The sequence below is a fragment of the Lysinibacillus sp. NPDC096212 genome, from assembly GCF_044763105.1.
Lineage (GTDB): Bacteria > Bacillota > Bacilli > Bacillales_A > Planococcaceae > Lysinibacillus.
The window spans coordinates 57,672-115,342 of the sequence record NZ_JBIWFQ010000010.1 but is presented as its reverse complement, the minus strand read 5'-3'; the positions used below and the strand labels follow the sequence as shown (position 1 = coordinate 115,342).

The following is a 57,671-nucleotide window of genomic DNA, read 5'->3' as shown; positions in this document are numbered from 1 at the left end:
CTTCCATATTTGTATAGACGCCATCCCACATATAAGCAGCATCGAACGTATAATCATAAAAGCTATGCGCTCCCATGCGGATACACATATGCACAAATCGTCTTTCAGGATCATTGTGAATATCATTCTCTAAGAAGGCAATATCATGCTCAAATTGCTTTTTACGCTGGGCGCTGGCAGTTTCATTAAAAAATGAAAAACTTTGCTGCTGTCTCTCTTGACTGTTTGTCGGCGCTGAATTTAATAAAATAACCTTCTGAACATATTGAGGATATTTTTCGGCATATGCCAAAGCCATAAATGCGTGCCCAGAATGTCCTAAAATAATGAAATCCTCAAGCTTTAGCCATTGTCTTGCTGTTTCGATATCCTCAACAATTTTATCCAAAGTATAATCTTCTTTCATTAAAGAATGAGGAGGCTTTACAAAACCTCTATGATCTAAGAAGATAAATTGAAAATGTTTATATAAATTTTCCGAGAACAAGCGTGGATAATATACACTGCTACCCACTACCAATATCGGCTTACCTTGTCCCTTCACACAATATTTTAAATTAAATCCTTCACTTAAGATGCTTTGATAATTATTCATAATAATCGTCCTCTTTTCTTTTTATATAGAAGAGCTTCATATTATGCTCTTCTTTCAATCACTCCCTTTCTTTTTTACATTCCCGTGTTTTCTCCATAGAACGCTCAAGCATTCTAATTCACCCCATTATTATTTTATTAATTGAAAAACGAGCGCTGAGCCGCTTCGTTGTTGTCGATTTCGTACATAATCATAACTCAATATTTTTCTATTCAATATGCCTGATAATATAGAAAAGTAAAATTTTTAAAATTTAAATCAAGTATACAATATTAATTCAAAAGTTTAAAATTATTAAATATTAGAAAAAATAGAAAGATAGAGGATACAAGACAATGGATAAACGATTACAACACATCATTACATTAAGAGAGAATGGTCGATTGGAAGAAGCGAATCAATTAATGGTAGCTCTAGTTAATGAAGAGCCTGAAAATGGATACTACCAATTTCAATGTGCCTGGACATATGATTCATTAGGAAAAGAACAAAAGGCTGTCCCCCACTATGAAAAAGCGATTCAATTAGGGCTTAAGCCAGAATTTTTAGTAGAGCTTATTTAGGATTAGGTAGCACCTATCGTACATTAGGGCAATATGAACAGTCGAAACGTATTTTTGAACAAGCTCTAAGTGAGTTTCCAGAAGCCGAACATGTAAAGGTTTTTTATGCGATGACTCTCTATAATCTTAGTGAACATTCAAAGGCTATGGAAACTTTATTAAATACAGTAATTCACACTACTCATCATGAAGGAATAAAAGATTATAGCAAAGCCATTAAGTTCTACAGTAATAAGCTAGATCAAACTTGGGAATAACACAATAAAAGATCAGGCTCCTGTTTATGAACCTGATCTTTTTATATTACTAAATAGACCTAAAACCCTATTAAACTATATTACTTTGTGTTTCTCGATAAATTCAAGATAGTAAAAAAAGTTTTCATTGAAATGACCTTATATAGTGCAAGCTATTTATGCTGTGAAAATTTCATTTTGAAAGAATCTATGATAAAATAAGAACATGCATTCCCTCTCTCTTGATTTTCTTAACGGGTATATTTTGTTATGATAATAAATTGGGGTGCGAGAATTTGTCTTAAAATATAATATATAACGTCGGATAATCTGTTGTTTTTTTACAGAGATGAAAAACAAATTGGTCAGTCCTTAAATTGGAGTATAGACTGAGCTACTCCTTATGGATCAGCGTCGATCGACCGCTCCCAGAAAAGCGTCAGTCGAACGGAAAATCAACCTAGTTCTAGCTTTAAAATAAGTTTGGTTAAATTAATACGATTTATCTCAATATAAGAACAAATCTAAAGAGCATGTTTTGAAAAAAGATTGATCAAAACATGCTCTTATTTGGATTTTGTAGATTAACTTCTTAAAGCTTGATTATTTTTGAAATCCTTATTGCACGAAAGCCCCTGTTAGCACAATAAGATTTGTCAAAAAAGTATCCTATTAATGGATACCAAGATGCTTTTCAAACCAATTGCAAGCTTCAAGCTTCATATAATAATTAAATTGGTGATCTACAAAAGGCATGCTGAGTCGAAGATTTTCTGGCTGTTCAGCGTACAATGGTAACAACTTTTCATAGAGCTCTAATGAATAAGTAAATAGTGAATCAGTATCTTGATCGCCATTGATTATTAGTAATGGTTTTGGTGAAAAACTACTTAACTTTTCATATGGATCTATCATTCGGAAATACTCTGTTCTTTTTGCTATTTCTTTCGCTGCATTCTGAATCGGTTCTCTCCATTGTTCATAAGTACCTGTTGATAGGATACTATCTTTTCATGCTTTTGAAAAAGATGGCTTTCCAGCTATTGGAATCGCAACTTTTATATTAGGGTTATTAGCTGCGATATAAAATGTTGCATATCCTCCCATAGATAAACCTGATATTCCTATTTTATTCTTATCAATCTCATCTCTACTTTTAAAATATTCAATGAGACTTTGTATATCGAATGCGGACTGTTCTATTACTTCATGCATATGAACATAAGAATCAAGACCAGTATCTGGTGGAAATACTTTAGAAAATTTGTTAGTTTCGGTGTTCATTTTCCTCATACCATGGTCTTTGCAATCGATACTAACATAATAAAACCCTTTTTTAGCAAGCATATATCCAAAATCTAATGCTTGCTCACGGTCTCCTCCGTATCCATGAAGAAAAAAGATTAATGGGCATTTCTTTAATTCATTTTGATAAATACTTAAAATCGGTATGTTATTCACTATGCGATCTTCCATTAATATTTTTGTCAATGGTGATACCTCTCTATAATTATTCTATTTACTGCTATAATTAATATTGTCCATTTAAACTCACTCCTTTCTCGCATATTTATTCTTTGCTATATGTTCCTCTTCAAGAAAACTGCCCCGTTAGAAAATTTTGTTCCTTTATAAATAACTTATATTCCTCCATAAATCGCTCTGATTCTTCTAAGAATGGATAATGGTTACTTCTTTCAAAAATAACTAATTTTGAGTTCGGTATTTCATCATTCATTTCAATAGAATATATTACTGGACACTGTACATCATATTTACCACCTATTATTAAAGTTGGTGTTAATATAAATCCTAATTTTTTCGACACATCATATACTTGCAATTCTCGACTGAAAAAGTTCAAACGAATTGCAGATATTTCCTTACTAATACTTTGAGAAAAAAGTTCATCATACTTATCAGGCTCAAATAAAGATAGCTTTGTCCTTTCAGTTTTTAGTTTATTTCTTTTTTCTGTTAGTAAATCTGGGTGTTTTAAGATTTCAATCAGTTCTTGCATTCTGTTGAATTTAGGGTGTTCAGGATTATAAATACAATCTTTTGAAAATGTCATATATTCTCTTGCAGCTGCTCCAACAATTACATTGAAATCTACGCTATTTGAAAAATATATTCCGTAAATTATTCCTAACATACCTCCAGTTGAATGCCCTGCGAATCCCCATTTTACAAAACCTAATTTTTCACGTATAGCTTCTAAATCGAATATTGATTCCAACATACTCAGTTGATAAGGCTCTATTGCTTTTTCTGAATGTCCTGTCTCTCTTAAATTTACTAAAAATACTTTGTTTGTTTTTGTAAATGTCTCTGCAAAATAATCTCCTGTCTGATTAAATACAGAGTAATGATGGGTTATACAAAGTGGTTCCCCTTCTCCCTTGATAAATATTTCGAAGGTGCCTCGTGACGTATTAAGTAACTCCCTTTCCCAATATCCCACTGTTATCTCCCTTTCTTATTAAACTATCCTGCTCCGTTAGTGAAGTATTTATTTTTCTATGTATACTCTTTCTAGTAAATTGGAAATAATTCCTCTATAAACAATATTTTCGGAAGAATATATTTTATTAAATATCAAAAGCGTGGGAATCATATGAATCAGAAAAGAGAATTGAAGCATATCATCTTAAAACCTTTTTACACTATCTATCTTTCCTTTATAAAATTGCTCTTACCTTAGTTAATAAGGGGTATTTTTTAGATTGTTTCCAAAATCTCTTTTGCGATTTCATCAAGTTCTTCTGCGAGTTCATTATGTGTAGGTGTTTCAGCCACTCTAGTTAAATACTCTCTAAACTGAACTCTTGACTCTACTGGTAATTCTGTAACTAAAAAATGTAAAATAAACCACTTCCAGTTATCATCATCTGAAGATAAAACATTTTGCACATGTGGAACAATATCTTCTGGAAAAGTTAAAAGTAATTCTAATACGCTTGGTGCCACTGGCCAATTCATATCTTGAATCCATTCAAGGAGGTTAGGAAGTAAAGGCAATATTTTAACTCTATCCATTTTTTTAATCATTTCTACTCTATCATTATCAAATTTATGTCTTGGCAATAGATCTTCAAAGTTTTCCATATGAATCCCTCCCTTTGATTTTTATAGATGGAAATCTATTTATCATATCGGTCTTTATTAAATTAATCCGCGCCGTTAGTCAATAAGAAAAGCTACCTTTGACTTCGGTAGCTTGATCTTAAACTTTTGCCTCCGTTAGTACAACAAGCAAAATATTTAAACTCCCATAATTGTTTTTATACGGTCATTTTCTTCTTTCTTATCCAAATACTCAAATAGTCCAAGTCGATTCCCCCAAGGGTCAGTGAAAGTTCCCCATTTTGCAGAAACTTCTTCACGGGAGTATATCTCAAATTCGTCAATTTCCAACTCTTTAACTAGTCGATCTCTTTCAGCTACTATATCAGTTACCCCTAAACGTAAAGGCCCACTTTCCTCTGATGGTATTCCTTCAGCAACTTGCAACCAGCAACCAGGGATTATTTCCCATTCGGCAAATCCGTCGTGTGGTATGAAATCAGCTTTTTTGCTTAGTAATGCTTCATACCACTTATACCCTTCGTTAAAATCAGTTACACGAACTTGATTGGTTATTTCAAAAATCATCTATTTACCTCCTAAAAAAATACATATTACATGTATTCTATAAAGTAAGAAGCAATCCTTCTTATTAAACTAAATTGCACAGTTAGTCCAATAAAAAAAGAGCTGCCTAAGCAACTCAATATTCTTCAAGTAAAGCATTCCAAAAGTTTAAGAACAAGTTTCACAAGCCATTAGCTAGTTAGTTCAATTACCTAATGAATAAGATTTCACAACTCCTGAAAAAAGTTAAAAATTTCCTACAAGTAGAAGTTCCAGGTCAGTTAGCCAATTCCCATACTTCATGAGGGCCGACACGATGTCGGTCATTTCGGTAATGCCACAGGACGTGGCGTTCTAAGACCAAGTTCCTCTATTTCAGCAGTTGTCTTTTGTACCGAAAGTGTAGCGACAGGTACAGGTGTCTTTTGTACCGAAAGCGTAGCGACAGGTACAGGTAGGTGTTTGGACACCCGCTGAAAAGTAACTTAAATTCGCATTTATCTCACCACCTATAGAGGTGGGAGATTTCTGTAACTGCCGTTTCACTTACGTTAACATTAAACAAGTGCTGAAAGAAGTTAAACACCATCTTCATTCTAAATTTTATGTTCTTTAACTAATGTTATATAATTGCCCGATAATTATTGAGTAATCTGCATCTAGATTTTCTTTGTTTTCGATGATGATTTTACCTTCATATAATGATTCACCTGTACGTAAATCACCGATAAAGAGGAAATGACCGTCAAAAACACGATCGACTAAATATAGTTTACCATCTGTAACCTGTAAAAAAGGTTTTTCTTCATCATTTTCAATGCTTGGATATTTTAAGTTTAAAGGCTCTTCCCACTGTTTCTTTTCTATATTATAACGGTACAGCTCTAAACCATTGGCTGAGCGAACAGGAATGAATATATCTGTTCCATGAAGAATCATAGACTCCTTATATGGTTCTAATTCGGCTGGAATTGTCCATTCCTTCACTTCATTATTGAGATAGTTATAAAGATACATTTTACTAGAAATCGTTTCAGGCTTATCATCATCTAGGTATTTGTAATTTTCAACCATATATAAGAGATAATTTTCATTTTGTACTTTATTATTGTCATTAAATATATTGATGCTGGCCTGGAATCTCTCTTCTGACGCTAATTTTGCAAGTATTGAGTCCTGCTCTAATTCCTTTTTGTTTTCATCAATCGTATATATATGCAGCTCTTCATCACCATTGAGATAGCTAGTTCCTAAAATCTTTATTTTTCCATTTTCTACATAGACATCTCTCTCATTAATCCAGTCATATCTCACTTGGTCAGGCATATTGATTTCAAATGAAGAACTGTCATTTGTATGTTTATCAAGTGTGTCGATTTGAAGAGTGAACAAATTTCCTCGGCCCTCTTTTCGACCATTACTTTGAAAAGTGGTGTAAATCAAACGGTCTTCGTCTTCAAAATACTGACCAGGATTTAATTCTTTTCCACGCATAAAACTACGGTGTTCTTCAATATATTTTTGAAACATCAAAGGGTTATTTCGTCCTATCAACTCTCCAATGAAAGACCTGCTCTGATTAGTCGAACCATTCTTTGATATATGCAACCCTCGAATAATATCACCACTCTGATAACTCGCTTGAAGAATAAGATTGTCGATTTCTCCCTTATTTCCGCTAGTTGTTTCGATTTTAAAGGATACACCCTTTGCCATTGCCTGTTGAATATAGTAAGAACCGATTGTCGTCACGATGATTAAACTAATCAATATCGTTTTCCAATATTTTTTCATTGTCATTCCCCCCTAGACCCTGATTTTATATTTTAGCAAATGATTTGCGATCCAAATGGCACTGCTTAATACGATGACGCTCATTACCAGTTCCATTAGAAAGACTTCAAGTGCGTAAAAATAGCCACTATCAAATTCATTCACTAGTATTGGTACAAAAAGGACTCCGAACGAAAGCATTCCATAAATGATTGCGAAAAAAATGCCTTTTAAACCGTAACTTCGTTCAATTAAAATGGCAGTGAATAGAACTGTTACAAAGATAAGCCCGACTCCATAAATCAGGATAAATTCTGTCAAGGTTTTCGGATACAGCCAGCCCCACATTCTTAAACTATAAATATCATAAAATGAAAAATGCGATTGTAAATCTGTTGGTATAATACTATTAAAAATTTGTATTTCGATCGGGATTAACAATATTTGCAAAGTAACCAAACCAAGTACCAACAACATAACAGTCGTCAATTTTGCGAGATAAATACTAATTCTTTCAGTTGGCAACATTAATAATCTGTAAATAAACGTATTTTTTCCAAACCAATCTCGATACCAAATAAAGAAAACATAAATCATCAACATGGCGATGCTAAAAAAGATTGGCATCATAAACCAACCAGATTCAATGAAACGATGAAAAGGAGAAACCCCGTATTCCTTAATATATTGGCTCATTGATAGTTGATTTTTATACATCACCTGATCTGCGTCATTCATATATACTTTCGACACGACAATCGCCCCAATGAACTGACTGACAATTATCAATCCTATTAAAGTTAGGTACAATTTAAAAATTCGATTTACTTCGAAATTAAGAAGTTTGAAAAAGTTTTTCATCCACAATACACCTCTCTCATGACATCAACGACTGATTTCCCTTCCTTTTCACGTACTTCCTCTACGCTAAACTCCTTTAATACTTCACCGTTATCAATAAGCACTGCTCTATCAATCAAGTGTTCAATATCACTAATTTCATGGGTTGTGATAATCACACCACGATCTTCAATTAAGTGGCTTGTAAACACTTCGGCAATCTGTTCACGGGAGAAAATATCAATACCAGAAAATGGTTCATCCATCAGTAAGTAATCCACATTCAGTGCCAAACCTAATATCATATTGACTTTAGCCATATTCCCCTTTGATAAATTGGCAATCCGTTCAGTAGGGTCTAGTTTAAAAAATTGCAGCAACTCTTCTGCTCTTTGAGGATCCCAGTTTTTATAAAAATCGGCCATGAACGCAAAGGCATCACAAATTTTCATTTGCGGCAACATCGTAATCGTATCTGGAATAAAGGTAACTTTTTCAAAGCTTTCTTTCCGGATTTTTTCTCCATCAATCAAAATTTCACCGCTATTAATAGGAGTGAGCGCCATAATAGCTTTCATGATTGTCGTCTTTCCTACGCCGTTTATACCGATTAAACAAGTAATTTCTCCTTTTTCAGCAGTAAAAGAAAGTCCTTTTAATACCTGTTTCCTGCCGTATTTTTTCATGACATTTTTTACTTCGATCATTTCGATTCCTCCGCTTCTCCACTTTCGGCATCATGCTTTTTCTTAACTAGTTCCAGCACTTCGGATAACGGTACATTGATGGATTTAATAGAACCTAAAAATAAGTCAACCGCTTCAATAATCAATTCCTCACGGACGCTTTTAAGGACCGCTTCATCTTTAGTAATGCAGCTAGGCATATTTCCCTCAGTAAAAATCAATCCTTGTTCCTCCATTTCCTTATAAGCTCGTTGTGCAGTATTTGGGTTAATCTTCAGCTGGTTGGCTAGTTCTCTTCTTGATGGAATCTCCTGACCAGGTTCAAAATAACCCTGGGCGATTTGCTCTTTAAAATGTCGGATAACCTGGACATAAACTGGATCCCGATTATTAAACTTTACAGTCAATTAACTCAACTCCCAGAGAATTATATTTTTCGTGTATTAAGCACCTAATACAGATTGAACATATTTGTGCGCTAAGTACTTTTAAAGAACTACCCGATTTATTATTTAGCCATTACCCGCTAATCGGCCTCGGTGTATTAACAGATTAATACACCATTCTCAAAAAAATGTAAAAGTGTATTAAGCACACAATACACTCTTCGTAATGTATTATATGCTTAATACACTTTTTATGTCAATCAAATCCATGGAAATAAATATCCATGTTCAAAAAAACAACCAGTTGTAAAAGTACTTTCCACGTTCGAATGAGCTGCATGCTCCTAACCCATGCATGCACATTTTTTACAGAAAAAAAGTATTAATTTACCTTATATAAATTTGACACTTAATTTCATTGACAGAAAAGTATTTAATAACGTGAAATAACGGCTGCTTTACAAGCAACCGTCATTTATACCATAGTTTATAATGCCTTGGAAGCCTGATGAATTAGTGCAGCTACCATTTTGTCCATTTGTGCAAAACGATCGTCTTTTGTTTGACCATTCACATATCGATAATAGATTTGCTGACATATTACTGCTAATTTAAAGTAGGCAAATGTAATATAATAATCGATGGCTGAAACATCACGCCCGCTTTTCTCTGCATATCGGTTTATGAATTCCTGACGTGTATAAAACCCTGGTAAAGTCGTTATTGGTGGTTCACCAAATGCGTATAGTAACATTTTTGGGTCATCTGCATGCATCCAGTAGCTCATGGCCACGCCTAAATCTGCTAATGGGTCCCCCACAGTTGTCATCTCCAAATCAAAAAGACCAATCATCTCAGAGTAATCGCTTGTAAACATTGCGTTATTAAGCTTGTAGTCATAATGAATAATGGTTGCTTCATGATTAGAAGGTACATGATCCTTTAACCACTTTGTCAATACCGCTACTTCAGCATGCTCTGCCGTTTTCGCTTTATCATAGCGCTCAATCCAGCCATGTACTTGTCGTTCCATAAATCCGTCTGGCTTCACCATATCCTGTAGCTTCGTTTCCTTATAGGGTATTGCATGAAGAGCAACAAGTGAATCAACCATCTTTTCTGAAATGAGCCGTCCTAAATCCTCTGTATTTTCGGTTCCAGGTGGAAAATGAGTATCAAGTACGATACCCTTTTTACGTTCCATTAAAAAGAAATCACTACCGATAATCTCTCGATCTTCAACGTATACATAAGGTTTTGGTACAGCAGCTAAAAATGGATGTAATGCTGATAAAATCGTAAACTCTCGTTTCATGTCATGCGCTTTTTTAGCAACTGGTCCATGTGGAGGTCGACGAAGAACAACTTCAAATTCGCCTACTTTTAGGCAATAAGTCAAATTTGAATGTCCAGCACTAAACTGTGAAATTTCTAGCTTCCCCTCTGGTAACTCCGGAAATTGACTCTTTAAAAATGAATGTAATTTCACTTCATCAATACGTTCACTTGCCCTTACTTGTATCGTATCCATTGTACCCCTCCCTTATATGATCGAGCTCATGCCGCCATCAACAACTATGACATCCCCCGTTATATAATCTGAGGCAGCCGCGGCCAAAAATAATGCAACGCCTTTTAGGTCATTTTCAGTTCCTAAACGTTTTAACGGCGTCACTCCCATTAAATAATCTTGTCCACGCTCAATTAAGACTTTTGACATTTTGGTTGGGAAAAATCCTGGGGCAATCGCATTTACATTGACGCCATATGGTCCCCATTTTACGGCTAAGTCTTTTGTTAGTGTGATGACTGCACCTTTACTTGCGTTATAGCCAATTGTATCCATGAAATCAGGTAATGTACCACCTAGCCCTGCAACCGAGGCGATATTAATAATTTTTCCGCTCTTTTGTTCTAGCATTATTTTGCCAACAGCTTGGCTCATTAAAAATGTGCCATTGACGTTAACATCGAAGACTTTTTGCCAAGCCTCATACGGCATTTCAACAGCTGGAGTACCCCAAGACGCACCACTGTTATTGACTAAAATATCAATTTGGCCGAATGATTCAAGCGTTTTTGACACTACGTTCGCTATATCCTCTGGCTTTGTCACATCACAGGCAAGAGCTAATGTTTGTACACCTAATTCAGCTAATTCTGCGGCTACCTCTTCGCATGCCTCGACCTTTCTTGAGCACAGTACAATGTTAGCGCCTGCTTCAGCAAAGCCTTGTGCAATTTGAGCTCCAAGACCGCGTCCTCCCCCTGTTACGATGGCAGTTTTCCCCTTTAAGCTAAATAAGTCTAGTACCGTCATTTCACCAGCTCCTCTTGTTTTTTAGCATGCTTTTTCAGCTCCAGCTTGGCAACCGTGTTACGATGCACTTCATCCGGTCCATCCGCTAAACGTAATGTTCGGGAATTTGCCCACTGTGCCGCAAGCGTCGTATCAGGTCCTACCCCAGCAGCACCGAATGCTTGAATTGCTCGGTCAATAACTCGCAATGCCATATTTGGCGCCACTACTTTAATCATCGCAATTTCTGCCTTCGCTTCTTTATTTCCTACTGTGTCCATCATGTACGCTGCCTTTAGCGTTAAGAGTCTTGCCTGCTCAATATCGATACGGGACTCCGCAATACGCTCACGCATCACACCTTGGTCTGCGAGTGGTCGATGGAAAGCATGTCGCTCCTGAACACGCACGCACATTTCCTCTAATGCACGTTCAGCAGCTCCAATAAGGCGCATACAATGATGGATACGACCCGGCCCTAAACGACCTTGCGCAATCGCGAAGCCTTTTCCTTCTCCCCACAAAATATTTTCAACTGGTACTCGAACATTAGTAAACGTCACCTCACCGTGTCCTTCTGGTGCGTGATCATAGCCAAATGCCGTAAGCATACGCTCTATTTTCACTCCTGGTGTATCCATCGGCACTAAAATCATCGACTGTTGCTCATGGATCGGTGCTGTAGAATCCTTATGTTTCCCCATAAAAATAGCGATTTTACAACGAGGATCACCGGCTCCTGTCGTCCACCACTTATGTCCATTTAAAATATAATAATCGCCATCCCGTTCAATACTTGCCTCGATGTTTGTTGCATCACTAGACGCAACTGCAGGCTCAGTCATTGCAAAGCAGGAACGTATTTCTCCACGTAATAACGGTTCTAGCCACTGCTTCTTCTGCTGTTCTGAGCCGTAACGCACAAGCACCTCCATATTTCCTGTATCTGGCGCATTGCAATTAAACACTTCAGGAGCAAGTAAAGAGCGTCCCATAATTTCACATAAAGGTGCATATTCTAAATTCGTCAAACCTGCACCATATTCGCTTTCTGGCAAAAATAAATTCCATAGGCCCGCTTCTTTTGCCTTGCGCTTTAATTCCTCCATAATTGGTGGGATCGCTCCCCAACGATCTTCCATTGCTTCTACCTGTGCAGCAAACACTGCTTCATTTGGATAAATGTATTGCTCCATAAAATTTGTCAGCTTCTCTTGTAGTTTTACTACTTTTTCACTATAAGAAAAATTCATAAAAAAGCCCCCCTTTATTTGAACATCAAAATGATAAATGAATGAATATTCATTTTTATTCTTACATTAAATGTTACCGCTATATTTCTTGTAAATCAATGTCTATTAAACAAAAATTTGAATTATAGAGAAAATTCATACTCAAGACAGTGTTTTCAGCGTATAGAAAATCTCATTACGATAAAAAAATACAAGTCAAAACACTATTTTGCCATAATATGTATCTTCAAATCAGAATAGCGTCTTACATAACGTGTGGTTGATTTCCGTTCCGGCTGGGCGCTTTGTAGCTGCCGCTTTGCTTTCGCTACAGAAAACATTTGTTGTTGCTGTCGCTACGCTTTCGCACAGATAAAACAATTGCTGTTGCTTCGCTTTCGCACAGAGCAGAGCTTCCTGGGGGCGTCCGATGAGCCGCTTCGCTTCGCTGCAGGGTCTCATCTGTGACGCTAATCCCCGAGGAGTCGCCCAGTCTCCACTCCAATCAACTTTTATAAATGGTATACGTTTTAACAAACATCATCTACAATTTTGAGTGATAAACCATTCATTAAAATTGGTAAATTACGTAAAGAAACATAAAAAAAGAGTAACTTCTATTTCAAAGAAGTCACTCATCTCAATTAATTTAATCTTTAACTTTATTTTTGTGTCCCTTAGCTAACTTCATAGCGAAAAACTGAGGTATTAAATTTAAGACACTCACAATTACTACTAGTTGAGAAGGCGATAAGGGTTTAAAATAACCACCATCCCATCCTATCCCTAACGTGTCCTCCATCCTACCGATAAAGTAAAAGGAACTAACTGCCGATACAATATTACCGATAATAAAAGGAATTGAATTACATAGAAAATTCCCCCAAAAAGCAAAAAGTGAAGTCATTACAATCATCATTAAATAGCCGAGCATTGATCGGTTAGTAAAATCTTGGTACATCGAAAAATAAACAAAAGGAAAACAGTATAAACAAACTATTAAAATACCAATTACTTTTTTTCTCATATTGTCCCCTCTCTTGTATATTGATAATTTACGTAGAAAACTTGGACAGCCAAATCTTTAACATACTCCAAGAATATGATTGCTTTTTTTCAACAGTTGTCGTTTAAGCTTTCTATAGTCTAAAGTGTTTTGCCTTTCTTCATAATATCAGTAAGCAATTCACGAATAGCCAAAGGTAAATGGCGATTTTTTAAATACACTACATAAACATTTCGCCGTAAATTGGGGCAATCTACTTCCTTTTGTACAATAGTTTTAGCTGTAGGACCTTTTAAATAGTTTTCTGGTAAAATGGTAATCCCTAAATTTTCACGAACGAGAGATACAGCCGTCTCAAAGCGTTCAATTTCAAATTGGATATTAATGTTTTTTCCAGCCTTTTCAAATGCATCTAAAATGTCATGTCTCGTTTGAAAGCCTTCTGTACTAATAATAAAAGGCTCTTCACTTAAATCTGCGATCGTCAGCTTCTCTTTCTTCGCTAATGGGTGATTTAATGGTAAAACGGCTACAAGTCGCTCTTCATATAAGCAGTGAACTTCGAGCTCTTCATCATCCATTATTTGATTTGTAATAATTAAATGTGTTTTATAGCTTTTAAGCGATTTTTCAACACGCTTACTCCCTAAAATATCTACTAGATGAATCATCATTTCTGGATATTCTTTTTTATACTCTGTAATGACTTTTGGGAGCCAATGCTTAATCGATTCCATCACGCCTATCGTTATTTCACTTGTGCCACGTACAATTACCTCATCCATTTCTATTTTTAAAACTTCCATGTTTTTCAATATAACGTTTGCTCGTTCATATAAAAGCTCGCCTGCTTCTGTTAATTGAAGATTTCTTGTATTCCTTTCAAGTAAAGGTGAGCCAATTTCTTGCTCTAATTTTTTAATAGCATTACTTAGAGAAGGCTGAGAAATATGCAGTTTTTCAGCTGCCTTCGAGAAATTCATTTGCTCCACAACTGCTAAAAAATATTGTAATTGTTTAAAATCCACAACAACATCCTCCTCATTTATAGTTTTAAGCTATAGATTAATATTAATTATATATTAGAAATAATAATTATGTGAATATATAATTTATTCATAACAATATTTTCACTAGAATAATATTGGAAATGGGGTTGATGAAGATATGTATACAATGACAGATCAAAAACAGTGGAAAGGCCGTATAGATTCAACTACTAATACGAGTAGTTTCCGTTTACATCAAAAAGTGAAAAGAATTCCTATTAATGATGTAAGCGCTTCAGATAATCAGCATGCCGGTATTGTGGGCTTTATATGTGATGAAGGTGTACGTCGTAATCAGGGACGTGTAGGGGCAGCAAGTGCACCAAATGCTCTACGTGAATCATTATCTAGCTTACCTTGGACATTTAATGATGAACAGCAAATTATAGATGTTGGTAACGTTCTTTGTCTTAATCACGCTTTAGAAGAGGCACAGCATGAGCTCGGTGAAATTGTCAAAACATTGCTAAATAAAAAAATACAATGTGTCGTGCTTGGCGGTGGACATGAAACATTATACGGACATTATTTAGGCGTTCGTGCAGCGTTACCTAAAGATGCGAAAATCGGGATCGTCAATATAGATGCTCATTTCGATTTACGACCATACGATGAGCAACCATCGTCTGGCACAATGTTCCGTCAGATTTTAGAGCAGGATCCACATGCCGATTACTTTGTTTTAGGCATACAACCTTTCGGCAATACAAAAGAACTATTTGATAAAGCCGATGAGTTGCATGTGAACTATGTGTTAGAAGAAAATATGACGCCAGAAAATAAAGCACAAATCATGCATGATCTTCAGCAATATATGGATAATCATGATTATATTCTCTTAACGCTCTGTATGGATGTACTAAATGCTGCTTTTGCACCGGGTGTTAGTGCTCCATCACCATTTGGACTAGATCCAAAAACTGTACGCACGATACTTCAACAAGTCACTTCACATCCAAATACACATTCTTTTGATATTTGTGAGGTAAATCCTTCTCTGGATGAGAATGGGCGCACAGTTAAACTAGGTGCTTATTTTGTTTACGAAGCACTAAATCACTTACTTAGGAGATAAGGTTCATGATCGAAATTAATCAAATTACAACAGTATTTCTAGCAGTTGCACTATTCGCATTGGGCGGCTGGCTCATCAATAAAATCGGTTTTTTAAAGCGTTTTTGTATACCAGCACCTGTTGTTGGTGGCTTACTATTCGCCGCATTGACCACTATTCTAAAAACAACAGGCGTATTAGAAATTTCGCTTGATACGTCATTACAAAGCTTATTTATGATTACTTTCTTCACAACAATTGGTTTAGGAGCAAGCTTTAAACTTGTGAAGCTTGGTGGAAAACTATTAATTATTTATTGGTTGGCTTGTGGTTTCCTAGCATTAATGCAAAATGTTATTGGTGTATCTCTTGCATCGCTAATGGGGATTCATCCATTAATCGGTATGATGGCTGGTGCTGTTTCTATGGAAGGTGGCCATGGTGCCGCTGCAGCATTTGGACAAACATTAGAAGACTTAGGTATTTCATCAGCCATGACAATCGGTGCGGCTGCAGCTACATGTGGTTTAGTGGCTGGTGGCTTAATCGGTGGTCCGATTGTAAAGTACTTAGTTGGTAAATATAATTTAACGCCAAATGAACAAGAAACGGAAGAAATTGATTTTGAAAATAAACATGAACAAATTACATCCGATTCATTCTTTACACAAGTATTATTAATTACGTTCTGTATGGCTGTAGGTACATATGTTGGAACATTATTCTCAGAAGCTACAGGTTTCGTACTACCTGGCTATGTTGGTTCAATGTTTGTAGCTGTACTAGTGCGCAATATTATGGATAAAATAAAACCTGAAGCGATTAACATGAAGAGCATTTCTTTAATCGGCGATGTGACTTTAGGTGTTTTCCTTTCAATGGCGCTCATGAGTATTAAATTATGGGAAATTGCTGATTTAGCACTACCACTATTCATCATTGTTTTCGCCCAAGTATTCTTCATTGTCTTATTTAGTATCTTTGTATTGTTTAAGATTCTTGGAAAGAATTACGATGCGGCGGTTATGGTTGCCGGTTTTGCTGGTCACGGTTTAGGGGCAACGCCAAATGCAATGGCCAATATGTCAGCAGTTGTCCAACGCTTCGGTCCATCTAAAAAAGCATTTCTTGTAGTACCCATTGTAGGAGCGTTTTTAATCGATGTTTTCGGTATTCCCATTATTATAACGACGATCAATCTATTTAAATAATAATGAGCCGTGCAACTGTCTAATAATGACAATTGCACGGCTTATTTTTTGACTTATTGATTATTGTAATATTTCACTAACAGTTACAAATTCGTAGCCTTGTTTTTGCAAGTAAAGAATTACGTTCTCCAAACCATTTGCTGTCGTTTGATGAATATCATGCATTAAAATAATGCTGCCATCTTTCACCGATGCTTTCACATACGTTAATATTTTATCAGCATTGCGATGCTTCCAATCTAGTGTATCGATTGACCATAGAATAGAAGGCATCGTCATGACAGAACGAACTTTATCATTCGTTGCACCATATGGTGGACGGAAAACCGTTGGATACTGACCAATCGCTGCATTAATTGCATTGTTAGTTCGATCAACCTCTTGTTTAACATTCGCTGTCGATAAGGCTGTTAACTTTGCATGGTCCCATGTATGATTGCCTATTTCATGGCCAGCCTCATAAATTTGCTTTACGACTGCTGAATTTTTAGAGACATTTTGCCCAACCATAAAAAATGTAGCCTTTGCATCATATTTCTTTAAAATCGCTAAAACTTGTGGGGTAACTTTTGCATCTGGCCCATCATCAAATGTTAAAGCCACACGCTTATTTGCCCCTTTCGCTACTGGTACACCTTTATTGTATACTTTGTTATCAGTTATTTGGATATTTGCTAGCTCTGAAGCTTTCACATAGCCCTTTTGTTCACCTGCTTCTACATAGGCCCAGCCTGCTAGCGTTGTATATTGCTGAACGACTGTTTTATTGGCAATTGTACCGAGAACCTCGCCACTTGGGCTAGCAGTTAAACGAAGCACAGCGCCATTAGTAGCATTTACTCGTTTTTTTGTCGCAACAGGTTTCTTTAAAGAATTTGTTGCTACATAACCTGTTTGATGACCATGTTGGACAAATGACCAACCTCCAGGTGCCGATCCATATACAAAGACCATACTATTTTCGTAAATCTGTCCGGCTTTTTGTGCACTTGGACTAGGGTATGTAAATAATGTTGTTCCATCTTTTTTCGTCACTACATATTTTTCGGATGTAAGGCTTACTAATGCTGCCGTTTCTACATATCCCTCTAGCTGTTGCGCTTTAATTCGAGTCCATCCCTCACTTACTGGTGTAGCTGTTACATAACTACCCTTCACTATTTGACCGATTACGGCACTTTCTACGGAAGGTTCTACATAAACTGTTGTGTCATTAGCTACTGATTGAATAACTGGTGTACCCTCAGCATTTGCAGAAGTATTACCTACAAACACAAAACTGATTAAAAAAGTCAAAATAATAGCATAGGGTAAAAGTTTTTTCATCGTTCGTCACCGCCCTTTTCATCACAGATGTCTTTTCTCATATGTTTTTTCCATAAAAGTATAGGATTTGACTTTAATTATAGAATAATAAATTATCCCAGGAAATAGTAGGAATCAACTAGTTTTTCTGATTTATAATTTCTGAATTACACATTTTTTAGGATGAACGGTTATCAATTTGTTTACTGATAATTTTCTAAAATAATTTCCTCCTTTTCTTCATCAAAAATCCCCCGTGGTAGCGCTGGCAATAGATGATGAAAACAATTGGCATGTAGTACCTCCCCTCTTAAATGAAAATGATCGATTGTATTCCCAAGCATGAATACTGTTTTAGCTATTTTGCCAACTTTCATTTGTCAAAGGCCCCAAGACGCCTTTTTCAGGTACTTGTGCAGTGCACCCTATAGATATGACGATTGAAACGATAAAAAAGTTATTATTTTTTTCATATTTTTTCCTCTTACAGCGCACCGTACGCTGTAAGAGCATCTTCAATATGGAATGGTGGTGTCCAAGCCTGCCCATTCGCATTCGTCGTCACGAAAATATATTGTTTACCATCTTTTTCGATAATCGAGGCTAAGCAAAGACCCGCTTCAGGTGTATAGCCCGTTTTCCCGCCCAATATTGTACCTTCCCCACCTGGTATTTTAGCTAATAGTGAGCTTGTTATCGTTAATTCATTTGGGACATGAGTCATATAACTTTTCGAAGTCAAAATTTGATAAAAGGTAGGATTTTTAATGGCATAACGAAATAGCTTACTTATATCACGGACACTGGAGACATGGGCGGGATCATGTAATCCACTGGCATTGACAAAATGGGTATCATTCATCCCTAATTCATGCGCTTTATTATTCATTAATGTCACAAATGCTTCTTCACTACCTGCCATCGCATCCGCAAGTGTTCCTGTAGCATCCGCCCCAGAGGCAAGCAGTGTGCCATATAATAAATCTTCTATCGTTACAAAATCTCCTGCCTTAAAGCCCGCCATGGAAGCATTTTGAGCAGTAAATTTAGAAATCGTTTGTGGTGTAACGATTGTTTGCTTCTGCAGATCCGTACTCATTTCAATAGCAACAATCGCTGTCATAATTTTCGTTAATGATGCAGGATAAATAATGTCATCTGCATTTTTTTCGAATAATACATCTCCTTTTTCATTCAGCAACAAAGCATTTTTACTATGCAACGAAGGTAACTCTATTGGCGTTTGTTCCGTTATTGTGTTGTTCGTATAATAAAAAAAGAATGCAACCGCACATATAAAACAAAATAAGACAAATTTTTTCATAAAAAAACGCCCCCCACACATTATAATAGGAGGCATTTATGAATATTCCTGTAGGAAATTTATGAAGAAATTCTTAAAGCTGATTTTTTATTAATAAAAATCATCGAAATCCGAACAAATTCTCGTTATATCTTTATTCGCTAATTTAAAAAATACATCCTGAGATACTTCTAACTTCAGTGCATCATCCTTTTTTAAATCTGCATAGACTCCTCGTAAAATACGACCTGTTAAACCATGTGAAATAGCAATCACTTTCGGTATATGTTGAATGTCTTCTAGCCAAGCACTTAGTCTGTTCACTACTGAGTCATAAGCTTCTCTATTAGGCGCATTAAAATACCAATTATACACGTCTGTATTTTGAAGAAGATTTGGCCAAGAATTTTCGATTTCTTTCATTGTTAGTCCAGCCCATTGTCCCACTGCAACCTCAGTTAAACGATCATCTTTTTCAACATTCTTCAAGTCATATCCAATTGTTTCACAAATTATTTCCGTGCTCTGCATGGCTCTGCCTAATGGGCTCGAAAAAATTTTCCATTCATTAGGATTTCCAATTAAACTTTTCAGCATTTGTGCATTTTGTTGTACTTGATGTACACCCACTTCTGTTAATGGAGAATCGAGCTCTCCTTGATATCGTCCTTGTGTATTAAATTCCGTTTCACCATGACGAAGTAAGTAAATCGTTTGATTCAATATTGTTTCCCCCTATAATTTCTCCCCCGCTGTCACTCATTTTAAAACAATAGAATGATATAGACAAATCCAAAGAACAAACATAATGGACTGTAGATCCAAGTATCATATTTAGCAAACTGTGAATGTTTTATTTTTTTAAAAATCCCAACATAATTAAAATCACCAATCGCCCGAATAGTGAAAACTATAGCACAGACAATACTTCCGATTTTAGATGGACTATTTGCTTGAAAGCTCTGCAAATAATCACCTTGAACAACGATAATGATACTAGCAAATAGAATAAGAATGGCTACGAATAATGTTCCCCATTTTCTTGGAGTAAAAACAGGTTTATGCTCCCCCTCTTTTACAGGGAGAACAGCTGCAGAACCCCATCGACCTCCAAATGCCCAATATATATGCAAAAAACTGATAAACCACAGTAATCCCACAGCTACTAATGGTAAAATTGATTTCATATAGTTACCTCCAATTATCGCAATCCTAAAACATACACTACCGTATGTTATGGTAATAATTTTGTCCCTTCAGGTTCTATAACCATATTAGGGACATTTATAATCGTGTATTAAAAGCTCAACCATTTTATCAAGATCAAAATTAGGATTTTCTTCAAACCTTGTCATCCATCCTACATACGTTAAATAGGCAAGTCTCGCTCTATCTATCGATTCAGCATTGTTTATGCCTTTTTTTTGATACAATTTCGCAACACAAGAAATTCTTTGTTCTTCAATATCCACTAAGCGTGCTGCAACAACAGGATCATATTTTGCCCAAGTATAAATACCAATTTCCATTTTTTTATCTCGATTAAAACCAATTTGTAATAGCTGTTCTAAGGAAGCCCCCTGTTGCTCCATACTTTGAACAATCAGCTTTGTTGCATGTATTTCCCAATAGTCGACCATAGAATCTAACAGCTCTTGATGGTCACGAAAATAGTGATAAAAGCTCCCTTTACTTATTTTTAGTAATCGAGCAAGTGCTTCGATACGAACTTTATGTATTCCTTCATCAGCTAATTGTTGTAAGCCTGCTTTTATCCAATCTTCCCTCGTTAATTGCATGTCATCTCTCCAGAAAAATACGGTAGCGTATGTTTTTGTTTTAGATTACTACTAATTTCATTTTTTGTAAATTGTTTAATCTATTTATTTTTATGGACTTTAATGTTATTGTCAATCGTAATATTTATAGTCATTACCCTCGGTAAAATACATGCACATACTAATATAATAGCTAAAAGTTTTTTCATCTTTCTCTCCTTTTTTCATTTTATATCGAAAAGATCGCTTATAGGCAGCAACGAGGAACCGTTGATATTAGCGGAAAATGGTGACTAAGAGTGAAAATCAACTTTGTCTATTGATCATATTTTTTGTCTTCAGCTGAGGCCAAGTTTTATTAATCCCTTGACCTCAATGACAACTTATCAATTATGCCGAGGCATAATTGCGTGACATCCGAGCCAACAGATGTTTTTTGCGCGAAAGCGAAGCGTCAGCGGCAGATGTTTTTTGCGCGAAAGCGTAGTGTTAACGCAGCGTCAGCAACTTGTTTCTAGACTGAGTTCCTCTGTCTCAGCGAACATTTGTAGCTGACGCTTTGCTTTCGCTACTAAAGACATTTGCTGAAAGAAGTTAAAATGTATTATCAAATAGACTTTCTGCTATGCCTAGTAAAATATCTTTCTCTGTAAACTCCATTAATTCTTCTCTCGTAATAGCTTTCTGTTGAATTAAGCGGTTTGACTGAATAGTCACGAGCTTTTCAAATAAGTTTCGAATATACCGACCGTTCGAAAAGTTTGGAATTGATTCGGCTGGAATTTGGTGCAATTGCTCCTTCATATGGTGTGCAAATACGTCACCATACTGGTAATCATTATTTTTACATAGCATGGCAAAAATATCATAAAGCTCATCCGTGCTAAAATTATCAAACTGCACAAAATGATTGAAGCGTGATTTAAAGCCTGGATTAGCAAGAAGAAATTCCTCCATGAGCTCTGTATAACCAGCAACGATGACAACTAAATCATCACGTAAATCCTCCATCGACTTTAATAGACTATCAATCGCTTCTTTACCAAAAGCGTCCTGTTTATCATTAATTAGTGAATAAGCTTCATCTATAAAAAGCACGCCGCCCTTTGCTTTATTCACAACTTCCTGGACCTTCAAAGCCGTCTGACCAACATATCCCGCTACTAAGCCTGCACGATCTGTTTCAACAAAATGCCCGCTTGAGAGTACACCAAGATGTTTATATATTTGGCCTATGATACGTGCCACTGTTGTTTTTCCTGTACCTGGATTTCCAGAGAACACTAGATGATAGGTGATTGGGAAGCTTGTTAAACCATGGTCAACACGCAAGCTTTGAATTTTAATGAAATTAATTAGATTGTGTAATTCCTTCTTGGCATTTGGAAGTCCTACAAGTCCATCCAGCTGCTTCTGTAACTTTTCAATTTCTCGCTCTATTTCTGGTGTTATTCGTAAACGTTCACCGTTAATAAACTCACCGCTATAAATAATTTTTCCCTCTTCATTAAAATAATCTCCTCGACCGTGCTTTTCTCCATTTACAAGGTCTCCGATATAGGAAGCCTGTCCATTAGTATAATAAAGAGTACCATGTCCCGTCATAGCATCCTCTTTAAATTGCCCCTCCGACACTAGCACACCTTGACTAGAATAGTTCTTACCTTTTCCATGCTTCATATCCTCAAAGAAATAGCCTTCATATTGAAGGGATATTACACCATTTGAAAGCTCCTTAGTACTTGGCGATTCTGGTGCGAAGTATAGCTTTCCAGCACCTTGCATATGATTCCAGATAAAATCACCTTCATATTGTAAAAAACCACTTGGATAGTATTGTTTTCCCTTGCCTTTCTTCATGCCATGGACAAAATCACCCTCATATTGCGGATGGTTTAAATGCGAATACTGTGTACGAAGCTCTTTAAATGGAGCAATAGCATCTTCCTCATAATACAAAATCCCGTAACCTTCCATTAAATCATTACGAAAATGCCCCTCATAATATACCTGACCATCCTTATATAAAATTCCATTACCTTGTTTTTTATTTTGAATAAATTCGCCCTGATAAATCATTTGACCTTTTAAATACATGATGCCATTACCTTGCTTCATATGATTGACGAATTCTCCCTCGAATAACAGCTCCCCTTCTTGGTCAAATAACGTACCTTTTCCATCATAAATGTCATGACCAAAGTCATTTTTCTTCACACCGCCACGATACATTAATGTACCATCTGGATACAATATATCCTTTTCTTCATGATTATATGTCATTTGATTGCCACCCTTTATCCATTCAGTATATGCTCAATTATAGCGTGGAAAAGAATACCTATGTGCAAATTTTCAGAATTAATAAGGTGATCTTTTTTATGAAATTACATTCTTATAAGGTAAAAATCCGCCTAGATTAGAATCTACGCGGATTTTTATCTTATTTTTTATATGTAGCGATAATTTTGCTGCATTGATTGAATCGTTTCAATCATCTCTTCTCTAAGCTCAATTGGCTCTAGCACTTCAATGTTTGCCCCTTGGCTCAGCAGCCACATTTTAATACCATGTCCAAAAACTTCTGCTTCAAATAAATATTGCCCATCTTTTTTGGATAATATTTTTGCTGTTGGTAAGCGATCTAACACAGCTTGCGGGGATGTTCCTTTAAAGATAAACTTCATACGCATTAGCTCGCCAGCATGCATAAACTGAATACGTTTGCGAAATTCCCCTTCTTGAAAACGTTCGGCATATGGTATTTGGAATTTTTTATCAAGCTCATGAAAATGTTGAATTCGGTCGACTCTATACACAATGGGCAAATCCTTTTCGTGCTTATTATCATAAGCAATTAAATAAAAGTAGTATTCTGAGAAAATGACCGCGAGTGGTTTTAAAATCTTTTCTGTAGGAATTATTTCGCCTTCACGTAAATAATCAATTTTAATGATTTTCTTTTTTTGAACCGCCTCAGATAGAACCCAAATTAAAGGCAATAGAGACTTTTTATGATTTAAATCTACGTACAAATGTTTTTCGTTTAAAATAATATTGTGAATAAACTCCTGCTTATCAGCCGCAACAATCGAAATAAGCTTATCTATAATAGCGCTCATTTCTGATTTTAGCAGTGCTCTTGATTCGATGAGAATTTTAACAATCGCTAAAACTTGCTCCTTCGATAAAATACTTTCCCCTTTATTTGTCAGCCTGTACACATTTTCTGTCCGCACATATTCTAAATGGCAACCCAATTTAGCTTTTTCCAGATACGCTCGAATTTCATTCAAATCCCGTTGTATGGTTTTTTCACCAACATTATGTGTAAATGCTTCTTGTTTTTTGTTAATTCCCTGACCATCCATTAGTCTGTCAAACATCGAAATGACGCGATAGCCTTTGTTTTGTTGTGAATCTACCATATATCCCACTCTCTCTTCAAAGTTACTTTTCTATTATACAAAAAGAGTTGGACACTATTAGTCCTTTTAACTACGTAATTTCTATTTTATTGGTATAATTGGCACGACATACTATACTTTTGTTATAATTCACTTTATTTTTACAGTTAATTCCGTATTAGCAGATAAAAAGGACCTCAATCTCGTTGTTTTATTAAAAGTCAAGTTATTTTCTACTGTTAAAGATTTAACAACATGATAAATAGAATGTTACACATTATAATAGCTTTTTGCAGAATTAGTTGAAGGACTAATTCTGCTTTTATTTTTATATAGATGTAGCTTTTTAATAAAGTTCGATTAAAAGTAAGTTGCAAACGCTGATTTTATACAGAAAGAAACCAACTGTTTTGAAACAAAGTTTGATCAAAACAGTTGGTTCTTTATTTATCTAGTTTGGTTTTTATAAAAAAGTTTGATTATTTCGGGATGCGAATATTCAATTAAAGCACCCCGTTAGCCCTTCATGCAGTGCAAAAATCAGCACTTCACCACAGAAAATGAAAGATGATTACGTTCTTTCATGGGAGTTTAAGTACAATGTTTCACAAATTGATAACTTCCTTGGAATTTAATACAACAAAAAGGTTCTAAAACCAAAGCCTTTTTAGTTAAATTACCTTTTAAATCCACCTTCTGAATGAATAATCTGACCTGTAATCCAATCTGCTTCATCGCTCACTAGAAATTTAATGGTTTTTGCAACATCTCTCGGTTTTCCTATTCTACCGAAAGGAAACATCGGTTTTAATTCATTTTTTATTTCTTCTGTCATCCAACCTGTATCAGTTGGACCTGGATTTAATGCATTAACCGTTATTCCTAAAGGGGCTAGTTCAGCCGACAACGTAATAGTTAAAGCATCAACTGCTCCTTTTGTTGTTGCATATGCTAATTCGCCAGGCATTGGTCCTTGAAACTGACCTGAAGTAATATTGACTATTCTTCCACCTGATTTCTTATCAAACCTTTGAGCAAATCTACTACTTAATAGTGTCGTTGCACGCACATTTACCATGTAATGTTTATCTAATTCTTCGGCAGTTAAATTAGAAAAATCGTTGTTGGTTGAGTATGCTGCGTTATTAATCAAGATATCAGGACTACCAAGTTGTTCAGAAACTTTATTTATAAGTTGTTCAGGTGCATCATGTTGAGTTAAATCCAACTCCATAAATGATACCTTAATACCTTTTTTTATTAATTCTTCTTTTAATTTAACGGGTTCATCTAATTCAATGCTCCAAGGCATTTTTTTATCATATTCCGTCCAATAAGTAAAAAATATATGATAACCCGAATCAGCTAACTCCTTACAAATAGCGGCTCCTATCCCTTTCAGACGGCTTACACCCGTAACAATCGCAACTTTCCCTTTTAATTGGTCCATTATCATCTCTCCCATACCTAATATTACTTTACCATGATTGACCAAATTACTTATTGAACTAAACTGCTTCGTTAGTTTAAGTACATTTCATCACAATCTTTATAGTTACATTAACATAAATATCCAAAAAAGAATCATCTAACCTCTAAGAAATTTACAGAGGAAGGATGATTTTAATCAAACTTTATTACAAATTATCGTTCTTTATTATAAATAATCAATCTTTATTACAAGCTACAATAGATAAGAATCAATTTATACTGTAAAATACTAGTAATAATAAGAGTGGGGGTGTATTTTATGAGTGATTATACATACTGTTTACCCGTTAGTGAGGAGAAATTCTTTCAAGTCGTGATAAGTGAACTGAAAAGAAAACATGCAGATATGTCATGGGAGGTTTTGAGAACAGCTACTTTATCTATTGAAGATTTAGGTACATCTTATTATGTTGATGGGGCAAGAGGAAGTCGTTGGGATGCTAAAGGTATAAATATAAAATTTGCATTACCTTCCGCAGCGATTGAAGAATTAGATAAACCCCAAATTAAGTCAACCTTATTTGATGTTTGCCAAAGTTTAATTCCATCAGAAGTCGGCTATGATTTAAAAGGTATTATATTTATACCAGATTTAACACTTGAATTTAGCTTAGACAGTGATATTGATACACTTACAACAATTGACGTATTTGGTTCTGCCTCTCTTCAAATCCTTTCAGATGAAATAAAGAAAAATCTAAAAGAAGATAAACCAGAACTTGCACTAGATAGATTACATACATTCTGTACGCGTTTTTTCAGACAACTATGTACTAAATATAAATTACCTTATGATAAAGAAGATGGATTACACACCTTATTCGGTAAGTATCGTAAGCACTTAGAAGCAAGTAATATTGTTGATTCTAATATGACATTACAAATTTTAAAAGTATATACGAACATTTTAAGTGAATATAATCAAGTTCGAAACAATAGAAGTTTTGCACACGATAATCAAATTCTAAACAGTAATGAAAGCAAGCTAATATGCAGTCATATTATTGCTATTCTCAAATTTATTGATGAAGTTGATGAAATGGTTGAATTAATACATTGGTTGTAAAACGAGTAATAAAGAGATATTGGAAAATGCACGTAAATATCCCTTTATTATTAGTCATGTTTATATATTTTTGGCTATTCGTAACAAGTAGTGGAAACTAATTTTTAAAAATAATTTCACTACGCATTTGAAACATATTGTGGAGAAAGGAATTAATAATATGATTAATGTATATGTAGATGATTTAAGAGATTGTCCTAGTGGTTTTGTCGTGGCAAGAACGTTTCAAGAAGCCATTCACTTACTTGAAACTCACGAAGTAGATATACTTTCTCTTGACCATGATTTAGGAGAAGATCTACAAGGTAATCTATTGCCAACAGGTTATGACTTAGTAAAGTATATTTGTGAAAAAGGGTTACGGGCAAACAAAATATATATTCATACGGACAACCCTGTTGGTAGAGAGAATATGTATCAAACACTGCATGGAGCGAAACGAAGAGGTTTCATTGATTCAGATATTGAAATTTACCACTATTCTATTACCGAAAATAAATATACCGAATGAAGTAATACTAAACAATTGAACGAACAAATTGTTTAGTAAGAAAAAGAATGGGCAAGTCCACTACTTATTACGAATGCCCATATTTTTTTAAATTATTTGAACTGTTCAAAATGATTTGCGACCCATCGTTGATGATTTTCAGCCACATATTGTTCAACTGCTAGTAAGCGATTCACTAACTCCTCTTTAGAAAGCTGCATATATTTTTTCTTAGCGTTATTTATATCCCGTTCAGAAGAAATCCTTCTTAATGCAGTTTCGTCAAATTTAGAAGGCATGACTGACTTTTTATGCGTGTTCTTTACTTTATAGGTTCTGCTATACTGTTGATAATAGGCATGTAGTTCCTCATTACGCTTAATGGTATTCATATGGATGCCCTTTCCTTTATCATCAAAGGCTTTCGAATGCTCGCTAATGTTATGATAGGTTACAGGAATTCCTTGAGTTACAAGAAAGTCAATGGTTTGTTTACCGATAGAAACAGAACGCTTCTTACGTTGCTGATGTACTTGATCAAGCCACTGATGTTTATCTAAATGGATTCCTTTTGGTGATTGGTTCATAGCTACGTTCCTCTCTATATTGCTTAATTAAATCAATCTCTTTCAATTCAATCTTCGCTTGCTTTGCCATCTCTTTCGCTTTTCGAACTTCGACCTCTAATCCCATTTGTTTAAATCGTCTTTCCATATCTTTTGATAACTGAATGACTTCTAATAATTCATCCTCTTGGTCTGGTTCGGGTATTTTTGCTTTGCAGCCTAAACATTGCATTTTAGTAGGACAAATGTAATCTGTAACACAAGTACCACCCAACACTTTATTAAATACACCAACTTTTTCGGCGTAGGCATCAAATTCTTTTTGCAACTCTTGTGGACTTCTTATATACACATCATCAATGTCTACATAACTTGAAATAACATCATGTAATTCACTTACTGATTCTGCGATTTGTGTAGGTGTGGGAGCTGAATAATACCCTGTTACATTCAAATCCTTCTGATGTAACATTTTTGCGACAATATCAATCGGCATTTTTTGACGCTGAACAGCTTCTGTTGCAAATGCATGACGTAAAAGGTGTGCTTTCACAGTTACAGCTTTTCCGTTCTGCCTCTCAAATAATAATCCATGAAGTAAAAATCGAATGGAACTGTGTAAAGCATTTCCTTGTAATGCTTTACCTGCATATTGGAAATAATAAGGTAAAGGTGTGGGGAATACGTGCCTTCTTCCCTCCCTGTAAAGGACACTTGGAATTTTATCAGCGTCATAATGTGCTTTTAACATCCTTGATACTGTTTGAATATGTTCCATCGTTTGTTTACTTAAATAAAACTCTTCTAACGAATCTCTTCCTTTAGGAATAGCTTTATAGGAATAATGTAGCTTGTTGTTCTTTTTCTTTACCTCAATACATTCTTTTGTATTACTGATTTGAAGTAATTCATTCCTTCTTGCACCTGTTGTTGTTAAAATGTCGATGGCTAATAGACCAAATGTACAAGCCACATAAAATGGTTCTACATCTATTAATAAACCTTCTGCTTTGTCCTTGTGTAAAGTGATAAATGTTGAAGGTGTTAGTATACCTTTATGCCTCGAATGAAACGTATAGGGTTTTTGCCCGTTATCAGACTCGTATCCCCATAAAGATAAGAAATTAAAAATCTTCTCATGTTCTTCGATGGGTCTGTTTTGTACCCACTTTCCTAAAACGTTCTGCTCAATTAATTCATTAAACCAAAGACCTTCAGGTGCTGAATCACTCTCTATTGATTCAGCACGAATAAACTCAAGAAAATAAGCATTATTTTCATCAGAATAAGTCGACTTTTTTTGTGTCGCTTGCTTTATAATAATATCTGAAAAATCCTTTTGATGGTTTAGTACAAAGGAAGGTTTGTCCCATAAACGAAAATAAAATACTTCCCCAATACGTTTTGGTTCCGCATAAGAAAATTCAATCGGTAATGATATTGAATCAGTTTCTATCACCCTTATTTGTTGATGAAACGCATCTCTCAATCTCTTCATTTGATTCCATCGTAGATTTGCTTCTGCACGTATTGTTGAAAGATGTGGCACAATAGCATCTGTTTCATCCTTACGAGTGTTTTGGGCTTGTTCTATGGCTAATTTAGTAAAGGAAAACTCTCTACTATAATATGAAAAGGGTGGTAATAAAAACTTATTATAATATTGCTGTTCACCTGAAGGAAGGTTTTCACTAATCCACTTTTTAGTATAGTATTCAGAAGAATTATATTTACTTAGTAAATCCTTTTTCATACTGTTAGAAGAATTGATACAAATATCACCTTTCAAATATTTATCTACATGGACATTTGGTTCGAAATCTGAAAATGAAGTAATGTTACATTCCCTAAAAATGTCTTTGAGTCTTGGATGAAGTATGCTTATTATAGTAAATATAGTTTGTGTGTCATTATTCCTAACTTCTCCAATTAACGCTATAAGCAACAATTGATTTTTCCAATCGAAAGTTAAGCAGTTGTTATACAAATATTTAAGCAACCGTTCATCTAATTTATCAATTAAAAATTCACTTTTATTATTTTGTAGACACATTAATCGAGTATCCATTTGCCCAAGCATTTTATCGTACCATTCTGTTTTAGGTCTTGACTGCGTTATTTCATCCAAATTTATTCCAACCCTTCTAACAATTCTTTTAAATCTTCATCAAAGTTTTCGATGATAGATGATTCAATGACTTCAAGCTTTGGTTTTGATTTCTTCAAAGATTTTTGTTTAATATAATCCTCTTCATTTTTCTGCATTTGCTCCAACATATTCTCATGAGCTTCTCGATGTTTCGTTTCATCAAAATGATGCTCATACACATTCATCGTATCTGGATTTTTCCACTTCATATATTTAATCAGCTCGTTTTTTCGTTGATGAATTTCTGTTTCATTTTGTGCAACGTTATAAATCTCTCGTAATCGAGAAGTAACGAACCAATGCCTTGCTTTATGTGGATTTAAACTTAGTTCATTACTCTTCATTGCTCGATTCCAGTGGTAGTACCAAGCGTGATAAGTAAGAGGTGTTCCATTTACTGATAAAAAGATAGGGGCATCATCAGGTAATTGTTCAAAATTTAAATGATTCTCGTCAAAGGGTTTTCTTTCAGTATCTATGTAGTGAAACAATATTTTCACCGTATCTTTGCTAACACGTATAAACTTTATTTTTCTACCATGACTCCCCTTATTGAAGGTAATAAATTCTTGATGACTTTTACGTTTGCGGTAATCACCAACTGTTAATTCAATAATTTCTGAGGCTCTTGCACCTGTTTCAAATAGCATACGAGCTATCACCATTTCACGAAGTGACCAACTTGCTTTTTTTCCAGCTTGATATACTTGATAAGGTAGATCTATATCATCAATAATTTGTGGTTGCCATTCTTCATTGATAATTTTAAAATAGGAATCCGTTAATCTTCTATGAGGGATAACTTCTTCTGTACCTGCAATTGAAGGCATTCTTGGCTTATCATCTCGAACACCCTTTATCTCAACTTTATAGCTGTGCAAGAGAGTTTGACCATCTATTAATGGATTACTATACGGATACCGTTTCAAACGAATCATAGCCTTATAAAAAGATTTTAATGCCGATAAAAAACGACTTATCGTATTAGGACTTTTACTAGTTAAATTTACAAAGCGAAACGTGTCTTTATCACGAATCTTACACTTCATTTCATACATCAAATAATCTTCAACCACAACACGTATTTTTTCTTCTGGATCATTCCATTGCACTTTCTTTCCTTGATAGTTGCTTTCTTTCTCTAACCATTTAAAAAATGGAAGTAGACAATTCAAATAGGATATGGCAGAACTTTTGTCTATTCTTCCGAAACAGTCATGGTAGTAATCTGTTAAAGGTAGAAAGGGGTGATTTTCTTTAAATACAAGTAGCTCATACTTACTTTCGATATGTTTAGGACAATATTCAAACCAATACAATTATTAACCCCCTCAAAAGGAACGAATATTCTTATTTTAATGTTTTTTTTTCGTCATTGTAAAATGTTCAGTCTTATAACAAATTTAAATAAGAAAGATAGTCAAAATAAAAAAGCACACCACTAAATTGCATTTAGTAATGTGCATTTTCATTAAATGTGTAACATTATAAGTGAAACACTATTAAATAATACTTAATGTACAATTACTTGTACTTAATCTTACAGAGTAATTGAAGTCCTTCATTATGCTAATAAAGTTGCCCTTAAAATGAGCTTAATTTCCGTTCTAGGCTACTCAGATCAGATCACACAGCGTCACAGATGAGACCCTGCAGCGAGAAACGCGAGTGAAGTGGCTCATCGGACGCCCCCAGGAAGTTTTGCTCTGTGCGAAAGCGAAGCGGCAGCAATTGTTTTATCTGTGCGAAAGCGTAGCGACAGCAACAACAAATGTTTTCTGTAGCGAAAGCAAAGCGGCAGCTACAAAGCGCCCAGCCAGAACGGAAACCAACCTCTAGCTTTGCCTAAGCGTCATACTTTATTTAAGTGACACCTTAATGAATTTCATCTACCATTTTTTTAACCAAGTAAAAATCTTGTTGACCGAAATCTTTTGCAGATTATTCCTTTACTCTTACTGCAGTTCCATATGCTAATACTTCTGATGTGCCGTCCATGACCGATGATGTTGAAAATCTTATCGCAACAATTGCATTTGCCCCTAGTTGTCTTGCTTCATCCTCCATAGCTTGTGTGGCAAGTTCTCGAGAGCGAGTGAGCATTTCTGCATACTCCTTCATCTCTCCTCCGACAATATTGCGAAGTCCAGCCATCATATCGCGGCCAATATTTCTCGATTGTACCGAATTACCTTTTACTAAACCTATAGTTTCTACAATTTCTTTTCCCGCTACAATATCTGTTGTTGATAGTAACATACAATACTCCTCCTATTTTTTATATTTTTCAACGGCTTTAACAGCTTCAGCAATGGAAGTCGTAATCACTCCCGTGCGCTTAATCAAGCCAATCACAAATAAATTACGATAAACAAACTGATTTTCAATTCCGTCCCGTACAAGTGCCTCTATTTTCATCATATTGTCCCGGCCTTGTTGGCGAACATCTGTAAATACACCTACGATTGGTCGATTCAGCATCGCAAATGCACCAATTTCTGCTGCCACACCTGAATCAATCTCAACGCCATCTAATACGGCTACTAATACATCGCTATTTTGCAGCATCTCTAAATCCGCTTGCGCAATCGCCAAACTATCAGCATATGCCGTCTTATCATTTATCGCATCATTCTCCTGTGGTACGTATAATTCAATACCTGGTACTGCCTCTCTAATTGCTGCAGCGAGCTGCTCGTTAACTAAACGATCTCCTAAAGAAAATAATCCATTTGCTAAGTATGCCTTCATAATAAAACTCCTATTCCAACGTTTTTTCAAACACTATTTTATGTCGATCTTTTTTATCTACAAAAGTTGAGACAATATCATATCCGTGTTTAAGATTTGTTATGAGCATGGCTTTTCGCTCATTTCTACCATATGTACGAACTTTTTTAAAGCCTAGTGCCTGTAGATGTTCATGCTGTCGCCTCATTAATCGACTGGCAATCCCTTGACCACGTTTCTTTTCATGGACACCACCTAACCAACTATAAAAAACGCCATCCGGATGTATGTAGCCTAGTTTAAAGCCTATGATATCTTCATTTTCTATTGCTAATAAACAAATGAGTCCTTCTTTACTTTCTAGTTTTTCTAGTGGGAGATTTGCTCCATCAAATACATGTGCATGAATTTCCTGTAATTGCTTCAACCAATCATATGGTACGCCTTCAATTGTGACGATATGCATTTTTATCACCCCTATCTCTACAGTCATCATTATAGCAGAAAAGGTTGAACTATAAGGTTAAACATAAGTTCTGTCCAAATTCATCAAGACATTGACAACGGCCACATGTCGCCCATTCTCCTCTAATGCCGCTGAGATACGGGGCATCCCTGTAGACGAGATAAATATGCTATTGCGTAGCTCTATACATAAAAATGCTGGAATCCAATACCCTTGTCATTTTAGAGAATGGATAACTTCCTTTTCAACTCTATAAATAGAAATTCTAAGTTAGATTTCCATTCAATCCAGCATTCTGATTCACGCCATAATTCAGCGATTACCCTAATACCATCAGCATCTGGAACTTCATCTCTTATATTAGCTAAATATCTTAAAATAAACTTCAACGATTCTTCATCCGCATTTATTGACTGTATTTTTTCAAAGTCATCTTCACCGTCATATAATTTCCCTGTATCAAGATACATTACATAGAGCTCTGCAAGCGTCATTGCACTTATATCGAAGACGAAATCAATTTCATCGAAGCTCTCACCAAAGAATCCTCTCGTTTCATCACGGTAATAACCTCAGACAGCTCTATATGATTTGATTCTAAATTATTTTGGATATAGTCCTCTGAAAAACCGACTACATCCAAGCCTTCATCACTTTCTAATGGCTTACCTCATATACATTATAAAGCATTTCTAATCTAGCGTCGTTGCTGTGAAAATAAAAGCACGCCCATCCGCATTTAAAATTTGTAGTCCTTTACTTGTTTCAGCTAATGGCTTGTCCCAACGAACATGGCCACAGCAGACTAAAAGCTCAGCAGCATTTTGTAGTTCTTTCCAAATATTCGGATTTCCAGGCAGGCCCTGAGAGCTAATTTCCGGACTTTCATGAAGTAGCAGGATGTCGGGAACTTGCCTTAAAATGTTTCTGAGTTTTTCCAAATAATCGGCTTCCCCCATCCGATTCGGTTTATTCACCCTACCGATAATTCCTCCGATTCCTGCTACTGCAAGATTTGCATGCATGATCGTACCCCCATTCGTGAAGAAATGGATACCTGAGGTAGAATTCAATTCCGCTAGTTCCTCATTCCTCAAGAGATCGTGATTTCCTGCGATGCCTGTGATAAATCCAAAATGACTCTGAAAAGCTCTCCATACAGGCAAAGGACTACCGCTAGCACCCCTTTTGGTTAGATTAGTATACAAGTCTCCACATAAGCACACCATCACCTTGGCAGGGTCCAAATCTGACAAATGAATTTGAAACAAAAGGGAAAGCACTTCCGCAAGTTCCTCACCAAGTAACTTCTGGGTTTCTGCCATCTTTTCTTGATTATGACCTGCGATTCCTTGTAAATCAGAAGCAATAATTAGCGCATCCAACTCCTCTGGCAGTTCAAGCATCTCTCCCCAGTAAACGGGAAACCATTCATAAGAAATCCCTGCTCCCTTTGGTGCAGCGGTAATGTATGGTATTTTCTCTAAAGGCTCTTTGGCAATATCAACGATTTTTAATGCTCTTTTCATCTGTTTCTTCATTTAAACACATCACCCCTTACAGAAAGGTACCAAAGTAATAATTTCATCTTTTCATGTGAATAGCCATCTATACCTCTTCAGGTTGCCATTGACATAAAATCGGTACCTCGTCCACGCTCCTTACAGTAATCATCCTTAGATTCGAATCATGTCTCCAGCTTTCACGTTACATCCCAAACTAATAAAAAAATCTCCCACTTTTATACGAACCCAAACTCATATCATTTGGATATACTGTTCGTTTTAGCGAGAGATTATATTCTATCATCCGATTGTTTCTACAATGTTTCCTTGCTGATCTTTAATATATGTTTTTTCAATTAGGAGTGAAAGCCCCGGTATAGAAGGTAATTCAAATTCTTTTTCTTGTGGCATCAAGTTTTGATTGAGCTCCATAACTGCCTTTTCATTTAAAGTTATGGTAGCATCCGCTTCCTCCACGCTATACCCACATTTTTCTCCTGGCTCAAATACAACTCGGATTTCTCGACCAACTAAGGTTAGTTTTTTCCCTTTTAAAATCCGCCCGCGTAATAGTTTACCGATTATTCCTGCTTGCTTTGCCCCCAACGTTAACTTATTAGGCTGTTTGCTGAACAATCCCTTTTTCCCCTGCTCCCAAGCTAGTTGGTCCACAAATAAATAGCCAGTATTTGAGCCTTCTTCCGCCATTCCTTTTTCTACCGCTTCGGCAATGGATGAAATATGTAAAAGAGATGCACGAGATAAGTCAGTAACATAGCTCGGGATATATTCTAGACCTGCATTTAGTACACCAATTGTATTCCAAGTTTGCATCGCCTCAAGCTCATCACCTGTAATCCCTACCATTTGAATAAATTCCACTTGTCCATTCGGTGTATCAATCGCAGGCAACTCTGGATCTAATGTATATGCAAGTGCTGTTAAAAGCGTATCAGCGCCTTCGCAGATTGGACCATTAGCATCCAAATAATCACCTGCTCTGAAAACATTGCCACTGTCAAAAACATATCTTCCCATGTTTTGCAGCAAATTTAACGCCCACGCTGGTGGCTCCTCCTCGTCTTCATTTCGAGCAAGACGAAATGTTAACTCAAACCCATATCCGCTGTATTCAGCATCCTCTGATTCTTTTTCATATAATTCGGAAAATCCATAAGTTACAAAATGCCAGTGTGGAACTGGTGTCTCACTTTTATAGGCACTGATTCCTTCAAGCGGATCTTCGCCTCCTAGTAAATATGGAATAACGGTTCCATAATGCTTCGGCTCCTGGTCTCCGTAAACTTTTAATACTTCCTGATCAATCGCGTCCCAGCCAGATGCATTTATTTCTTCGCTCATCAACAACTCCCCCTATGTATTCCAATATTACCTATAATTATACTATAAAGTATATAACACACTCCAAAGAGAATAATACCTAATTTAATTACCTCTAATATTACTAGATTTTTTTCATTAATCTGTGTGAATATTGAGTAAAAGTTACTAAGTCCTATGACAATCTGTAAAGACATGCCTAAATATGAAGCCTCAACGGATATCTAGATGCGCCGAGGCGTTATCAAAGCGAGGATAAAAAATAATTAGAATGATTCAAAATTTCGCCTTAACCGTATAACATTACTGGTGAACGGACACTTTGTAAATAATCTGCAAGCTTCCCAGCATATACTTTTTCTAAATAAGGTAATTGTGCAATGCAATGGGGTGTCATTAATGCTGGGTTCTGATAAACTTTCAGCCCTCCAACCTTTAAAAGCATCGCCACAAATTGCGAGCAAAAATAGGCACGCTCTCTTCTTACCTCTTTTTGCATCACCACGCCAAAGAGCCCAATAAAATTATATTTATAGCGATCACGATTCCAATGCATATATTCTACGATTTTCATCATCTCTAAGTATTGAAAATGAGATATTTTACAACGATAAATGACACAATCGGCTGTTTCAAATAGCCCTCTTTCTGCGTCTTCTCGCAAAAAACCCCCACTTAAAGGATTGTTTAGTTGTCTACGTCCAAAGCTATACATTTCAAAGAGTTCCTCATCAAAAGCAATGGACGCATGATTCATCTCTTTTCCAGTATACATGCCTATAGCTTTTGATAATAATGTACCTGTTTTTGTTAATACTATGTAAATGGTGTATGCCATTTCCTCACCTACTTCAATATTCTTCCCTACTACCAATACGTTTTAAATATTCAAACGGTTTCATTTATTTCCTTTTTTTATAAGTATATATAACGAAGCTCATTTTTTCTTAGTAAAAAGTGAAGATTTTCTTAATTATCATCTATAATTTTAAACTTATGTTTTTCCGCCACCTTTATTTATATGTCTTGAATCGTATTCTTATGTGATTTACTGATTTTTTCTATAGGTATGTACGAGAGGATATTAACTGTGATTGTCAAAGTATGTGGTGTATAGTTTGAGGCTTTATAGGGGCATTTAGTTAAAGTTCAATGTTAAAGACTATCATATACTTTATTAGTTTGTATATTATAGTATGTTTATTGACTATTATTTTTATCGGTTGTCTTGGATTAAAGAAGCCATTGCCTTTGGATTTACATAAGGAGTTTTTGATTTTATCAGTAATTGTCATAATAACTTGTTTCGTAGCAACACAGATGAAACAATCAAAATCTTCTTTAGAAAAATGAAATTAATTACTAATTAAGCTTTTCATTAAACCCCAATTGTTAGAAACAATTGGGGTTTAATTTTCATACTAGCAATTTTTCAACTGGCTTTTTCATTGCCGGATTTTCATATATTAATTCTTTATCGTTGCCTGGGTGTTGTAACAATTATTTTGATATATATTTATCGCTTCTTTTAAAAATATTTGCTCCTTTTCTGTAAAAGGATTCGGAAAGTTGAATGATTCTGTGGATGGTAGCTTTTTTTCAACCAAATCTAAATTTCCTTTCAAGGTTTCATTCATAAGTTGCAGAAGTGTTTTAACTGTTTCTTGAGCTTCTTTTGAAGAAGGTATAGCTTTTGTAAGTGTTAAATGTTTAATTTCTGATAAAACTTTAGTCCATTTTTTATCTAGATCGATTTCTTCGGATTTATTTATACTAAATAATTCATCAGTTATATCTGAAAAGTGTTCTTTAAACCATGTTTCAGTATTTTCAGCAAACATTAATTTTTGAAGCATAGCACAAAATATCTCGATATGGATGATTTCCTCATCTTTCACTGTTTCAATAAGATGGTTTATATCAGATAATATATTTATAATTTCAAGTTTTTTTGCTTCAAATAACTGTTTTTGATCGTTTAAAGATTTTAAGATAATTTCACCTTTAACAGTGTTTTTTTGCAGTATGTCTTTAATTTCCTTTAGCGACAAGCCTAGAAACTGTAATGACTTAATGTTTTGTAAAGTAGATAGGTCCTCTGTAGTATATAATCTATGCCCACCCTCTGTATAATCACTTGGTTTCAGTAGGTCTATGCTGTCATAATATCGAAGTGTTCTAATACTAACACCAGACATTTGCACAAGTTCACCTATCGTAAAAATCCCTTTCTCCGACAAATTATTCTCTCCTTAATGATTGACTTTAAAGTATCGTATAACGGGATAAGAAAACTTTTTTCCATTTAAAGTATAAATTGCTGCAATTAAAATTAATATTGTTTCAAGAATAATAAGTGCAAAAGAAAGGTTTGAAACTGCGCTCCATTTTTTAGACATAAAAGTTAATAACAAAAAAACTGGGAAGAAAGTAAAATGAAGGTTCATCCCTTCTTTTGCATGATCAGCAAAATATTTATTCTTATTCCTTGATACTAAGTATACCAATATAGGTAAAATAAAGGTTAATAGTAGCGAGAACAGGTGCATTAAACTTGCCAATCCTCTGTTTAATAAACTCTCTTTTTTCATTGTGCTTTTCCTCCAATAGCATATTTGATTGTTACCTTTTAAAGTGAGTAACTAAATTCATCATAAAAGGTGACGCTACTGGAGATTCAAGGACAAATGATAATTTTTTCATTAAATACTTACATATCAGAATTCACGTTTGGATTTTTCTGACTACTCCCACAGTTAAAGCAGTGGGGTTCTTATGTACTTAAGAGAAGCGTCATTACCCGTCACTCCTTTCTTTTTTTGATTATTTACAATATAAACATATGTTCTAAAAAGAAAAATGCACTTCATTCCTCCCACCTCTGAAGAAGTGGGCTTCCTGAAGCTCAATTCTGTGATTTCTTTAAAGTTTTCCTTGTGTTTAAATACTTCATCAAATATAGCTGTTGTTATTTTTAGTTTGCTCTATTGTATGATATAATCGTTTTACTGACTAACCTAAGCAAGTCAAATTGAGCTGTAGCGATACCGTACGCTACAGCTTTTTTTGTCCTCCACCACAAGGATTATTACTTTTCCAAATACTCCTCTGCTAGTTGCGGATTTTTGTATATGGCCATACCAGTTTGCAATTTTTTAAAGCCGATCTTTTCGTAAAAAGGTTCATTTCCTGTCGTTGCAATTAGCTGAATACAAGAAACATCCTCTAATTGGTGAATGATGTCCTCTAAAAGAGTTCTGGCAATTCCTCTTCCTTGATAATCTTTATGGACTACAACATCATAAATAGCAGCATTGAATACACCGTCTGAAAGAGCTCTCGCAAACCCTATAATTTCATGATCTTTTACTGCGAAAACTTGGTGTGTACTTGCATTGAAAACTTTTTTTATGATGCGTTCGTCATGTTTCATCCATCCTACCGATTGATAAACTTCTTTTAACATTGCTAGCTCGTTTTCCTCTACTTTATATTTAAGTAAAATCATTTTTCATTCCCCAAAATTTTGCACTTCTTTAAATCTATATTAATATCCCTTTTCTCATTACACAATATCTCTCAAATCTGTATAAAGGTAGCACTTCAAATTTAAAAATTTCTCCGTTCGTTATGCTTTCAGGTATTATGTTTCCCGTTGATATGCTGCTCAATCTCTTACAAATAATTGGTAAAGTTTTTCCTGTAACTTGGGGCTATTTGAATTTTTATGTGATGATAAATGGGGAATGATGTCTATTTTATCGTTAATATTAACGATTATAGTTACTTTATTGTTATGTACATGGTGACTTGGACGATTACATACAATTGAATAATCCTCTTCCCTATTGGAATTAGCTAGGCTGAGGGAAAGCATAGAATCAAGTATAATGAAAAAATTAAAATACTTTAAGTGAAAAAGAGAATCCCGCAGTAAAAAGCTTTTCTGCGGGATTTTATATTGGTCGGTGAATAATCTAGAATTAATGTAGCAACTATTCTTTTCTTATTCATGTTCATATCATTTTCTTTTATTTTCTGGATCGTATAAATCCTTTAATAGTATCTCTTCCGTACTATTTTTATATTGAATGAGTATTTTGTCTTCGTCTGTCAGTTTCTTTTCTTCACCATTGTCCAGTAATAATGTATTTTCATCTAAAAATGTAAACGTGACATTACTTCCATCTTTTAAAATCCTGGCTGGTTCTGAAAAATCATTCCACTTTTCATAAATAATGATCTCATAGATATACTTCTGTCCCCTATGTTTCATCGATAAAGGATAACGATTGTCATTTTTCGTTTGAAAGGACAATGTAACCGTTGTACCTTGTTGTTGGACGGTTGTTTGTATGCCCTTTTCATCTGCTATCCACATGTGGGCGAAGAGGAAGAAACAACCAATGGATATAATAAGGAAAATGGATAGTAGTGATCCTACAATAATGAAAATCTTTTTCCTATTTTTTGATCGCACCTTTTTAAAATAATCGATATTTTTATCCTCCTTTTTTTGCTCATGGGTACGTTCTACCAACAGGTTTTCCTGCATTTCCTTTACATACTGTTGGCACTCCTCACATTGTTCCATATGTTTTTCTATTTGTTTATTTGTCTCTTCGCTTGTTAAATTTTCTATGTAGCTCGGGATTAAATCTCTAAAAACGCTATGATTCATTATTTTCCCCACCTTTTCTGATTTGTTGTTTTGCACGATAAAATGTTACTCTTGCCCAGTTTTCTGTTCTTCCCAAAATGGAGCCAATCTCTTTAAAAGATAAATCACCTAATAATCTGAGATAAAGTATTTCACGGTTTATCTCACTCAGTTGTTGAGCTTTTTTATAAAAATTAATTTTGTCTTCATTTCTAAAATATTCATCTTCTAAATTATAAAATATAGGAGTTTCATCACTTAGTGAGTTCACTAACTGGTGCTTGTTTTTTTCGCGATTCATTTCTTGTAACCACACGTTTTTCGCGATTGAACATAACCACGTTGAAAATTTTGCTTTTCCGTTATTATGAAAGTTTTCAATGGACTTAATGGCTTGATAGAACGTCTCTTGCGTTAATTCTTCAGCAGATTGACCATCATTTGTAAGGGTTAATAAATACCTAAAAATAAAATCCCCATATTCTTGATATATATTTTCTTTATCCACGATTTACCTCCTTTCTAATGAGAATTTTGCTATTCTGAATCAAGTCTTTTGAAAGCCAATCATCTATATATCCAAAAATTTGTTGATTCGTTACAACAATTTTTTTATTTTTTTCTTTATTCATTTTTTGTGCCCTAATCATTTTTATTGTGGGGTTTGAAATATCCTTCATTTCTTCTAAAGATTATCACGCCTGTTGATTAACAATTGTGATCTCCTATATTGACACCGAGGATTACTGTCGTCTAGTGACCCCTTTCGTCCTTATTGTTCTATCACATCCTCTCATTTATTGTTTCTAGCCGGCATCATTTTTATCATTATTCACCATTTATAAATCAAGCCTCTTGACGAACGTTTGTTCCGGTATTAGAATAATGAAAAAAGGAGGCAATTTTATGCAAAAAACGAACACCATCGAATTAGTACATTTCTCAGAAGAGTACGTGGATAGTTTAAATGACTTTGACCTTCCAGAAGAACAAAGTCAATTTACTGCCCTTCCAAAAGAGATTTCTATAGAAACGGTTGGACAATATCCGATTGTTATTTTGAGTGATCATGTACCTGTAGGATTTTTTGTCCTGCACGCAACAGAAAGAGTAAAAGAGTATTCTAATAATCCAAAAGCTATGCTGCTTACTGCATTATCTATTGATCATAAACAACAAGGAAATGGGTACGCCAAAAAAGGGATGCTAGCATTGTCTGAATTTATGAAGAGGGAATTTAAAGAATATAATGAAGTCGTTTTAGTCGTTAATCAAAAAAATATTCCGGCTCAAAATTTATATTTAAAAGTTGGCTTTGTCGATAATGGGGAAAGAAGAATAGGACGTATTGGCGAGCAAATTGTTATGACCCTAAACATTTAATGGATTTTCAAAAATCACTCGTCATGACATGGGTGATTTTTTTGTTCTCCCCTTTTCTAAAATCTAATGACAACTTGTAAGCCCCTTTTTGGTGTCCTGATTAATTGATTGAATTATTCCGTTCTATTGCCAATAGTTGAGTCTTTTCATTTAGTAAACATAATATTTTTATCAATACTACTAGCTCTTATTTTGCAAGACACATATGGTAACTCTCATCAAGTGAAAACATAAAAACAGGAAAAGAAAACGATTTGTCTTTCTTTTCCTGTTTCATTTTAAGTTTTATGGTCTACCTCGATGCAGGTAATGTTGTGTGGCATTCCCTGCATTAAATCGCTCAGTAATATATTGAACAGCGTCTTGTAGAGCTAATTTACTGTTACACGTGAAAACATCTATTGCCGCATAACCGTACTCCGGCCACGTATGAATCGTTAAATGGGATTCTTGAATAATGACTACACCGCTAACCCCATACGGTGAAAAATGATGGAAATGTTCGGTTACAATCGTTGCCTTTGCTTTATGAGCGGCTTGACACATAATCTTTTTAATTTGTTGCACGTCATTGAGTAATGCGTCATTGCAATCGTGCAACTCTAATAAAATATGATGCCCTAATGCATGCTTGGATTGTGATTTTTGTACTGTTCTCTTCATTTGTGAAAACTTGTTATTTTTGCAATCTGGGCAACCACTGGCTTGAAGTTGAGCAATCGTGCTGTATTGATAGCCAGCTCCGACTGTAAGGGCGTGCTGACAATGGCTACACTGATAAACGACGGATTTTCTCTCTATTTCTCCTGTGTAAATGGGTCGCGTAAATTTACGCTGATTAGGAATATAAGGAGTCATTTGCTCTGTTGTTTGTAATACGAATAATTGGCTTGTAGCACCTAAAATCTGCGCACCTTCATAGGTGTTTAAGTCGTATTGGATACTGCCAATCACGAAGCCCATAGAATATAAGCTTTGCTGTAGTTGCCACTGCTTTTGGTAGCTACGTTTAGCATAGGAAAAAAACACATGTCGCATTGCTTCAGGCTTTAATGCGTTAATCGCACGTGATAAAAAAAGCTGTGCGCCAGTCAAGGTATACGGTGTGTCTGTGTATACGCAATCAAACTGGTGGGCGTATGTTTTAGGCAAAGGCTCCTGAACGTTATAATAATCTGTTTTAATCGGAAGCTCATAGTCCTTAGCTATTTTGCTAATCGTACATAAAATTCGTCTATCAATATCTAACACAACAATTTTAGTGGTAGAGTTTGGAGCAATTTTCTTTAGTAAAAACGCTAATGCAACACTGATGAAATCATCATCACCTAAACACAAAATACGCTTATTGAGTAGCATCGTATAGTCAAGTGCGAGCAATGCACGTTTTAAGGCTGTCTCAACTGTACATTTTGCTTGATCGATTGCCACGTCAGCAGAAGGTCTAGCTTCATAAATAGTGCTTAATTCGCTAATATTTTGTGTGATCCATTCTGTACGAAATGCATCATCTGTCGTTAACTGAAGATACAGTTTAGCATCCGCACCTGAGAGTTGAAAATATTGTGAGATAGCGAGCTGGCCCTTTTTTGTTAAGCTATGTTTACCCCAACCTTGCTTGGCAAATTCTTTCTTCATTGCTGAAACGATAGGTATTGGTAAGTCTGTCGTATGAGCTAAAGATTTAGTTGTACAATTTTCGTGGAAATATAAAGCAAGTAGAGCTTTTTCTAATGTATGATAGTGTTCTTCAAGCTGCATATCAGCTGTAATTTGTTGTAATTGTTTTTGCATTGTAGATTCGTCCTCTCAATTTTAATAAGAAAAAAATTAAAATTGTCTAAATCAACGAATAGAAAAAGCGCGACTAAAACTAGTCGCGCTAAACGTTTATACGAAGCTAACTAATTCTAATCTTGCTTTTTTGCACAACAAATAACACCCTTAAATAGGTGGTTTGTTCGACAAAATAAGCTATAACGTTGATTCAGATTAGAATTCTACAATTAACAAAAAGTTCACCCTTTTTTAAAATAGTCTTTTTACTATATAATAGATATGAAAATTTCGCAAGTTTTAGTAAATCATCTCTTTTATAGTGTAATATTCCCTTAAAATGTTGTATTATGGTATGGTTTACAGTATCTAACCAATCTAAATGAGGGTTTCATTAAGTGTATTAGTATGGGGGGAACAATAAAAGTTAGAAAGGGGTTAATAAGATGAGAGATATTAGAGTTTATCATGTGGATGCATTTACAACAGAAAAATTTGGAGGTAATATAGCTGGCGTCGTGCTAGATGCTGAAAAATTATCCGAAAATGAGATGCAAAGTATCGCAAAAGAACTAAATTTATCAGAGTCTGTATTTTTACTACCTTCAAATAATGAAGATTAAAACAACCAACCTAATATTCACCAGTAAATCTTTTTAAACCATTGCGTATATTTTTCGTAGGTTAGATTGATCCTGAGACCCCCTGCTATATCTTTATTTGTCATTTTGTCTGTTAGGAATTGGATCAATTCATTTTTTGTTAGATACATAAAAGAGGCTGGACATAAGTATTTTTATAAAGCAAAATTAAAAAATATCCACAAAAGAAAAGCGCTAGAAATCAACGTCAAAAATTGATTTCTTGTGCTTTTTAAGGTTCTGACCAGTTTTGTCCCAGCCTCTTAGTGAGTAAAAAATATAAAAAGGAAATTTATTGCTTTTCACTTGATTGCGTTAACAAAATGTTAGCATCTATTCACACATTCCTCCTATGGTGAGTTTATGTGGCAACACATGGGTGCTGGTGGGTTTAATTATATAGTCTCGGTTTCTATTTCATTGGAATCTAGCCTATTTTTAATACTAAACTATGCATGATTATTCTGAAATTAAACCGTAAGCAGAAACTTTCTTAATTTTTAAGGATACGAACATTGAGACAATGTAGGCTAAAATAAGAATGCCTACACATAGCATTAGAATAATCGGTAAATGAACGATAAAGTCTAAACGTTTCACCCCTGCACTTGAAAGTAATACAGAAAGCATAGGGTTCGTATAAAAATATCCTAGTACACCTCCAATGGCCACTCCAGTAATAATCACGGGCACAAAGCTGATGGAAATTTGATGCATCAATTGAATTGTTGAGTAGCCTATTGCTTTCATTACGCCAAACTCTTTCTTACGCTTAATAATCATCGTTTTGATGATCAGATACAGAATCATTACAACAACTAGAACGGTAATTGTCAGAACCATTATCATAACTGCAAACACTGCAGCTGTATACATACCTGTTTGGCTCTCTACATTTTTATCTATGTCTATCGTTTCTACTATATAATCTCCGTACTGTTCGTGAACGTTTTCAATAAAGTTTTGGTTTGATATACCATCTAGATATACATAAAGGGTCGTGCCTTTATAATCTGACTGTAATCGCTGAATTCCATCCATCGTTAATGAGGCTATTTGCCCTAAATTGCCGATTGATTGGCTAAGGCCAGTTACTAGAAAACTAGCTGTTTTAGTCCCATATTCTACTTCAACCGTATCGCCAATTCCTTTATTAATTTGATTTGATACAACCCAGGAGATGGATATTTCATTATCATATTTTGGCTGACGGCCTTCGTAGACAATATTATTTTCTAACTGATTATAATTATCCGTAACATTCGTATTTACAGTTTGATTATCAATTTTTGTTGTAATAAAATCAAAAATATTTACCTTACTTACATGGTCCATTTGTTTAATGTGACTCAAAAGTTCTGTTGTATCTGCATCTTGCCTAACAGATATCATCACATTTGCCGGTTCTACGCCAAATAAGTTAACAAATGCGGTTTTGTCTGAAGCAATGTTGTAAAAAAGTACCACTGAAAAAACTGATGCGAATGTTAATGCAACAATAATTAAAAGTATCATGATGTTTTGTTTTACATTTGACAGCATCGATTTAATTGCAAGTAAAAAATGAAGCCCCCCTCCCGTATTCTCCAATGGAAAATAATTTTTTCTAAAACTATGCGTTTGAATACCTCCCCGAAGTGCCATGATAGGTTGAATTTTTCGAACACGGAAGGCGGAAATTAATGTAACAATTACAACACAAAAAGCAATAATGAATATATTGGCTAAATTAATAATCATATTGAATCTCTGATACCATATTAATCCAGATAGAGATGAAATAATGTTTCCTATGATAGGCATAAGACAATATGACAATGCAACCCCTACAACACTTGCACTAAAAGCAATTAAAACAAACTGTAAAATATTTGACGATAGGATTTGTCTACCTGTATAACCAATTGCTTTAAGTACTCCTATATTCGTCATCCCGTCTTCAATGCTATTTGATACACGATACTTAATGACAATTAGTGAAACAAGCACGATAATGGCTGCAAAAGCTACTAAAATCATAGCTATGATGTTAATGGTCAACGTGCTCACACTTTTCACCATCTCAATATCTAACGTCCCAATAGATGAAGTCGGCTCACCTACTGTTGATTGAGGAAACTCCTTAATAAAATCATTTACTAACTTTGTAGATTGTGTTTTGTCTTCCATCACTGCAGATATGATCAATCCTTTGTCTAGTTCATCAGCTAACGTTTGATAAGCAATTGCTGGTAGCATGAATTTCATGAATCCAATGTTGGTCGTACCCATCATTGTTGTTTCAAAAAATCCAGCAATTCGATACTTATAGTCCTTGTTTTGATATGTGATGGTAAAATCTTCACCTAACTCATAACCACCATTTGTTTTAAAAGTGTAAGGAATAAAAATATCATTTGCACTTGAAGTGTTTAGTTTTTCAACCAACTTCAACGCCCCGATATTACGATGATCATCCGCATTAAAAATAGCGGTACGACTAGCTAATTCATTATCACCAAAATTAAATTTGGCAATGTCCATATTGATAATTTCTTCTGTTTCTGACTCTGTCACCCCTGGATATTTCGTTATAAATTCTCCATAGCTTGAATTATAACTTGCATAATCCATCATAATTATTGCGTGAGGATCTTTTAATTGTTCCGCTTTACTATCAAAAAATGTATTGATTTGAGTAATGACCATTAGACCTATATTCAGAAGTAGCGCAGCAACTAAAATAAATGTAAATAAGGAAGCTGTTGCAGATTTACTTCTTCTAATATTAGCGAGGGCTAAATTCATGATTTTCACCTTACCACCCCATTTCTGCAAGGAAAGCCCCGAGCTTTTCATGACGCTCGAAATTCTCTTCCTCACTGAACGCGCCTAACTGCAAGTCACCGCAAATTACGCCATCTCGCAAATATAAAATTCGGTTTCCACGCAATGCTGTTTTCATATCATGAGTGACCATGACTATGCTTTGCCCATTTCGATTTACATTTGTTAAAACATCTAACACACTATCACTAGATGCAGAGTTTAATGCACCAGTTGGTTCATCGGCAAAAAGTATTCTCGGATTGTTAATTAATGCTCGAACAATCCCAACTCGTTGAGCCTCACCACCAGAAAGCTGTGTCGGAAATTTAGACCATGCGTTTTCATTGATCCCTACTTGTATTAATAGTTCTTTCGCTTTTTTTACGAGTTCACGCTTATTCTTATTTACTAAAAGACCACTTGCCAGTACATTATCGAGTACGCTCATATTATCCAGTAAATAAATTTGTTGGAATACAAAACCACAATTATTCCTTCTAAATATTGCCAGTTGGTCGTTGTTTAATTTAGCTAAGTTTTTACCAGCAAAATCGATTTCGCCTAATGTCGGTTTATCCATTCCACTCATTGCGTAAAGTAGAGTGGACTTCCCAGACCCTGAACTACCCATTATGATTGTAAAATCCCCTTCTATTAAACTGATATCTAGATTTTTTAATACATGCTGTTGAATTCCACCGCTCGAAAAGGTTTTACACAGCTTCTCCGTTTTGATAATCGTCTTTGTCATGTTTTTAGCACTCTCCCTTTATTAAGCTCATGTTTGAATTTGCAAATCAAAGAAAAAAGACCGTAATGAAGATTACAGTCTTATCATACAAAATGAATTCTTATTAAATCTTTGTGCAATTATTAACTAATCCTTAATTATCATGCAAGCTTGATTTTCAATACTACGGTAAAGCCATCTTGCCCATTGTAACAGCTAATCTGGCCATACATATTTCCCATGAAATACTTCGATATATAGAGACCAAGTCCTGAACCATTCTTGCCTCCGATATTTGTTCCTCGATAATATTTATTGAACAGTAGAGGCAATTCTTCTTCGCTAATTCCTGACCCTAAGTCCATGATGTGGAGTTCAAGATAACCCTGTTTGATTTGTGACTTAATAGTGACCTTAGTTCCTGCATATTTATATGAATTACTGATAATATTGTCTATTACCTGCTGCATACGTACAGAATCCGTTAAAATAATACATCGTGGAATTGAATCATAGACGATCTGATTGTCATAATTTACATTTTCAATCATATCAACAAGTACCTCGCTCGATTCTTCGGTTACCGTTATCTGTAACTGTTGCAGTTCTTCTAAAGTGGCATGAAACATATCTGTAACAAGTAAGTCAATTTGCTCTGCTTTCGAATAGATTGTATTCACTTGCTTAATGACCTTTTCATCCTTTGCCTGCAGAAGCATCAATTCACTAACTGCCTTTATTGAAGCAACAGGCGTCTTAATATCATGACTTAATGTGGCCACAAGCTCTTTCTTACTACGGTTGGATTCATACTCTCTTTGACGAGCAGCATAGAGTTCTTCACGTAATAAATCAAAACTTTCCGTGAATGCACCAAAATAATTGTCTTTATCCATATTTAAAGGAATATCTAAATTACCTCTAGCAACATTCGCCGCGAAATGTTGAAGCTGCATAAAAGGTTTTAGTAACGTTCTATAAATATAGACATTGTAAATAATACTAACAATCATTACTAAACCAACTATTAAACTGAAAGATGTAACCAGTTCCTTTTTCATTTTTTGCACTATTTCATGATCGTTATTGCGGATAATAATTTTCCCTACGACCTCATCATTTTGCTTCACATCAATAATCGAATCCCTATTTTTGATGGCGTCATATATATTAATAAACTGAATACCCGGTGTTTGATAAATTACATTTTCTAAATTATCTATAATCATAAGTGGTTGTTGAAAGCCGCTGTTATCAAATGTTTCATTATTAATTTGTCCCCAATTTTTTTCGACCGTTTTAACTAATTCATTAATGGCTACTATATTCATTTCTGAAATATTTTTATTGTTAATCATAATTATTGGGAAAGTAATTCCTGCAACAAAAATAACCAGAAGCAGGACACTAAGCAATTTTATTCTCATTGCTTAGTGTCCTCTAACACATATCCTGTTCCCCATATCGTTTTTATAAATTGCGGGTCCTTTGGATTTTCTTCAATTTTCTCACGTAAATGCCGAATATGTACATTTAGTGTCCCATCCCCTACAAAAGAATCTCCCCATACATTTTGAAACAATTCATCTTTAGTAATGATACGGTTTTTATTATTCACCAAATAATACAGAAGCTTATATTCCATCGTTTTTAGACGAATATCAATACCCTTTACTCGAACACGATGAAGTTTTGTATCAATTTGGATTTGACCAAACTCTAAAACCTCTTGTTGGTTAGAACCACTGCCATATCTTTTGAGTACTGCTTTTACTTTTGCTAATAATATGCTTAGTGTATATGGTTTTTGAATGTAATCGTCCCCACCTATGTTAAGTGCGATTAGAACGTCGTCATCGCTGGAACGAGCGCTTATAAATAGAATCGGAATCTGCGTAGTTTTACGCAATTTTTTACATAAATCAAACCCCGATTCACTACCGAGATTGATGTCTAGAAGAAGCAATGATGGTTCATGTTCTTCCAAAAATAACTCGCACTCTTCTGCACTTGCCACAAAAGCCGTTTTTACTTCGAACATATTAAAATATTCACAAGTTGTTTCAGCTAAAGCGATCTCATCATCAACAATTAAACAATCTAATTTCATCGTAATTCTCCTAGAAAAAGACTTTCGGTATGCATAGCATACGAACCCTGGTTAAAAACGCTGAATTCATAATCTGTTTGCTGTGGCAATTTTTCATTTAGCTTTTTAATTATGATATCTCTCTTGTCTTTTAAAATCTCATTTTCTTCTTTAAGTTTGATATTCTCGTGAAATTTATCGAATTGCGTTCTACAATCAGCCATACACATTTCCTCCTAAAGTCCGCTAAATTTTCACAATATGTCATCCTATTATAAGGGGATTTAACAAAAATTGCATACTAAAATCAGGATTTATGTTTTAACACACATGCAAATAAACTCTTGAAGAAGATACTAGTTGATCTTGGAATCGAGCCAATTACCATACATGGATTAAGACACACCCATGCATGTGTGTTGCTGTACAAAAAGATATCCATTTACTATGTATGTGAACGATTAGGCCATAAAGATATTGAAACAACTCATAACATTATGCACACGTTACACAGGAATTACATGCAGAAGAATCTAAGTCGACAACGGCTATATTCGCTATCTTGCTCTCTTCTTAGAATTATACATCATTTTTATGCATATCTGAATTTCAGGTATGCGTTTTTTATTTTTAATACAGATAAATAATTGATGCTCATAAAGGCTTTGAGAACAATTTGTACAAAAAATTATATTTCTTACTGCTAAAGAAAGCTGTATTATCAAGGCCTTTTATTGTGTAAAATGAATTCAATTCTTATCGTTTTCTATCGTTTTCTCAAAAAACGGAGAAAGCCCATAAACCTTGATATATAAAGGTTTATGGGCTTTCAAGTATTTCTTATCTTGACTAAAAAACTTCTAACGATAGCGGTGGTCGGGGTCGAACCGACACTCCAAAGGAACACGATTTTGAGTCATAGTGGATTCTATTAGTGCCATTTCTATTAAATCCGTCAATATAGAAACCCTCTTGTTCGTAAAGCACCAGTTAATACAATACTTAAACTTCCGCTTCTCCGATAATAGCTTTTATCCGTGCTTGTTCTTCAGTCATATCTAAGTATTCAAAAAATCCAAGAAGCGCGAGAAATCAACGATGCTAAAAATTCTAATCTTTGCACAACAAATAACACCTATAGGTGGTTTGTTCGACAAAATTAAGCTATAACGTTAATTCCGATTAGAATTCTACAATTAACAAAAAGTTCACCCTTTAATAAATTGCATTATTTAGTATTCTTACTATATAATAAACTCGAAAATTCAAAAAAATCTAGTAAATCACTGTATGGAGGGAACAATAAAAGTTAGAAAGGAGTTATTATGATGAGAGTTATTAGAGTTTATCATGTAGATGCATTTACAACAGAAAAATTTGGAGGTAATACTGCTGGCGTCGTGCTAGATGCTGAAAAATTATCCGAAGATGAGATGCAAAGTATCGCAAAAGAATTAAATTTGCCGGAAAGCGTATTTTTACTACCTTCCAATAATGAAGATATAGATTATAAAGTAAAATATTTCACTCCCACTGAAGAAATCAACTTTTGCGGACATGCAACTGTTGGGTTAACATGGCTTTTGGCGACTGAGTTTGGTCTTGCTGAGAAAAAGGAAGGTATAGTGCTAGAAACGAATATCGGTAGAGTACCGGTTGTATGGCATAAGGAAAACGGAAAAGTTATCGATGTGGAAATGACGCAAGTAACGCCAAAAACACAAGATATCGATATTGATGTGGAAGAGCTTAGTCGACTAATCGGCGTCAATTCCAAAAGCATTGATTTAACCTATCCAATCAAACTAGCGAATACTGGTGTCTGGCATTTACTCGTTCCAATAAAAGATCAAATCGATATCGACAATGCAGTGCCAGACTTAGCAGCGTTAGCAAAACATAATAAAGAACATAATATCAGTACGACACATCTTTATACTTTTACTAATTTGCAAGAATATGAACTATATACAAGAGATTTTGCGCCAGGGATTGGCATACCAGAGGATCCTGTAACTGGTGCAGCAAATGGTGCATTAGCGGGCTTCTTCTATTTAGAAGGCGTTATTCCTCAAGGTGACATAACACATCTTAAAATCGCTCAAGGAGATGCAATAGGAAGACCTGGAACGCTTTATGTGACTGTTATTCCGAATGAATTAAAACCAGTCATCAAAGTTGCAGGAGCTGCTACCATCACAATTCGAGGTATTTTAACTATCTAAACATAGCAGCTTAAATTTGAGACTTTTTTATAGGTATGATTTTCAAAAATCACTCTTTATGACATGGGTGATTTTTTTCTGTTCTCCCTTTTACTGATGGTGCCTACACATATAATTGTCAGTGCAGATAGACTGTTTTGACAATCGGCTATTTAAAGAAAAAATGCCAACGTCATATGTAAGGATTACATACTCTTTTGGATGTTCTAATTGAATTATTCCACTTCATATCAAATCTTCAAGTTCCTTCTAATAGTTTACATAATATTTTTATTCAATAAATAAAATGTTCCCCTATTTGGTAAGTTCTCATGGTAGCGTTGAAGAAGAAAAGAGACGCTTATTGTAGTAATAGGTAAGCCTTTGACGTTATCTCCGGCTTTCCCCCGTTTCAAAAGATGAAACAACAAACCAGATGACATCTCCTTTGTCAAAAGTACTATTAATTGCATTAATAACATTTTCGCAAATACTTCTTTACCATCTACATACATAATTAAGGTTATATGTTTAATATTTAAAGAATCACTCATTTCAAGTGAAATGCCACCCCCGTTATGGATAAGATAGATTATTAGTTTATATGAGCTAATCTCATTAAAAATAGAATTCTGGGTAATTTATGTAATTCCAACTCTCCCCCTCCTCAATTCTCCGCACCTGTCTATTTACCTTTATAACTCTCATCATAAAATATCTTAATTGCAATTCATTTTTACAAATACAACAGGAGAGGTGGTAAAAACTTAAATGAATCTAATAAATGAGATTAACCAAAAAATACAACAAATTATTAAAAATCTGAAGCAAGACCAATATATTGACGGTTCGTGGAGATATTGTTTTGAAAATGGCCCAACGACCGATGCAAATATGATTATCATGTTAAGAGTATTAGATTATGATGATGAGAATCTTATAAAGAAACTTGTTGCACGTCTGCTTCAGCAACAGCAAAATAACGGTGCTTGGAAGCTTTATGATGATGAAAAAGGAAATTTATCTGCAACAATTGAAGCATATACAGCTCTTTTATTTTCTGGACATTTGAATAAAGATGATCCGTCGATGAAATTAAGTGAACAATTTATTGTGGAGAATGGAGGACTTGAAAAAAGTCATATTTCTACTAAGTGTTTACTAGCTATTACCAACTTATACCCTTGGCCAAGACTATTTCCTATCCCACTTAGCATCATGAATATACCAAAGTTTCTAACATTTAATTTTTTTCATTTTAGCTCATACGTACAAGCACACTTTCTTCCTATCTTAATATTAGGACACGATAAATTTGTAGTTACTAATAAATGGACGCCTGATTTACAGCATTTATTTTTATCTCAAAAGAAATATAATTCACTTAAAAAGAAAAAAAGATGGTTTAGTTTATTTAAAAAGATATTGCCTACTTATAAAGAATCTACGAGGCTAAAAGCTGAACAACATATATTGAATTGCATTGAAAAGGATGGGACATTATATAGTTACGCAAGTTCTACATTTCTTATGATTTATGCACTACTTTCTCTAGGTTATAAAAAATCTTCTCCTATTATTCAAAATGCTATTGGAGGTATTAGATCTTTTTTATACGAAAAAGGAGATGTTTTTCATATTCAAAACTCTCCTTCGACTGTTTGGGACACTGCGCTAATTTCTTATTCCTTACAAGAATCGGGTCTTACCATTAAGGATCCAGCTATCCAATTAGCTTCGAACTTCTTAATGGAATTACAACACAAACACTCTAATAAAGGATGGGGTTTTTCAGAAAGCAACTCCATTAATCCTGATGTTGATGATACACAAGCGGCATTAAGGGCACTATCTAATTTCACATGTAGTCATTCTGAATTTCGTATGGCCTGGAATTCGGGAGTTGATTGGTTATTAAACATGCAAAACAATGACGGAGGCTGGGGAGCATTTAAAAAAAATAGTCCTTCATACATTAAATGGCTTTTCCCCATACAGAGTTTTGAAGACACTGCTATAGATCCTTCTGCTGCTGACCTCACCGGCAGGACATTGGAATTTCTAGGGAATCATTTAAATTTTACTATGCAGCATCCTCGTGTATTGAACAGTGTAAAATGGCTAATAAAGAATCAAACTAATGATGGTTCATGGTACGGACGTTGGGGGATATCTTACATTTATGGTACATGGGCTGCTGTCACGGGATTAAAGGCAGTTGGAATTCCATCTGATCATCCAACTATTCAGAAAGCAACAGATTGGTTGTTAAATAGAAGACAATCTGACGGAGGCTGGGGTGAATCATGCCAGAGTGATTTTCATAGAGAATATATTCCTTTACCCTATTCTACATTAGTACAAACTTGTTGGGCAGTTGATGCATTAATTTCTATCTCTGAGTTTCCTACAAAAGAAATCACAGAAGGAATTATAAGAATTTTAGAATGGCAAAATACAGAAACTAGTCGGATTACTTATCCTACAGGTGCAGGTTTACCAGGACACTTTTATATACACTATCACAGCTATCAATACGTATGGCCTTTGGTTACATTGAGCCATTACCTAAAAAAATACAATTAGTTCATTATTGGAGTTTTAAAAAAAAAAATAGTTAATCTATCTACCCCCCTCCTTTTTCATCTCATATACTATATTGTTCCTATCTTTTCTGTAATTTACTTTTATTTGAAAGGAGGTTTTTGTCAATGGGCAATATTGATCCTAATTTAATGCGTGTTTTCCGACAAAGAATTAGAAACCCTCATTGTTTCGGTCGTGTATGTGGAGCTCTTAGATCATGCAACTATCATCAGTTAAGAAGTCCCGCAGGTGCATATGGTCTTGTTGATCGTCTATCTGACTGCTGTGGAGTACCTATAACAAGAGATCAGAGAGATAATGCAGCACACTGGCTTATGAATTGTGGAGTTGATCCTCTAAACTCAGCTCACCGAAGAAGGATGTGGGGTATTGTTAGGGGAGGTTTGTGGTAAACCGAAACACTTTTTAGCAGGGCAACTAACCATGGTTAGTTGCCTTCTTTTAAAATAAGTTGCGAGACACACTCTACATGTGCGGAGTGTATGTGGCAACATATGGGTGCTGGTGGGTTAAATTAAATTAAAAAATGACTCTGCTCTACTTTAGCGAAATACCAACTTACTGTATTTTCTACTTTCACTTACAAAAAGAGCATCAATCCCTTTTTGATCAGCGACTCTATTAAGTTGAAGAATTATTTCATTATGTATCTAAGTTTGATTACCTCAAGTCTTTCTTTTTTCTTCTTTTCTTCTTTTTGATTCTTTTACATAATTAATATAGTTCCCTGTTCCTTCTATTGCTGAAACTGCAATGATGGCCCATTCTAGTGGATTAACATCTCTTAGCGTTTCCTTTCCATAGAGTAATGTAATGCTAGCAATAAACCCATAGAGAATTGCTTTAGAAAAATACTCCCAAATAGGAGAATAATTTTCTATATTAATTTTGTCGTATATTTTTTCTATTAAGATTACCATTCCTATAATTAAAACTACGGTTATAATCATTTCCGTCTTCATAGTCCGCCTCCATAAAAAATTTTAACACATGCTTCATTATATAATTTCTTCGAAAATATCTTCAATCCTTTGTGTAACAAAAAAATCTACTACTGGGAATCCGTTCTTTTATCATTTCTTTATTATTAAACTAACTCCAACCACTTCTACGACTTTAGTTGCCATTATTAATCTCTTGGTTATAGGGAACAGGTCAACCGTTTTTTATTGTTTTAACAGGTATGCGGAAACATATCTACTACAATTTTTCAAAGCCGGAATCTTAGTACCTAACACCTAAGATTACAACCTCCAATACAAGAGCGCCTCCTATGATAGGAACTCCTCCGTACTTAATTATTCCATTGAGAAAATCTTTGTTTTCAGTATCCTTTGCTGAAATAAGATCTGTAATAGTTATCATCATCTGCTCTGTTATTTGCACTCTTTCTTCAACAGTGATTGTGTCCTTTTTTAAGAGCTCACGTACACCTTTGAATTTAACATAGTCCTTCAAATCGCCATCCTGAAAATCTGAGAAGCTATCACGATTTCTAAAATAGCGAAGCACCTCATCGACGTAGCTATCGTAAATCGGATAATCGAGTGGATTGTGATGGCTACAATACTTTAAGGCAAAGGAGTAAAAATTCTTCTCTGTATTACCTATAGTTACATACTGGACATCTCCTACCAGGGTAACATCACCGGCCTTAAGTCTCGCATCTGTAAATATGCTTAGCTACAGGATAGATTGAGAAAATGTTCGTACTATAAAAATCGTTAAGCGTTGATGTCTTCAAAAGAATATCGATAACGTCTGTATTCTTCGGGCATAGCTTAAAGAACAGTTTATTAAGTGCATCCTCCTGCAGGTGGTAGATCTCAAGGCCGTCCCACTTTACAAGATAAAACTCAACCCGCTCGATCGATGGATAAGGAACATCAACATCCATTTTCTTCTACGAGTATATACACGATTAGAAGTCTTTTTCTGCTTGAGCGCAGATGGATCTGCAGTTCCATCAGAATCTAAGAATAAACGGAACTTTCTAAGAAGAGACAAGTAACCACTAACAAGTGAATTAACATTACCGGCTGCGTTCTCAGAAAGTGGAGGTGAAAATGTTACTATATCCATACCTTTTGTTTCATCACATATATTTCATTAATTAATTGTAAGTTATGCGGATAAAAAATCATCTTTCTCTCACACTAATGGTGGAGGTGAGATGATCATGGGTAATAATAAACATAAAAATAATAAAACTCAAGACAACAAAAAACAGCAGAATCAAAATCAAAATGCTAACAGAGAACGTAAAAATGAAAACAGAGAAGAGTTCGCTGAAGAAGTAGATTTCAGTAGTATTCAAAATGAAAATAAACGTTAATAGTGATAAACTAACTCCCAATATTCACCTTAGAAAAAGGTGTGTATTGGGGATTTTCTTATTGTGTAAACATCACCTAGATCCGTCTCTTTCGATTTCTTAAAGTACAAAAAAACCGGAAATAATTCCGGGCTGATTACCACTTACTTTTTTCCTTCATGACACACTGTCTCGCTTTCGCATTCGATCTTAAGAATAACCTAAGACAACGGTGCTTTAGCTTACAGTTGTTGGTTATTCAGAGTAAACGATCTATCGTACTCATCGGGTTAACCCTT

At 34.9% G+C, this 57,671-nt stretch carries 57 protein-coding genes and 3 pseudogenes (1 of these 60 only partly in view); 11 read left to right on the top strand and 49 right to left on the bottom strand.

Annotated features, from left to right (window positions below):
• Positions 1 to 595, bottom strand: the 5' portion of a protein-coding gene (locus ACIQ7T_RS12170; RefSeq protein WP_370081202.1) for an alpha/beta fold hydrolase. Its footprint begins 251 nt before the window's first position; only the first 595 of its 846 coding nucleotides appear in the window; it begins with the start codon at positions 593 to 595; the stop codon falls past the left edge of the window.
• A gap of 335 nt (positions 596 to 930) precedes the next feature.
• Between ACIQ7T_RS12170 and ACIQ7T_RS12165 the strand changes: the two are divergent.
• Positions 931 to 1,415, top strand: a pseudogene (locus tag ACIQ7T_RS12165) (tetratricopeptide repeat protein).
• A 651-nt stretch (positions 1,416 to 2,066) separates the two neighbouring features.
• On the opposite strand, the gene ACIQ7T_RS12160 reads toward ACIQ7T_RS12165, so the two are convergent.
• From ACIQ7T_RS12160 to ACIQ7T_RS12095, 14 genes are all read right to left on the bottom strand, one after another.
• Positions 2,067 to 2,309 carry an alpha/beta hydrolase gene (locus tag ACIQ7T_RS12160; protein ID WP_370081200.1) on the bottom strand — a complete coding sequence of 81 codons (243 nt, stop codon included), beginning with the start codon at positions 2,307 to 2,309 and terminating at the stop codon, positions 2,067 to 2,069.
• Positions 2,310 to 2,405: 96 nt separating this feature from the next.
• Positions 2,406 to 2,885 carry an alpha/beta hydrolase family protein gene (locus ACIQ7T_RS12155; RefSeq protein WP_370081198.1) on the bottom strand — a complete coding sequence of 160 codons (480 nt, stop codon included), beginning with the start codon at positions 2,883 to 2,885 and terminating at the stop codon, positions 2,406 to 2,408.
• 103 nt (positions 2,886 to 2,988) lie between these two features.
• Complete coding sequence (locus tag ACIQ7T_RS12150; protein ID WP_370081196.1) at positions 2,989 to 3,858, bottom strand: alpha/beta fold hydrolase; 870 nt, start codon at positions 3,856 to 3,858, stop codon at positions 2,989 to 2,991.
• Between the two features lie 257 nt (positions 3,859 to 4,115).
• Entirely contained in the window at positions 4,116 to 4,502 is a 387-nt protein-coding gene (locus tag ACIQ7T_RS12145; RefSeq protein WP_402870582.1) for a DUF5071 domain-containing protein, read from the bottom strand.
• 156 nt (positions 4,503 to 4,658) lie between these two features.
• Positions 4,659 to 5,048, bottom strand: a complete 390-nt coding sequence (locus tag ACIQ7T_RS12140) for a VOC family protein (RefSeq protein ID WP_370081192.1) — start codon at positions 5,046 to 5,048, stop codon at positions 4,659 to 4,661.
• 591 nt (positions 5,049 to 5,639) lie between these two features.
• Positions 5,640 to 6,821: a hypothetical protein gene (locus tag ACIQ7T_RS12135; protein WP_370081190.1), complete on the bottom strand. Its 1,182-nt coding sequence runs from the start codon at positions 6,819 to 6,821 to the stop codon at positions 5,640 to 5,642.
• A gap of 12 nt (positions 6,822 to 6,833) precedes the next feature.
• Positions 6,834 to 7,553, bottom strand: coding sequence for a hypothetical protein (locus tag ACIQ7T_RS12130; protein WP_402870578.1), 720 nt, complete (start codon positions 7,551 to 7,553; stop codon positions 6,834 to 6,836).
• Between the two features lie 104 nt (positions 7,554 to 7,657).
• Complete coding sequence (locus tag ACIQ7T_RS12125; RefSeq protein WP_370081186.1) at positions 7,658 to 8,347, bottom strand: ABC transporter ATP-binding protein; 690 nt, start codon at positions 8,345 to 8,347, stop codon at positions 7,658 to 7,660.
• A complete protein-coding gene (locus tag ACIQ7T_RS12120) occupies positions 8,344 to 8,733 on the bottom strand; it encodes a GntR family transcriptional regulator (RefSeq protein WP_370081184.1) in 390 nt (129 codons plus the stop codon). The genes ACIQ7T_RS12125 and ACIQ7T_RS12120 overlap by 4 nt, the downstream gene beginning before the upstream one ends.
• A gap of 466 nt (positions 8,734 to 9,199) precedes the next feature.
• The gene (locus tag ACIQ7T_RS12115; RefSeq protein ID WP_370081182.1) at positions 9,200 to 10,243 is read right to left on the bottom strand and encodes a phosphotransferase family protein; all 1,044 of its coding nucleotides are present in this window, start codon (positions 10,241 to 10,243) and stop codon (positions 9,200 to 9,202) included.
• 12 nt (positions 10,244 to 10,255) lie between these two features.
• On the bottom strand, positions 10,256 to 11,032 hold the full coding sequence (locus ACIQ7T_RS12110) for an SDR family oxidoreductase (RefSeq protein ID WP_370081180.1): 777 nt from the start codon (positions 11,030 to 11,032) through the stop codon (positions 10,256 to 10,258).
• Positions 11,029 to 12,264 (bottom strand): acyl-CoA dehydrogenase family protein, encoded by a 1,236-nt coding sequence (locus ACIQ7T_RS12105; RefSeq protein ID WP_370081178.1) that lies wholly within the window; start codon positions 12,262 to 12,264, stop codon positions 11,029 to 11,031. Before ACIQ7T_RS12105 ends, ACIQ7T_RS12110 begins: the two co-directional genes overlap by 4 nt.
• Before the next feature lie 628 nt (positions 12,265 to 12,892).
• Positions 12,893 to 13,270, bottom strand: coding sequence for a hypothetical protein (locus tag ACIQ7T_RS12100; RefSeq protein ID WP_402870573.1), 378 nt, complete (start codon positions 13,268 to 13,270; stop codon positions 12,893 to 12,895).
• Positions 13,271 to 13,389: 119 nt separating this feature from the next.
• Complete coding sequence (locus ACIQ7T_RS12095) at positions 13,390 to 14,277, bottom strand: LysR family transcriptional regulator (RefSeq protein WP_370081174.1); 888 nt, start codon at positions 14,275 to 14,277, stop codon at positions 13,390 to 13,392.
• 139 nt (positions 14,278 to 14,416) lie between these two features.
• Here ACIQ7T_RS12095 and hutG point away from each other — a divergent pair, with 139 nt between their 5' ends.
• Together hutG and gltS are read left to right on the top strand one after the other, a co-directional pair.
• Positions 14,417 to 15,373, top strand: a complete 957-nt coding sequence (hutG, locus tag ACIQ7T_RS12090; protein ID WP_370081172.1) for a formimidoylglutamase — start codon at positions 14,417 to 14,419, stop codon at positions 15,371 to 15,373.
• A 5-nt stretch (positions 15,374 to 15,378) separates the two neighbouring features.
• A complete protein-coding gene (gene gltS, locus ACIQ7T_RS12085) occupies positions 15,379 to 16,563 on the top strand; it encodes a sodium/glutamate symporter (RefSeq protein ID WP_370081170.1) in 1,185 nt (394 codons plus the stop codon).
• A gap of 60 nt (positions 16,564 to 16,623) precedes the next feature.
• Here gltS and ACIQ7T_RS12080 read toward each other — a convergent pair whose 3' ends face one another.
• The 9 genes from ACIQ7T_RS12080 to ACIQ7T_RS12040 form a co-directional block, all read right to left on the bottom strand.
• On the bottom strand, positions 16,624 to 17,889 hold the full coding sequence (locus ACIQ7T_RS12080; protein WP_370081168.1) for a polysaccharide deacetylase family protein: 1,266 nt from the start codon (positions 17,887 to 17,889) through the stop codon (positions 16,624 to 16,626).
• A gap of 182 nt (positions 17,890 to 18,071) precedes the next feature.
• A complete protein-coding gene (locus ACIQ7T_RS12075) occupies positions 18,072 to 18,245 on the bottom strand; it encodes a hypothetical protein (RefSeq protein WP_370081166.1) in 174 nt (57 codons plus the stop codon).
• Between the two features lie 107 nt (positions 18,246 to 18,352).
• Entirely contained in the window at positions 18,353 to 19,192 is an 840-nt protein-coding gene (locus ACIQ7T_RS12070) for a D-alanyl-D-alanine carboxypeptidase family protein (protein ID WP_402870568.1), read from the bottom strand.
• Between the two features lie 90 nt (positions 19,193 to 19,282).
• Positions 19,283 to 19,894 (bottom strand): histidine phosphatase family protein, encoded by a 612-nt coding sequence (locus ACIQ7T_RS12065; RefSeq protein WP_402870565.1) that lies wholly within the window; start codon positions 19,892 to 19,894, stop codon positions 19,283 to 19,285.
• 41 nt (positions 19,895 to 19,935) lie between these two features.
• Entirely contained in the window at positions 19,936 to 20,358 is a 423-nt protein-coding gene (locus ACIQ7T_RS12060; RefSeq protein WP_402870562.1) for a DUF3995 domain-containing protein, read from the bottom strand.
• Between the two features lie 87 nt (positions 20,359 to 20,445).
• Positions 20,446 to 20,970, bottom strand: a complete 525-nt coding sequence (locus tag ACIQ7T_RS12055; protein WP_402870559.1) for a TetR/AcrR family transcriptional regulator — start codon at positions 20,968 to 20,970, stop codon at positions 20,446 to 20,448.
• A 573-nt stretch (positions 20,971 to 21,543) separates the two neighbouring features.
• The gene (locus ACIQ7T_RS12050) at positions 21,544 to 23,232 is read right to left on the bottom strand and encodes an AAA family ATPase (protein WP_402870557.1); all 1,689 of its coding nucleotides are present in this window, start codon (positions 23,230 to 23,232) and stop codon (positions 21,544 to 21,546) included.
• A gap of 167 nt (positions 23,233 to 23,399) precedes the next feature.
• Positions 23,400 to 24,377 carry a helix-turn-helix transcriptional regulator gene (locus ACIQ7T_RS12045; RefSeq protein ID WP_370081154.1) on the bottom strand — a complete coding sequence of 326 codons (978 nt, stop codon included), beginning with the start codon at positions 24,375 to 24,377 and terminating at the stop codon, positions 23,400 to 23,402.
• Positions 24,378 to 25,032: 655 nt separating this feature from the next.
• The gene (locus ACIQ7T_RS12040) at positions 25,033 to 25,806 is read right to left on the bottom strand and encodes an SDR family oxidoreductase (RefSeq protein WP_289417341.1); all 774 of its coding nucleotides are present in this window, start codon (positions 25,804 to 25,806) and stop codon (positions 25,033 to 25,035) included.
• 300 nt (positions 25,807 to 26,106) lie between these two features.
• Between ACIQ7T_RS12040 and ACIQ7T_RS12035 the strand changes: the two genes are divergently transcribed.
• Together ACIQ7T_RS12035 and ACIQ7T_RS12030 are read left to right on the top strand one after the other, a co-directional pair.
• The gene (locus ACIQ7T_RS12035) at positions 26,107 to 26,913 is read left to right on the top strand and encodes an abortive infection family protein (protein WP_370081152.1); all 807 of its coding nucleotides are present in this window, start codon (positions 26,107 to 26,109) and stop codon (positions 26,911 to 26,913) included.
• Between the two features lie 160 nt (positions 26,914 to 27,073).
• Complete coding sequence (locus tag ACIQ7T_RS12030; protein WP_370081150.1) at positions 27,074 to 27,424, top strand: cyclic-phosphate processing receiver domain-containing protein; 351 nt, start codon at positions 27,074 to 27,076, stop codon at positions 27,422 to 27,424.
• Positions 27,425 to 27,516: 92 nt separating this feature from the next.
• Here the strand turns inward: ACIQ7T_RS12030 and ACIQ7T_RS12025 are convergent, their stop codons facing one another.
• The 16 genes from ACIQ7T_RS12025 to ACIQ7T_RS11950 all read right to left on the bottom strand — a co-directional run bounded on the left by ACIQ7T_RS12025 (position 27,517) and on the right by ACIQ7T_RS11950 (position 41,452).
• Entirely contained in the window at positions 27,517 to 27,990 is a 474-nt protein-coding gene (locus tag ACIQ7T_RS12025) for a hypothetical protein (RefSeq protein ID WP_370081148.1), read from the bottom strand.
• Positions 27,956 to 30,097, bottom strand: a complete 2,142-nt coding sequence (locus tag ACIQ7T_RS12020; RefSeq protein WP_402870550.1) for a site-specific integrase — start codon at positions 30,095 to 30,097, stop codon at positions 27,956 to 27,958. The genes ACIQ7T_RS12025 and ACIQ7T_RS12020 overlap by 35 nt, the downstream gene beginning before the upstream one ends.
• A gap of 2 nt (positions 30,098 to 30,099) precedes the next feature.
• Complete coding sequence (locus tag ACIQ7T_RS12015) at positions 30,100 to 31,437, bottom strand: tyrosine-type recombinase/integrase (protein ID WP_370081144.1); 1,338 nt, start codon at positions 31,435 to 31,437, stop codon at positions 30,100 to 30,102.
• A 622-nt stretch (positions 31,438 to 32,059) separates the two neighbouring features.
• Positions 32,060 to 32,377, bottom strand: a complete 318-nt coding sequence (locus ACIQ7T_RS12010; RefSeq protein WP_370081142.1) for a YbjQ family protein — start codon at positions 32,375 to 32,377, stop codon at positions 32,060 to 32,062.
• 12 nt (positions 32,378 to 32,389) lie between these two features.
• A complete protein-coding gene (locus ACIQ7T_RS12005; protein ID WP_402870546.1) occupies positions 32,390 to 32,869 on the bottom strand; it encodes a nucleoside 2-deoxyribosyltransferase in 480 nt (159 codons plus the stop codon).
• A gap of 10 nt (positions 32,870 to 32,879) precedes the next feature.
• Positions 32,880 to 33,314 carry a GNAT family N-acetyltransferase gene (locus ACIQ7T_RS12000; protein WP_402870543.1) on the bottom strand — a complete coding sequence of 145 codons (435 nt, stop codon included), beginning with the start codon at positions 33,312 to 33,314 and terminating at the stop codon, positions 32,880 to 32,882.
• A 221-nt stretch (positions 33,315 to 33,535) separates the two neighbouring features.
• A complete protein-coding gene (locus ACIQ7T_RS11995; RefSeq protein ID WP_402870540.1) occupies positions 33,536 to 33,808 on the bottom strand; it encodes a hypothetical protein in 273 nt (90 codons plus the stop codon).
• A gap of 198 nt (positions 33,809 to 34,006) precedes the next feature.
• The gene (locus tag ACIQ7T_RS11990; RefSeq protein ID WP_370081134.1) at positions 34,007 to 34,855 is read right to left on the bottom strand and encodes a metallophosphoesterase family protein; all 849 of its coding nucleotides are present in this window, start codon (positions 34,853 to 34,855) and stop codon (positions 34,007 to 34,009) included.
• Between the two features lie 264 nt (positions 34,856 to 35,119).
• Positions 35,120 to 36,181, bottom strand: coding sequence for a suppressor of fused domain protein (locus tag ACIQ7T_RS11985; protein WP_370081132.1), 1,062 nt, complete (start codon positions 36,179 to 36,181; stop codon positions 35,120 to 35,122).
• 268 nt (positions 36,182 to 36,449) lie between these two features.
• Entirely contained in the window at positions 36,450 to 36,998 is a 549-nt protein-coding gene (locus tag ACIQ7T_RS11980; protein ID WP_370081130.1) for a hypothetical protein, read from the bottom strand.
• A 628-nt stretch (positions 36,999 to 37,626) separates the two neighbouring features.
• A complete protein-coding gene (locus tag ACIQ7T_RS11975; protein ID WP_370081128.1) occupies positions 37,627 to 38,400 on the bottom strand; it encodes a MerR family transcriptional regulator in 774 nt (257 codons plus the stop codon).
• Between the two features lie 12 nt (positions 38,401 to 38,412).
• Entirely contained in the window at positions 38,413 to 38,751 is a 339-nt protein-coding gene (locus ACIQ7T_RS11970; RefSeq protein WP_370081126.1) for a DUF4870 domain-containing protein, read from the bottom strand.
• Between the two features lie 497 nt (positions 38,752 to 39,248).
• The gene (locus ACIQ7T_RS11965) at positions 39,249 to 39,668 is read right to left on the bottom strand and encodes a GNAT family N-acetyltransferase (protein ID WP_370081124.1); all 420 of its coding nucleotides are present in this window, start codon (positions 39,666 to 39,668) and stop codon (positions 39,249 to 39,251) included.
• A gap of 513 nt (positions 39,669 to 40,181) precedes the next feature.
• Entirely contained in the window at positions 40,182 to 40,841 is a 660-nt protein-coding gene (locus tag ACIQ7T_RS11960) for a zf-HC2 domain-containing protein (protein WP_370081122.1), read from the bottom strand.
• Positions 40,831 to 41,328, bottom strand: coding sequence for an RNA polymerase sigma factor (locus ACIQ7T_RS11955; RefSeq protein ID WP_370081120.1), 498 nt, complete (start codon positions 41,326 to 41,328; stop codon positions 40,831 to 40,833). The genes ACIQ7T_RS11960 and ACIQ7T_RS11955 overlap by 11 nt, the downstream gene beginning before the upstream one ends.
• Positions 41,321 to 41,452: a hypothetical protein gene (locus ACIQ7T_RS11950; RefSeq protein ID WP_255350012.1), complete on the bottom strand. Its 132-nt coding sequence runs from the start codon at positions 41,450 to 41,452 to the stop codon at positions 41,321 to 41,323. The genes ACIQ7T_RS11955 and ACIQ7T_RS11950 overlap by 8 nt, the downstream gene beginning before the upstream one ends.
• 274 nt (positions 41,453 to 41,726) lie before the next feature.
• Between ACIQ7T_RS11950 and ACIQ7T_RS11945 the strand changes: the two genes are divergently transcribed.
• Positions 41,727 to 42,203, top strand: coding sequence for a GNAT family N-acetyltransferase (locus ACIQ7T_RS11945; protein ID WP_402870533.1), 477 nt, complete (start codon positions 41,727 to 41,729; stop codon positions 42,201 to 42,203).
• A 285-nt stretch (positions 42,204 to 42,488) separates the two neighbouring features.
• On the opposite strand, the gene speD is transcribed toward ACIQ7T_RS11945, so the two are convergent.
• Positions 42,489 to 43,997, bottom strand: coding sequence for an adenosylmethionine decarboxylase (gene speD, locus ACIQ7T_RS11940; RefSeq protein WP_402870531.1), 1,509 nt, complete (start codon positions 43,995 to 43,997; stop codon positions 42,489 to 42,491).
• 428 nt (positions 43,998 to 44,425) lie between these two features.
• On the opposite strand from speD, the pseudogene ACIQ7T_RS11935 reads away from it, so the two are divergent.
• Positions 44,426 to 44,596: pseudogene (locus ACIQ7T_RS11935) on the top strand (PhzF family phenazine biosynthesis protein); the annotation flags it as partial.
• Positions 44,597 to 45,079: 483 nt separating this feature from the next.
• On the opposite strand, the gene ACIQ7T_RS11930 reads toward ACIQ7T_RS11935, so the two are convergent.
• From ACIQ7T_RS11930 to ACIQ7T_RS11910, 5 genes are all read right to left on the bottom strand, one after another.
• Positions 45,080 to 47,407 (bottom strand): ABC transporter permease, encoded by a 2,328-nt coding sequence (locus ACIQ7T_RS11930; RefSeq protein ID WP_402870655.1) that lies wholly within the window; start codon positions 47,405 to 47,407, stop codon positions 45,080 to 45,082.
• Between the two features lie 10 nt (positions 47,408 to 47,417).
• On the bottom strand, positions 47,418 to 48,179 hold the full coding sequence (locus tag ACIQ7T_RS11925) for an ABC transporter ATP-binding protein (RefSeq protein WP_370081114.1): 762 nt from the start codon (positions 48,177 to 48,179) through the stop codon (positions 47,418 to 47,420).
• Positions 48,180 to 48,319: 140 nt separating this feature from the next.
• Positions 48,320 to 49,585 carry a sensor histidine kinase gene (locus ACIQ7T_RS11920; protein ID WP_370081112.1) on the bottom strand — a complete coding sequence of 422 codons (1,266 nt, stop codon included), beginning with the start codon at positions 49,583 to 49,585 and terminating at the stop codon, positions 48,320 to 48,322.
• Positions 49,582 to 50,268 carry a response regulator transcription factor gene (locus ACIQ7T_RS11915; RefSeq protein ID WP_370081110.1) on the bottom strand — a complete coding sequence of 229 codons (687 nt, stop codon included), beginning with the start codon at positions 50,266 to 50,268 and terminating at the stop codon, positions 49,582 to 49,584. Before ACIQ7T_RS11915 ends, ACIQ7T_RS11920 begins: the two co-directional genes overlap by 4 nt.
• Complete coding sequence (locus ACIQ7T_RS11910; RefSeq protein ID WP_370081108.1) at positions 50,265 to 50,471, bottom strand: hypothetical protein; 207 nt, start codon at positions 50,469 to 50,471, stop codon at positions 50,265 to 50,267. Before ACIQ7T_RS11910 ends, ACIQ7T_RS11915 begins: the two co-directional genes overlap by 4 nt.
• Positions 50,472 to 50,570: 99 nt before the next feature.
• Here ACIQ7T_RS11910 and ACIQ7T_RS11905 point away from each other — a divergent pair.
• Positions 50,571 to 50,824 (top strand): annotated as a pseudogene (locus ACIQ7T_RS11905) (tyrosine-type recombinase/integrase); the annotation flags it as partial.
• A gap of 751 nt (positions 50,825 to 51,575) precedes the next feature.
• Entirely contained in the window at positions 51,576 to 52,472 is an 897-nt protein-coding gene (locus ACIQ7T_RS11900) for a PhzF family phenazine biosynthesis protein (protein ID WP_402870525.1), read from the top strand.
• Positions 52,473 to 52,729: 257 nt separating this feature from the next.
• Here the strand turns inward: ACIQ7T_RS11900 and ACIQ7T_RS11895 are convergent, their stop codons facing one another.
• On the bottom strand, positions 52,730 to 53,005 hold the full coding sequence (locus ACIQ7T_RS11895; protein ID WP_370081102.1) for a hypothetical protein: 276 nt from the start codon (positions 53,003 to 53,005) through the stop codon (positions 52,730 to 52,732).
• 217 nt (positions 53,006 to 53,222) lie between these two features.
• Here ACIQ7T_RS11895 and ACIQ7T_RS11890 point away from each other — a divergent pair, with 217 nt between their 5' ends.
• A complete protein-coding gene (locus ACIQ7T_RS11890; protein WP_402870522.1) occupies positions 53,223 to 55,037 on the top strand; it encodes a terpene cyclase/mutase family protein in 1,815 nt (604 codons plus the stop codon).
• A 686-nt stretch (positions 55,038 to 55,723) separates the two neighbouring features.
• On the opposite strand, the gene ACIQ7T_RS11885 is transcribed toward ACIQ7T_RS11890, so the two are convergent.
• The gene (locus ACIQ7T_RS11885; RefSeq protein ID WP_370081098.1) at positions 55,724 to 56,020 is read right to left on the bottom strand and encodes a hypothetical protein; all 297 of its coding nucleotides are present in this window, start codon (positions 56,018 to 56,020) and stop codon (positions 55,724 to 55,726) included.
• A gap of 262 nt (positions 56,021 to 56,282) precedes the next feature.
• Positions 56,283 to 56,516, bottom strand: coding sequence for a hypothetical protein (locus tag ACIQ7T_RS11880; RefSeq protein ID WP_402870519.1), 234 nt, complete (start codon positions 56,514 to 56,516; stop codon positions 56,283 to 56,285).
• Between the two features lie 721 nt (positions 56,517 to 57,237).
• On the opposite strand from ACIQ7T_RS11880, the gene ACIQ7T_RS11875 reads away from it, so the two are divergent.
• Positions 57,238 to 57,393, top strand: coding sequence for a hypothetical protein (locus ACIQ7T_RS11875; protein WP_170938954.1), 156 nt, complete (start codon positions 57,238 to 57,240; stop codon positions 57,391 to 57,393).
• Positions 57,394 to 57,671: the final 278 nt, after the last annotated feature.

Coding starts and splice junctions, on each gene's coding strand:
- ACIQ7T_RS12110 (WP_370081180.1), bottom strand. CDS start 11,032: ATGACGGTACTAGACTTATTTAGCTTAAAGGGGAAAACTGCCATCGTA.
- ACIQ7T_RS11890 (WP_402870522.1), top strand. CDS start 53,223: ATGAATCTAATAAATGAGATTAACCAAAAAATACAACAAATTATTAAA.
- ACIQ7T_RS12075 (WP_370081166.1), bottom strand. CDS start 18,245: ATGAAAGTTGGCAAAATAGCTAAAACAGTATTCATGCTTGGGAATACA.
- ACIQ7T_RS12115 (WP_370081182.1), bottom strand. CDS start 10,243: ATGGATACGATACAAGTAAGGGCAAGTGAACGTATTGATGAAGTGAAA.
- ACIQ7T_RS11945 (WP_402870533.1), top strand. CDS start 41,727: ATGCAAAAAACGAACACCATCGAATTAGTACATTTCTCAGAAGAGTAC.
- ACIQ7T_RS12145 (WP_402870582.1), bottom strand. CDS start 4,502: ATGGAAAACTTTGAAGATCTATTGCCAAGACATAAATTTGATAATGAT.
- ACIQ7T_RS12010 (WP_370081142.1), bottom strand. CDS start 32,377: ATGTTACTATCAACAACAGATATTGTAGCGGGAAAAGAAATTGTAGAA.
- ACIQ7T_RS11970 (WP_370081126.1), bottom strand. CDS start 38,751: ATGAAAAAAGAGAGTTTATTAAACAGAGGATTGGCAAGTTTAATGCAC.
- ACIQ7T_RS11995 (WP_402870540.1), bottom strand. CDS start 33,808: ATGACGCTTGCAGAGCTCTATGTAATGTATCTTGATACAGGGAAATTA.
- ACIQ7T_RS11895 (WP_370081102.1), bottom strand. CDS start 53,005: ATGAGTGATTCTTTAAATATTAAACATATAACCTTAATTATGTATGTA.
- ACIQ7T_RS12035 (WP_370081152.1), top strand. CDS start 26,107: ATGAGTGATTATACATACTGTTTACCCGTTAGTGAGGAGAAATTCTTT.
- ACIQ7T_RS12025 (WP_370081148.1), bottom strand. CDS start 27,990: ATGAACCAATCACCAAAAGGAATCCATTTAGATAAACATCAGTGGCTT.
- speD (WP_402870531.1), bottom strand. CDS start 43,997: ATGCAAAAACAATTACAACAAATTACAGCTGATATGCAGCTTGAAGAA.
- ACIQ7T_RS12140 (WP_370081192.1), bottom strand. CDS start 5,048: ATGATTTTTGAAATAACCAATCAAGTTCGTGTAACTGATTTTAACGAA.
- ACIQ7T_RS11885 (WP_370081098.1), bottom strand. CDS start 56,020: ATGAAGACGGAAATGATTATAACCGTAGTTTTAATTATAGGAATGGTA.
- ACIQ7T_RS12060 (WP_402870562.1), bottom strand. CDS start 20,358: ATGAAATCAATTTTACCATTAGTAGCTGTGGGATTACTGTGGTTTATC.
- ACIQ7T_RS11900 (WP_402870525.1), top strand. CDS start 51,576: ATGAGAGTTATTAGAGTTTATCATGTAGATGCATTTACAACAGAAAAA.
- ACIQ7T_RS12000 (WP_402870543.1), bottom strand. CDS start 33,314: ATGCATATCGTCACAATTGAAGGCGTACCATATGATTGGTTGAAGCAA.
- ACIQ7T_RS12160 (WP_370081200.1), bottom strand. CDS start 2,309: ATGATAGATCCATATGAAAAGTTAAGTAGTTTTTCACCAAAACCATTA.
- ACIQ7T_RS11915 (WP_370081110.1), bottom strand. CDS start 50,268: ATGAAATTAGATTGTTTAATTGTTGATGATGAGATCGCTTTAGCTGAA.
- ACIQ7T_RS11910 (WP_370081108.1), bottom strand. CDS start 50,471: ATGGCTGATTGTAGAACGCAATTCGATAAATTTCACGAGAATATCAAA.
- ACIQ7T_RS12080 (WP_370081168.1), bottom strand. CDS start 17,889: ATGAAAAAACTTTTACCCTATGCTATTATTTTGACTTTTTTAATCAGT.
- gltS (WP_370081170.1), top strand. CDS start 15,379: ATGATCGAAATTAATCAAATTACAACAGTATTTCTAGCAGTTGCACTA.
- ACIQ7T_RS12045 (WP_370081154.1), bottom strand. CDS start 24,377: ATGGTAGATTCACAACAAAACAAAGGCTATCGCGTCATTTCGATGTTT.
- ACIQ7T_RS11920 (WP_370081112.1), bottom strand. CDS start 49,585: ATGAGAATAAAATTGCTTAGTGTCCTGCTTCTGGTTATTTTTGTTGCA.
- hutG (WP_370081172.1), top strand. CDS start 14,417: ATGTATACAATGACAGATCAAAAACAGTGGAAAGGCCGTATAGATTCA.
- ACIQ7T_RS12125 (WP_370081186.1), bottom strand. CDS start 8,347: ATGATCGAAGTAAAAAATGTCATGAAAAAATACGGCAGGAAACAGGTA.
- ACIQ7T_RS11930 (WP_402870655.1), bottom strand. CDS start 47,407: ATGAATTTAGCCCTCGCTAATATTAGAAGAAGTAAATCTGCAACAGCT.
- ACIQ7T_RS12005 (WP_402870546.1), bottom strand. CDS start 32,869: ATGAAGGCATACTTAGCAAATGGATTATTTTCTTTAGGAGATCGTTTA.
- ACIQ7T_RS11925 (WP_370081114.1), bottom strand. CDS start 48,179: ATGACAAAGACGATTATCAAAACGGAGAAGCTGTGTAAAACCTTTTCG.
- ACIQ7T_RS11965 (WP_370081124.1), bottom strand. CDS start 39,668: ATGATTTTACTTAAATATAAAGTAGAGGAAAACGAGCTAGCAATGTTA.
- ACIQ7T_RS12100 (WP_402870573.1), bottom strand. CDS start 13,270: ATGAGAAAAAAAGTAATTGGTATTTTAATAGTTTGTTTATACTGTTTT.
- ACIQ7T_RS12070 (WP_402870568.1), bottom strand. CDS start 19,192: ATGAAAAAATTTGTCTTATTTTGTTTTATATGTGCGGTTGCATTCTTT.
- ACIQ7T_RS11990 (WP_370081134.1), bottom strand. CDS start 34,855: ATGAAGAAACAGATGAAAAGAGCATTAAAAATCGTTGATATTGCCAAA.
- ACIQ7T_RS11875 (WP_170938954.1), top strand. CDS start 57,238: ATGGGTAATAATAAACATAAAAATAATAAAACTCAAGACAACAAAAAA.
- ACIQ7T_RS12105 (WP_370081178.1), bottom strand. CDS start 12,264: ATGAATTTTTCTTATAGTGAAAAAGTAGTAAAACTACAAGAGAAGCTG.
- ACIQ7T_RS12040 (WP_289417341.1), bottom strand. CDS start 25,806: ATGGACCAATTAAAAGGGAAAGTTGCGATTGTTACGGGTGTAAGCCGT.
- ACIQ7T_RS11950 (WP_255350012.1), bottom strand. CDS start 41,452: ATGAATAAAGAAAAAAATAAAAAAATTGTTGTAACGAATCAACAAATT.
- ACIQ7T_RS12055 (WP_402870559.1), bottom strand. CDS start 20,970: ATGCAATTAACGAGGGAAGATTGGATAAAAGCAGGCTTACAACAATTA.
- ACIQ7T_RS11985 (WP_370081132.1), bottom strand. CDS start 36,181: ATGAGCGAAGAAATAAATGCATCTGGCTGGGACGCGATTGATCAGGAA.
- ACIQ7T_RS11960 (WP_370081122.1), bottom strand. CDS start 40,841: ATGAATCATAGCGTTTTTAGAGATTTAATCCCGAGCTACATAGAAAAT.
- ACIQ7T_RS12050 (WP_402870557.1), bottom strand. CDS start 23,232: ATGACATATAATCATGAAGAAAAGGATATATTGTATCCAGATGGTACA.
- ACIQ7T_RS12030 (WP_370081150.1), top strand. CDS start 27,074: ATGATTAATGTATATGTAGATGATTTAAGAGATTGTCCTAGTGGTTTT.
- ACIQ7T_RS12135 (WP_370081190.1), bottom strand. CDS start 6,821: ATGAAAAAATATTGGAAAACGATATTGATTAGTTTAATCATCGTGACG.
- ACIQ7T_RS11980 (WP_370081130.1), bottom strand. CDS start 36,998: ATGGCATACACCATTTACATAGTATTAACAAAAACAGGTACATTATTA.